The organism is Streptomyces sp. SYSU D01066-1, from assembly GCF_054956795.1.
The window spans coordinates 57672-100499 of sequence record NZ_JBUDHV010000024.1 but is presented as its reverse complement, the minus strand read 5'-3'; the positions used below and the strand labels follow the sequence as shown (position 1 = coordinate 100499).

The window sequence follows — 42828 nt, the reverse complement described above, 5'->3', positions numbered from 1 at the left end:
GGCGGTGAACTTCGACAGGTAGTGGGAGTAGGGCAGCACCGCGTGCGACTGGGCGTCCATGAAGTTGCCGTACCAGATGCCCAGCAGGCCCAGCAGCAGCGGGGCGTTGGCCTGCGCCGGGGCGGTGCGGAAGTGCTCGTCGACGATGCGGAAGCCGTCGAGCAGCTCCCGGAAGCGGTCCGGGCCGATCGCGATCATCAGGGACAGGCCGATCGCGGAGTCGAAGGAGTAGCGTCCGCCGACCCAGTCCCAGAACTCGAACATGTTGGCCGTGTCGATGCCGAAGTCGGCGACCTTCCCGGCGTTGGTCGACAGGGCGACGAAGTGCTTGGCGACGGCCGACTCGTCCGCGCCGAGGGCGTCCAGCAGCCAGGCGCGGGCGGAGGTGGCGTTGGTGATCGTCTCGATCGTGGTGAACGTCTTGGAGGCGATGACGAACAGCGTCTGGGCCGGGTCCAGGTCGCGGACCGCCTCGTGCAGGTCCGCGCCGTCCACGTTGGAGACGAAGCGCACGGTCAGGTCGCGGTCGGTGAAGGCGCGCAGCGCCTCACAGGCCATCGCCGGGCCCAGGTCGGAGCCGCCGATGCCGATGTTGACCACGGTGCGGATGCGCTTGCCGGTGTGGCCCGTCCACTGGCCGGAGCGCACCCGCTCGGCGAAGCCGGCCATCTTGTCCAGCACGGCGTGCACGCCGGGCACGACGTTCTCCCCGTCGACCAGGATCGTCGCGTCCGCGGGGGCGCGCAGGGCGGTGTGCAGCACCGCGCGGTCCTCGGTGACGTTGATCCTCTCGCCGCGGAACATGGCGTCCCGCAGGCCGAAGACGTCGGTGGCTGCGGCCAGCTCCCGCAGCAGCCGCAGCGTCTCGTCGGTGACCAGATTCTTGGAGTAGTCGACGTACAGATCACCCACCCGGAGGGTGTACCCGGTGCCGCGTCCGGGGTCTGTGGCGAACAGCTCCCGCAGGTGCGTGTCGCCCAGCTCCTCGCGGTGCTTGGCCAGTGCGGTCCATTCGGGTGTCTGGTTGAGCCTGGTACGGCTGTCTGCGTTCATTTCGGACTTCCGCCTTCTTTCCTGCCAGTCCCTGCTGCGTATCCCTGCCGCGACTTGCCCCGCTGCCGGTCCCAACCTAATTGATCAGGGGTTGACCTGACCTGTCGTCGACGTGGAGCCCGGGTATCAGCGCGGCGACGGACAGGACGAAGCAGGCGGCGGCGAGCAGCGCCGGGGTGTTCTCGCCCCAGGCGGCGGCGACGGCCCCGCCCAGCAGCGCGCCCAGCGGTGCCCCGGCCACGCCCAGGGTCCGGAAGGCCGCGCCGACCCGGCCCAGCATCCCGGCGGGACTGCGCCGCTGCATCAGCGTCTGCGAACTGATGTTCCACACCATGCCCATGAACCCGAACACGGCCAGCGCCACCGCCAGCACGGGCAGGCTGCGCACCGAGCCCATCACGACGAGCGCCCCGGTCTGGACGGTCCCGGCGAGGAGCATCCCGCGCGCATACCCCGTACGGGTGACCAGTCGGCGATGGGCCGCTCCCCCGGCCAGCGAGCCGACGGTGTACGCGGTGATCACCGCCGCGTACCCGGTCGTACCCGCGTCGAGCCGGCCGGTGACCAGCAGGACGAGGGTCGCGATGAGGGCGCCCATGCCGACGTTGCACAGGGCGGTGGCGGCGCACAGTCCGCGCAACAGCCGGTCCCGGGCGAGGGCGCGCAGCCCCTCGGCCATCTCCCGGCGCAGGGTGCTGCCGGCCGCTGCGGCCTCCCGCGGCCGGGGCGTGGCCGTCCGCAGCGAGGCCACCAGCCCGGCCGCGGCCAGGAAGGTGGCGGCGTCGACGGCGAAGGGCGCGGCGACTCCCACCGTGAGCAGCAGCGCGACGACCGGGCCGCCCAGCAGTCCGCCGGCGATGCGCTGCCCGGTCAGCAGACGGGCGTTGGCACCGCCCAGCTCGTCGGGGCCCACCAGGGCGGGCAGCAGGGCCGTGGCCGCGTTGTCGAAGAGGGTCTGAAGGGTGGTCAGGGCGAGGGCCAGGGCGATGAGCAGCGCGATGGAGGCGTGGCCGAGTCCCACGGCCACCGCGAAGCCCGCGACCGCCAGTGCGCGTACCGCGTCGACGGCCCACATGGCGCGCCGCTGGTCCACCCGGTCGGCGACCGCGCCGCCGAGCAACCCGAAGATCAGCCAGGGCAGATAGCCGCAGGCGGTGACCGAGGCGATGAGCAGGGGCTCGTCGGTCAGCGACACGGCCAGCAGGGGCAGCGCGGCCGTGCGCAGCGCGTCGCCGAAGGAGGAGAGCACCGCGGCGCTCCACAGCCGCCCGAACCCCCCGCGCCACGCGGGCGCGCACTCGCCCGCCGCCTCGACCGCCGTCATGCCCGTCCCCCCACGATCCGTCCGATGCGCAAACCGTAGACGGCACCACTGACAACGGACCGCGAGCGGCGTCCGGGCCGAGACGCGGAACAAACCCGGCCGGGCACCTCGTGGGTACCCGGCCGGTGTCGACTCCTAGATCTCGCCCCGCAGTTTGGCGAGCGCCTCGGCGAGGATCGCCTCGCCGTCGGCGTCGCTGCGGCGTTCGCGCACGTACGCCAGGTGGGTCTTGTAGGGCTCGGTGCGCGGTGGGTCCGGCGGGTTGTCCCGGTCCTGTCCGGCGGGGAAGCCGCAGCGGGGGCAGTCCCACGTGTCGGGCACCTGCGCGTCGCTGGCGAAGCTCGGCTGTGTCTCGTGCCCGTTGGAGCACCAGAAGGAGATGCGCAGACGCGGCGCGGACTCGCCGCGCTCGGCCTCGCCCATCGGCCCCGCTCCGACCCGGCTTCCCCGGATCGCGTTGCCACTTGCCACGGTCGTAACTCCCTGCGTGATGGTGCCGCAAAGCGAGTCGGCGTTTCGCTTCGCTGCGAGCGCCTCAGTCTACGTAAGGCCCAACGCGCGTCCAGTGAGGGGAGTTACCGGCCCCGCACCAAGACGCGAGCCCATCAAGACGCAAGCCCCATGATAGGCCGCGCTCAGGAACGCGTACCGGACATGGGGCCGTTGCGTGAGGAACCGCGAAGTGTGTACCGCGGACGCGTCCGGGTCAGTTGTTCGCCTTCATCAGGAGGGCGAGGACGATGATGCACGCGAACCAGAGCAGACCGACCACCACGGTGATCCGGTCGAGGTTGCGCTCGGCGACCGAGGAGCCGCCGACGGACGACTGCATGCCGCCACCGAACATGTCGGAGAGGCCGCCGCCCTTCCCCTTGTGCATCAGCACCAGCAGCATCAGCAGCAGGCTGAAGACGATCAGGGCGATCGAGAACCCCAAAACCACGGCTGGACCAACTTCCTCGGATTCGGATGGACGACAGGGGCACAGCCACCGGGCTGTGCCCCCGCAAGGGTACGACGGATCCCGCCTACCAGGTACTCACTGGTCGCGGAAGCGGACGATCTTGACGAACTCGTCGGCGTCCAGCGAGGCCCCGCCGACCAGGGCGCCGTCGATGTCGGCCTGCGCCATGATCTCGGCGACGTTGCCCGACTTGACCGAGCCGCCGTACTGGATGCGGACCCGGTCGGCCAGCTCCTGCGAGTACAGCTCGGCCAGCTTGCCGCGGATCGCCGCGCAGACCTCCTGCGCGTCCTCGGCGCCGCAGACCTTGCCGGTGCCGATGGCCCACACGGGCTCGTAGGCGATCACGATGGACTCGGCCTGCTCGGCCGGGAGGTCCTTGAGACCGCCCTCGACCTGGGCGAGGGTGTGGGCGACGTGGTTGCCCGCCTCGCGGACCTCCAGTTCCTCGCCGACGCACAGGATCGGGGTCAGGCCGTGCTTGTAGGCGGCCTTGGCCTTGGCGTTCACCTGCTCGTCGGTCTCGGCGTGGTACTGCCGCCGCTCGCTGTGGCCGATCGCGACGTACGTGCACTTCAGCTTGGCGAGCATCGGGCCGGAGATCTCGCCGGTGTAGGCACCGCCGTCGTGCGCCGAGATGTCCTGGGCGCCGTACTTGATCCTGAGCTTGTCCCCGTCGACCAGGGTCTGCACCGAGCGCAGGTCGGTGAAGGGCGGCAGGACGGCGACCTCGACGGCCTCGTAGTCCTTGTCCGCGAGGGCGAAGGCGAGCTTCTGGACGTGGGCGATGGCCTCCAGGTGGTTGAGGTTCATCTTCCAGTTGCCCGCCATCAGCGGCGTGCGAGTGGTCATGCGGGGTCAGTCCTCCAGTGCGGCGAGGCCGGGGAGCGTCTTGCCCTCGAGGTATTCGAGGGAGGCGCCGCCACCGGTCGAGATGTGTCCAAATGCCTTTTCGTCGAAGCCGAGCGTGCGGACGGCCGCGGCGGAGTCGCCGCCGCCGACCACGGAGAAGCCCGGGGCGTCGACGAGGGCCTGGGCGACCGCCTTGGTGCCCTCGGCGTAGTCGGGGTGCTCGAAGACGCCCATGGGGCCGTTCCAGAAGACGGTGGCCGCGTCGGCGAGCTTCGAGGCGTACAGCTTGCGGGTCTCGGGACCGATGTCCAGGCCCTCCTGGTCGGCGGGGATGGCGTCCGCGGCGACGGTGGTGGGGCTGGCCGGGGCCTTGGTCTTCAGGTCCGGGAACTCGGTCGACACCAGCACGTCGACGGGGAGCACCAGCTCCACGCCGTTCTTCTCGGCGCGCTCGATGTACTCCTGGACGGCCGGGACCTGGTCCTCCTGGAGGAGGGAGATGCCGACCTCGTACCCCTTGGCCTTGAGGAAGGTGTACGCCATGCCGCCGCCGATGAGCAGCCGGTCGGCCTTGCCGAGCAGCTGGTCGATGACGGCGAGCTTGTCGGAAACCTTGGCGCCGCCGAGCGCGACGACGTAGGGGCGCCGCACGTCGTCGGTGAGCTTCTTCAGGACGCCGACCTCGGTGGCGATGAGGTACCCGGCGTAGTGCGGGAGCTTCTTCGGCAGGTCGAAGACGGAGGCGTGCTTGCGGTGCACGGCGCCGAAGCCGTCACCGACGTACACGTCCGCGAGGCCGGCGAGCCGGTCGGCGAAGGCGGCGCGCTCGGCGTCGTCCTTGCTGGTCTCGCCGGCGTTGAAGCGCAGGTTCTCGATGACCGCGACCTGCCCGTCGGCGAGGCCGGAGACGACCGATTCGGCGGCGGTGCCGACGGTGTCCTCGGCGAAGGCCACGTCGGCGCCGAGCAGCTCACCGAGGCGGGCGGCGGCGGGGGCGAGGGAGAAGGCGGGGTCCGGGGCGCCCTTGGGGCGGCCCAGGTGCGAGGCGACGACCACGCGCGCGCCCGCCTCGGCCAGGGCCTTGACGGTGGGCAGCACGGCGCGGATGCGGCCGTCGTCGGTGATGGTGGTGCCGTCCAGCGGCACGTTCAGGTCGGCGCGGACGAAGACGCGCTTGCCCGCGACGCCTTCGGAGAGCAGTTCGTCGATCGTCTTCATGCGGCAACTCCTGGGGCTGGTGATCGCTCGTGATCCTACGAGGGCGGGTCGTACCGGACGCGCGTCAGGGCCCGGACGGCGCGCACACCGTCCGAGCCCTGCCGGCGCGTCGAGAATGCCTGCTCAGTGGGTCAGAGCTGGTTGCCGACGAAGACCGTCAGGTCGACGAGGCGGTTGGAGTAGCCCCACTCGTTGTCGTACCAGCCGAGGATCTTCACCGTGCTGCCCTCCTGGACCATGGTCAGGGAGGCGTCGAAGGTGCAGGACGACGGGTCGCTGACGATGTCCGAGGAGACGATCTCGTCCTCGGTGTAGGTCAGGTAGCCCTTGAGGTCGCCGTCGTCGGCGGCCTTCTTGAACGCGGCGTTGACCTCGTCCCTGGTGACCTCGCGCTGGAGGGTGACGACCAGGTCGGTGGCCGAGCCGGTCGGGACCGGGACGCGCATGGCGATGCCGTCCAGCTTGCCCTTGAGCTGCGGCAGGACCAGGGCGGTGGCCTTGGCGGCACCGGTGGTGGTCGGGATGATGTTCTCGGCGGCGGCACGGGCGCGGCGCAGGTCCTTGTGCGGGAAGTCCAGGATGCGCTGGTCGTTCGTGTACGCGTGCACCGTCGTCATCAGGCCCTTGACGATGCCGAAGTTCTCGTCCAGGACCTTGGCCATCGGCGCCACGCAGTTGGTGGTGCAGGAGGCGTTGGAGATGACGTGGTGGTTCGCCGGGTCGTACTTGTCCTGGTTGACGCCCATCACGATGGTGATGTCCTCGTCCTTGGCCGGAGCCGAGATGAGGACCTTCTTGGCGCCGCCGGCGATGTGCTTCTCGGCGTCGGCCTTCTTGGTGAAGATGCCGGTCGACTCGATGACGATGTCGACGCCCAGCTCGCCCCACGGGATGTCGGCGGGGTTGCGCTCGGCGAGCACCTTGATCGTTTTGCCGTCGACGGTGATGGTGTCCGCCGTGTGCGACACCTCGGCCTTGAGGCGGCCCAGGATGGTGTCGTACTTCAGCAGGTGAGCGGTGGTCGCGGTGTCACCCAGGTCGTTGACAGCCACGATCTCGATGTCCGCACCCTGCTCCAGCAGCGCGCGGAAGTAGTTACGACCGATGCGGCCAAAGCCGTTGATGCCTACGCGGATCGTCACGAACCGATCTCCTCGTTGGTACGTCGGCGGCTCGACGCCGACGAGCTGTATGGGATGTCCCCGACCGCCTCCGACCCTACCTCTCCAAGGGCTCCGGGGTGACATCGAGAGGGCCGTCCACGGCATGGCGTTCCGCATCCGTCGGCACGGGTGCGGAACGCCATGTGAGCGGGGGACCGATCACCTGATTTCAAGACAAGGCGTCAGTCCGTCATCGACCGGTTCGTCACTCCTCCAGGGCCCCCAGTGCCGCGCCGAGCAGCGCCGTCCGGTCAGCCGCCGAGGTCAGGTGCTCCAGGCCGAAGCCCAGCAGCACGGTGTCGTCCGTGGTGACGGCGCCGTAGGTCTGGAACAGCGTTCCGGCACGCGTCCAGTCCCGCGGCGCGACCGGGCTGCCCTCGGGCGGTCCGGGTACCCGCCAGGCGCCGAGCGACGTCTCGAAGCCCTCGGTCCCGGCCGCCGTGCCGTCCACGACGAGGGACGTCTCGTCGGCCAGGACGCCTCGGCCTCCGGTGCCGGGGTCGGTGACGTAGCTGATCGACACCTCGACGTCCTTCCCGGCGTACGCGCTCAGGTCGAAGGAGACCTGGCGCCAGCCGCCGGAGGAGCCGGTGAGGGCGTTCCAGGACCCGGTGGTGCCGGTCGCGGCGCAGCCGTCGTCGGTGAGGGTCAGGTAGTGCTCCAGCCAGGGGTGCTCGGCCAGGTAGTAGCCGGCCGAGCAGTCCGCCGGCACCGCGGTGCCGGTGGCGCCGCCCGCCTCGGCCAGCGTCGTCCAGTCGTCGCCGCCCGCCGTGCGGGCCTCGACCAGCACGTTGTCGTAGCCCTCCTCGGTGTCCCACAGCAGCTGTGCGCGCAGCGTGGGCGCCTGGGCGGCGGTGGTGGCGGTGAGGTCGACGGTGCGGGTGAGCCGCTTGTAGGCGTCGTCGGTGTGGACGGCGGCGGCCATCCAGTCGCCCGCGTAGGGCCCGTACGGGTTGACCGTCCCGGCGAACCGTCCCGCGCCCTCGCTCGCGAACTGCGGGTACGTCTCAGCCGGCAGCTGGTCCGAGGTCACGCTGTAGGTGCCGGCCCGGTCCAGCGGGTTGCCGGGCGCGGCGCCGAGCGGGCCGCCGGTGCCGTCGAGCGCGCCGGAGCCGGTGAAGGCGTCGGCCCCGGAGGTGGCGGTGCGGGTGTAGGCGCCCAGGTAGTACTGGCTGAAGTCGTCCGACAGGTTGCCGCCGCCGAGGTCGACGCTGCCGCCGGCCTCTTCGCCCGCCTCGATCAGCTTGCCGCCCTCGTTGAGGAAGGCGCGCAGCTGGAGCTGGGTGGCGTTGCCGGGGGTGGCGGCGCCGGTGTGGTGGACGACGGTGCCGAAGTGGGAGAGGACGCCGAGCGCGTCGGGCACGCCCCGCGCCGCGACGTCCCACACGGCGGCCCGGTGGCCGTTGGCCTCCAGCGCGTCCACGTAGGTCCGCGCCAGGGTGGTCCGGGCGCCCTCCTCGGCGACGACCAGGACGTCGGCGCGGGGCCGTTCGGCGATCGTGTAGGTGAAGGGCTCGCTGGTGACCCGCTTGCCCTGCTTGTTCTCGCCGGTGAACCAGACCTCGACCTCGTCGCCGGGTGCGCCGTCCTTCACCTCGGCGCGGTACTCGTCGAAGTAGAGGTCGTCCTCGCCGCCGTAGGTCTCGCCGCCCTTCCAGGGCCGCAGCGCGGTGCCGTGGGCGCGTCCGCCGTTGACGCGGTACCTCAGCTCCTTGTCCCGCACCGACTTGCGGGCGACGACCGCGACCTCCTGGCCGGCGCCGCGGGAGTAGGAGGTGGTGAACGCCTTCGGGGTGAAGTCGGCGGCCTCCAGGCCGACCGCCGAGGACGGCCGGTCCGGGTGGGAGGCGGTCTCGGCGACGGAGAGCGCGAAGGGGACGTTCTTCTCGAACTCCTGCTGGATCAGCGTCTCGTCGTCCGGGAAGTTGAAGACCGACTGGCAGTCGCCCGCGTTCCACTCGTCGTCGGGGTCGACCTCCGAGGCGGTCTGGCAGGTCGACATCTCGGGGGTGAACATCGCCATGCCGTTGACGTTGGCGGCGTGTCCGTCCGCCTCGCCGTTGGTGGTGTACAGCTCCGAGGAGACCTGGGGCCGGTAGCCGGGGATCGCGGAGTTGCCGGGCGTGCCGGCGAGGGCCCGGTAGAGGACGTCGTCGGGGCTGTCGGTGGCGACCTGCCAGCCGACGCCGTAGAGGAGGAGTTCGGCGGCGGAGTGGTAGTTGATGCCGTACGTGAAGCCGATCCGCTTCTCGAAGGCGTCCAGCGCCTGGGTCTCGGGCTCGGAGTTCGGTCCGGCGCCGCGGTAGGTCTGGCTGGTGGGGTTGGGGGACGAGCCCTCGTCGTCGTAACCCCACTTGTAGGCGAAGTTGCGGTTGAGGTCGACGCCGTCACCGGTGCTGATGGCGCCGTCGCCGTTGACGTCGCGCAGGTTCTTGCGCCACAGGCGGTTGTCGGCGGACTCGAAGGTGTGGTCGTAGCCGTCGGGGTTGGCCGAGAGCAGGAACCACAGTTCGGTGGAGTCGACGATCTTCTTGACGCGCCGGTCGGTCCGGTAGCTGTCCAGGTAGTGGTGCATCAGCCGCCGGGTCATCTCCGGGGTGATCCACTCGCGGGCGTGCTGGTTGGACACGTACAGGACCGACGGCTTGGAGCCGTCCTTCGACTTCTTCGCGCCCTTGGTGAGCTTCAGCGCGAGGATGTCCTGGCCCCTCACGGTCTTGCCGATGGAGACGACCTTGGTCAGGCCGGGGTTCTCCTGGGCGGTGCGGAGGATCTCCTCCTTCAGCCCCCCGCTGCCGCCGTACGGGCGGAAGACCCCGTCGGCGGCGGCCTCGACGCGCTGCTCGGCGCCGGCGGAGAGGGTGTGTTCGGTGAGGTCGACGCCCTGTTCGTCCAGCTTCTCGGCCTGCTGGTCGGTGAGGTAGAGCTCGACGGAGGCCGTGCCCTTGCCGGGTACCCGCTCGCCGAGTTCATGGGCGTCCTGGCCGGCGGCCAGCAGGAGCGGCACCTGTCGCTGGGTCACCTCGGCACGGAAGACCTTCACTTCCTGCGGGTCCGGGGCCGGGGCCGCCTTTGCCTGCTGCGCCTGGGCGACGGGTGCGAAGCCGGCCGCGCCGGCCAGGAGCGCGCCGACGGCGAGGATCGATCTCGCTCTGTGCCGTGCGGGTCGTCCGGGTAGTCCCTGTCTCATGAACCCCCCTAGCGGTGGTTCGCCACAGCGGCGAACAGGTTGCCAGGCTCATGACACTCCTTGATCGAGTCAAGAGCACCGTCACGACACGCGGCCGTCGGCGCCGACCACCCGAGTGGCGGTCGGCCCCGGCCGGGTGGGTCTTCCCCTGCCGGGGCGGGGCGTCTTTCCCGGCCGGGGTGGAGCGTCTCCCCCCTGCCGGGCCGGGGCAACTCTCCCGACCGGGCCAGGGCGTCTTCCCCGGCCCGGCCGGGGCGTCTTCCCCGGCCCGGCCGGGGCGTCTTCCCCGGCCCGGCCGGGGCGTCTTCCCAGTCGGCACGGGGCCTCTTCCCGGCCAGGCTGAGGCGCCTCCCCCGGCCGGGCGATCACGGCGGAGGAGGCGTCCGCTCAGGCCGTGCGGTCCCGGCGGTCCCGGCGGTCCCGGTGCTTCGGCCGAAGGCGTGTACTGCTGGGGCGGCGGCACGGCTGCCGACGGGCCCCCGGTGACAGGGACCCGCGCCGCCGCCGGTGGTCGACGGCCGGATCCTCGCGGCGTCCCCCTCGCGCCGGCCCGTTGACGCGCCGCCCGGTCAGCCCGCGAGGTTGTCCGCGAGGTCCTCGGAGAGGTTGGCCTCCGTACCCGGGATCCCGAGGTCGGCGGCCCGCTTGTCGGCCATGGCCAGCAGCCGGCGGATACGGCCCGCGACCGCGTCCTTGGTCAGCGGCGGGTCGGCGAGCGCCCCCAGCTCCTCCAGGGACGCCTGCTTGTGCTCCATCCGCAGCCGGCCGGCCGCGGCGAGGTGCTCGGGAACGTCCTCGGCGAGGATCTCCAGCGCACGCTGCACCCGGGCCCCGGCGGCGACCGCCGCGCGGGCGGAGCGGCGCAGGTTGGCGTCGTCGAAGTTGGCCAGCCGGTTGGCGGTGGCCCGGACCTCGCGGCGCATCCGCCGCTCCTCCCAGGCCAGCACCGAGTCGTGGGCGCCGAGCCGGGTGAGCAGCGCACCGATCGCGTCGCCGTCGCGGACGACGACCCGGTCCACGCCGCGCACCTCGCGGGCCTTGGCGGCGATCGACAGGCGGCGGGCGGCACCGACCAGGGCGAGCGCGGCCTCGGGGCCGGGGCAGGTCACCTCCAGGGAGGAGGAACGGCCGGGCTCGGTGAGCGAGCCGTGCGCCAGGAACGCCCCGCGCCAGGCGGCCTCCGCGTCGCAGGTGGCCCCCGAGACCACCTGCGGGGGCAGGCCCCGGATGGGGCGGCCCCGGCCGTCGACCAGCCCGGTCTGCCGGGCCAGCTGGTCACCGCCCGCGACGACCCGGACGACGTAGCGCGAGCCGCGGCGCAGTCCGCCCGGGGCCATCACGATCAGTTCCGAACTGTGGCCGAAGATCTCCAGGATGTCCCGCTTGAGCCGCCGGGCCGCCGCCGAGGTGTCCAGCTCCGCCTCGATCACGATGCGCCCGCTCACCAGGTGAAGGCCGCCGGCGAACCGCAGGACAGCGGAGACCTCCGCCTTCCTGCAGCAGGTCCGGGTGACGGGAAGCCGCGCAATCTCGTCCTTCACCGCTGCCGTCATCGCCATGGGCCGATCCTTCCATGCATCCGAAAAATACGGTCGTACGCGGCGGCCAGCAGCTCCGGGTCGTGCCTCGGGGTCCCGTCGGCCCGGGCGACCGGAGCCAGCTCGACCGCGGCGCCGAACCGTTTCGCGGCTTCGGTGAGCGAGTCACGGTCGGGCACGGCGGCCTCGTCGGCCAGCACCACGTCCAGGGCGAGTTTAGGGGCGTGTCGTCCCAAAACCTCCAAATGACGCTGCGGGGAGAAGCCCTCGGTTTCTCCGGGCTGCGGGGCGAGGTTCAGCGAGAGCACCCGGCGGGCCTTGGTCTCGGTGAGCGCGTCCAGCAGGTCGGGCACCAGCAGGTGCGGGATGACCGAGGAGAACCAGGACCCGGGGCCGAGCACCACCCAGTCGGCGTCGAGGACCGCGTCGACCGCCTCGGGGACGGCGGGCGGGTCGGCCGGCACCAGGTGCACCGACTGCACCTCGCCGGGCGTGAGCGCCACGGTGGCCTGTCCCCGGACGGTGTCCACGTCCTCGGGACGGTCCGGGTCGTGGCCCTTGACCAGGGCCTGGAGCTCCAGCGGCACGGCGGACATGGGCAGCACCCGTCCGTGCGCGCCGAGCAGCTTGCCGACCAGGTCCAGGGCCATGACGTGGTCGCCGAGCTGTTCCCACAGGGCGACGATCAGCAGGTTGCCGACCGCGTGCTCGTGCAGGTCGCCCTTGGACTGGAAGCGGTGCTGGATGACCCGGGCCCAGGTCTGGCCCCAGTCGTCGTCGCCGCACAGCGCGGCCAGCGCCTTGCGCAGGTCGCCGGGCGGCAGCACCCCCAGCTCGTCGCGGAGCCGGCCGCTGGAGCCGCCGTCGTCGGCGACCGTGACGACGGCGGTGAGGGCGCCGGTGATCCGGCGCAGCGCGGCGAGCGAGGCGGACAGGCCCATGCCGCCGCCGAGGGCGACGACCTTGGGCTGGGCGCCTCGGCGGCGCGGCTTGCCGCCCCGGGCCTCGGCGGGGCGGCTGCCGCGTCCCTCGGGCACCGCCCGGCCCAGTCTGCCCAGCCTGCTCAGCCGCGGAGTACGTCCTGTCATTCCCGTCCCATGTCCCGGTGCACGACCACCGTCTCCACACCCTCGGCCACGAGCCGGGCGGCGAGCTTCTCCGACATGGCGACGGAACGGTGCTTGCCGCCGGTGCAGCCGACGGCGATGGTCACATAGCGCTTGCCCTCACGACGGTAGCCCGCGGCGACCAGCTGGAGGAGTTCGGCGTACCGGTCCAGGAACTCCTTGGCTCCCGGCTGGTTGAGCACGTACGACGACACCTCCTCGTTCAGGCCGGTGAAGGGGCGCAGTTCCGGGACCCAGTGGGGGTTGGGCAGGAACCGCATGTCCACCACCAGGTCGGCGTCGACCGGCAGGCCGTACTTGAAGCCGAAGGACATGACGGTGGCCCGCAGCTCGGGCTCCTCCTCGCCGGCGAACTGGGCGTCCATCTTGGCGCGCAGCTCGTGCACGTTGAGGCTGGAGGTGTCGATCACCAGGTCGGCGTCGCCACGCAGCTCGCGCAGCAGCTCGCGCTCGGCGACGATGCCGTCGACGATGCGCCCGTCGCCCTGGAGGGGGTGCGGGCGGCGCACCGACTCGAAGCGGCGCACCAGGGCGTCGTCGGAGGACTCCAGGAAGACGATGCGCCGGGTGACGCCCCGGGCGTCGAGGTCGGCCAGCGATTCGCGCAGGTTGTCGAAGAACCGGCGTCCGCGTACGTCGACGACGACCGCGATCCGGGCCACGTTGCCCTGGGAGCGGGCGCCCAGCTCGACCATGGTGGGGATCAGCGCGGGCGGCAGGTTGTCGACGACGAACCAGCCGAGGTCCTCCAGACACTTGGCGGCCGTCGACCGGCCGGCCCCGGACATACCGGAGATGATCACCAGCTCGGGGATGGCTGCTTCGGGGACTCCGGCCGGCTCGCTGCCCGTACTCACCTGTGCTCCGTCTTCCTGGCGTGCGTATGGCTCGTGGTGCTCGTGGTGCTCGTCGTGCTTGTGCTGCTCGCCGCGCTCGTCGTGCTCATGGCGCTTTTCTCGCTCGTGGTGCTCGTCCCGCTCGTGGCGCTCTTCCTGTGCGAGGTGTTCGAGTTCTTGGGGGTGATCATCACTCGTCTTCTTGTGTGCGGCCTGGCTCTCCGCTGGGTTTTCCGCCTGACGTGCTTCCCGCTCGGTCATCTCTCTTGCGCCCGTCGCTCGTCCGCGGGGCCCGCGATCACGGGCTCCCCCGGGGTGTCCGCCGTCGTCTCGGACGCCCCGGCCGTCTCGTCCGCGTCATCCATGATCTCTCCGGTCGCCGTGTTGACGGCGGGTGCCGCCGGGGCCGCGGCGGCGAGTGCCGCCGCGACGGTCTCGGCCGTCTTGCGGCCTACACCGGGTACTTCACAGATCTGGTCGACGGTCGCCGACCGTAGCTTCCTCAGCGAACCGAAGTGCTTGACCAGTGCCTGTTTACGGGTCTCACCCAGACCCGGCACGTCGTCCAGGGGACTGGCACGGAAACGCTTGGCGCGCTTGGTGCGCTGGTAGGTGATCGCGAAGCGGTGGGCCTCGTCGCGGACCCGCTGGAGCAGGTACAGGCCCTCACTGGTGCGGGGCAGGACCACCGGGTCGTCCTCGCCGGGCACCCAGACCTCCTCCAGCCGCTTGGCGAGACCGCACACCGCGATGTCGTCGATGCCCAGCTCGTCCAGGGCCCGCTGGGCCGCGGCGACCTGGGGCTGCCCGCCGTCGACGACGACGAGCTGCGGCGGGTAGGCGAAGCGCTTGGGGCGGCCCTCGTCGTCCTGCGGGTGCTGACCGGTGCGGACCGCCTCCCCGTCCGGGAGGGTCTCGTCGTCGGCCGGCTCCTCGACCCACTCGCCGGTCTTCTCCTTCGCCGCGAGGTAGCGCCGGAAACGGCGGGTGATCACCTCGTGCATGGAGCGGACGTCGTCCTGTCCCTGGCCGTGCCACAGCTGCGTGTCTCCGGCGCGGCCCTTGATCTGGAAGCGGCGGTACTCGCTCTTGCGGGCGAGGCCGTCCTCGAAGACGACCATAGAGGCCACCACGTCGTCACCCTGGAGGTGCGAGATGTCGTAGCACTCGATGCGCAAGGGGGCGCTGTCCAGGCCGAGCGCCTCGGCGATCTCCTCCAGGGCGCGCGAGCGTGTGGTCAGGTCGGAGGCGCGCTTGGTCTTGTGCAGGACCAGCGACTGCTGGGCGTTGCGCCGTACCGTCTCCATCAGGGCCTTCTTGTCGCCGCGCTGCGGGACGCGCAGTGACACGCCCGAGCCGCGGCGGTCGGTGAGCCACTGCTGGACGGGCTCCACCGGGTCGGGCAGGGCCGGGACCAGGACCTCCTTGGGGACGGCGTCGCCCTTCTCCTCGCCGTAGAGCTGCTGGAGGGCGTGCTCGACGAGGGCGCCGGTGGTGATCTCCTCGACCTTGTCGGTCACCCAGCCGCGCTGGCCGCGCACGCGTCCGCCGCGCACGTGGAAGATCTGGACGGCCGCCTCCAGCTCGTCCTCGGCGACGGCGATCAGGTCGGCGTCGGTCGCGTCGGCGAGCACGACCGCGCTCTTCTCCATGGCCTTCTTCAGGGCTCCGATGTCGTCGCGCAGGCGGGCCGCCCGCTCGTACTCCATGTCCTCGGCGGCGTCGGCCATCTGCCGCTCCAGGCGCCGCAGGTAGGCGCCCGTGCGCCCGGCCATGAAGTCGCAGAACTCCTCGGCCAGCTCCCGGTGGTCCTCGGCGGAGATCCGCTCCACACAGGGCGCCGAGCACTTGCCGATGTAGCCGAGCAGGCAGGGGCGGCCGGTGCGGGCGGCGTTCTTGAAGACACCGGCCGAGCAGGTGCGGACCGGGAAGACGCGCAGCAGGAGGTCGACCGTGTCGCGGATCGCCCAGGCGTGCCCGTACGGGCCGAAGTAGCGCACGCCCTTCTTCTTGTGGCCGCGCATCACCTGGACGCGCGGGAACTCCTCGTTCATCGTCACCGCGAGGTAGGGGTAGCTCTTGTCGTCGCGGTACTTGACGTTGAACCGGGGGTCGTACTCCTTGATCCAGGAGTACTCCAGCTGGAGCGCCTCGACCTCCGTGGACACCACCGTCCACTCCACGGACGCGGCCGTGGTGACCATGGAGCGGGTGCGGGGGTGCAGGTTCGCCAGGTCCTGGAAGTAGTTGGCCAGGCGCTGGCGCAGGCTTTTCGCCTTTCCGACGTAGATCACCCTGCGGTGCTCGTCACGGAACCTGTACACCCCGGGCGAGTCCGGGATCTGCCCCGGACTGGGGCGGTAGCTGGAGGGGTCGGCCATGACTCACACCCTACTGGCGGGGGCCGACAGACCGGCGGGCCTGTGGATAACGTGCCGGACCGCGCCCGCCGGCCGCGCCGGGCCCCGCCGGCCCCCCGTGGGGGGTGGTGCCGTGGTCCCCGTGGCGGACCGGGGCCACCTGCCGGAAGTGTTGTCGGGACTCGGCCGACACGCTTCAATGCGGGGGAACTCGGGGGCCCTGGCACGCGGCACAGGAGGGTGGGGCCCCGCGCCGCGCCGGGGGCGGTCCCGGCAGATACCGCGCCCGGGTGGCCCGAGCGGCCGGGGCGCACCGTCACAGAGAGGCTTCTGCATGCCGCACGCCATCCAGCACGCGGACGCCGCCGCCGCGGAGCTCGACTCCGCCCTGCGCGGCGGCCCCTTCCACCTCGCGCTGCGGACCGCGATCGCCGCCCGGGGGCTACCGCTGCAGCGGGTGCAGCACCATCTGTCGCGGCACGGGGTGAAGGTCGGCGTCACCAGCCTGAGCTACTGGCAGCAGGGCGCGCGGCGGCCCCGGCGCCCGGAGTCGCTGCGGGCCGTGCGGGCGCTGGAGGAGATCCTGCGGTTGCCCGCGGAGTCGTTGCTCAGGCTTCTCACCGAGAGCGACGGGCACCCGCCGGCGCGGCGGGCCGGAGCACGGGGCTCCGCTGTCCTCGGCCGGCTGCTGGCCGAGCTGGACCAGCCGGCGGACGACGGGCTGGACACCCTCGGGCACCACGAGCGGGTGCGGATCGGGCCCCGCCGCGAACTGGCGGGACGCGAGGAGGACCACATAGTCCGCGCCCTGCGGGACGGCGTCGACCGCTTCGTCGCCGTTCACCAGGGTGATCCGGGATGCGTGCCGGAGCGGATGACCGTCCACGCGCTGGAGAACTGCCGCGCGGGACGCGTCCGCAGGCACCACGACACGGGGGTGTTGGTGGCCGAACTGCTCTTCGACACCAGGCTGCGGGCCGGCGACACCTGCCTCTTCCGGTACGCCGTCGAGGACGGCACTGCGGAGCCGTCCCACGAGTACGCACGGTTGTTCGACATCGCGGGCGGTCAGTACGCGCTCCAGGTGCGGTTCGACGCGGCCGCCCTCCCGGCCCGCTGCCACCGCTTCACCCGGCCGTCCTCGACGGGCCCGCGCGGCGGACGGCGCGACCTCGCCCTCGGCGGCCGGCACCACTCGGTGCACCTGGTGGAACCCCGGGTACGGCCCGGGGTGGTGGGTATCGGGTGGGACTGGACGTGAGCGGCCCGCGGCGACTCCCGTCGGCTCCTCCGTCACCGGTCCGTCCGCCGAGGAGTTCGCGCACGATGTCGGTGTGCCCGTGTGGCGCGACGTCCCCTCCATGGATGGGGCATGATCCCGCGCAGGTCCACGTGACGGCCGTCACGGACCGGACGCCGCGCCCCCGTGTTCAGGTCCCACCCGGCCCACAGGTCACGGTAGCGGGCACTCTGCTCCTCGTACCCGGCGAGCCGCCGGGACAGCGGGACGTCGACCGCCGTACGCCTCGGGGCCGGGGTCGTCGGCGGTCGCCTCCACGAGCCGCCTGAGGACTCTTCTCCCAGGAACACCACATGGACCCAGGAGTGCTCGGCCCACCGCGGGTGGCCGACCAGCCCGCACAGGGTCGTCGGCGGCGATCCCGGCACCGGGCCCGGCGGGCGTCCTGCGCGGACACGTCCGCGTACTCGGCCCGCGCCGTGTCACGGGCACGGGCCGGGAAGGTCGCCGGCCGTGTGCGCTCGTCCCGGGCGGGAGGCGTATCGGTTCGTCGGGGCATCGCGCGGAACTCGCCGTGGCACGCCAGGCGTGTCGAGCGGTTGAAGGACGCCTCAGACGCCGGGTCCCGCCACGATCCGGCCGTCACGGGCCTGGACCGGCAGTTCCTCCAGGGGAACGGTGGCCGGAGCGTGCAGCACCTCGCCGGTGCGGGGATCGAACGCGCTGCCGTGGCAGGGACAGACGAGCCGCTCCTCCTCCAGTCGGTCGATGGCGCACCCCGCGTGCGTGCAGACCGTGCTGTACGCGGTGAGGGAACCGTCCTCGGACCGGCCGACCACCACGTTGTGGTCCCGGTACAGCTTGACGCTCCCCCGGACCACCTCGTCCTCGGCGCCGAGGTCGACGGGTGCGGTCGGGGCCGCCGCGACGCCGCTCTCGCCGCCCGGGCCGCAGGCGGTCGCGCCCAGCCCGGTGACGGACACGGCGGCCGCCGAGCACAGGACGGTACGACGGCTCGGGGCGGGGCGGCCGGACATGGGTGTGTCTCCCCTGCTCGGGTCTGGAACGGGCATGTTGACGATACCGAGCGTGCCGACGCGCGCTGAGGTCGGGGCGGGGCGGGCCAGGGCGGGTGCGCTGAGGTGGAGTGGGTGCGCTGAGGTGGGGTGGGTGCGCTGAGGTGGGGTGGGCCGGTGGTGTGACGGGCTTGAGCGGTGCGCGTGGACGGTGACGTAAGCGCTGGCGTAAACGCTTGCGCAATCGTTTACGTCCGCCACCGGATGGGATACGGTCCGTCCGGTCCCCGCGGAGCACGAGACGGCCGGGAGGCCGGGGAAGGAGCGGGCCGATGGCGACGATGGCCGACGTGGCGCGGAGCGCCGGTGTCTCCGTCGCCACCGTCTCGCACGTCCTGAACGGCACCCGGCCGGTACTGCCCCACACCCGTCAGGCGGTCCTGGACGCGATCGAGGAGCTGGGGTACGCCCCGAACGCCCTGGCGCGGTCGTTGGTCACCGCACGCACCCGTTCCATCGGGCTCGCGGTCTCCGCGATCAGCAATCCCTACTTCACCGAGATCCTCCAAGGGGTCGAGGCCGCCACCGTGCGGCAGGGCTACGGCCTGCTCATCGCCGACCCGCGCGACGACCCCGGGCACGAGCTCGAGGTCGTCCGGCTCCTGCACGAGCGCCGCGTGGACGGCGTGATCGTCGCCCCCTCGGCCGACCCGGGCGCCCTCGTCGCCTACCTCGGCAGGCACCGGGTGCCGACCGTGTTCCTCGACCGGGTCGTCGACGTCCCGGCGGGCGCCTCGCCGCGCTTCGACCAGGTCTGCGCCGGCGGCGCGGAACCGACGGACCGGCTGGTCCGCCACCTCGCCGAGCTCGGCCACCGGCGGATCGCCCTGGTGGCCGGCCGGCCCGGTTTCAGCACCACGCGCGAGCGGATCGCCGGGTACCGCGACGGCCTCCGGGCAGCCGGCCTGCCCTACGACGAACAGCTGCTGGCGCACGGCGACTCGGAGTCGGACGGTGCCGAACGGGCCACAGAGGGCCTGCTCGCCCTGCCCGCACCACCCTCCGCGATGATCACCGCCAACAACGCGATGACCATCGGCGCGCTGCGCGCCCTGCGCACCCGTGGCCTGTCCGTGCCCGGTGACATCGCGCTGTGCTGTTTCGACGACTTCGCCTGGGCGGACCTGTTCACGCCCCGGCTCACCGCCGTCGCCCAACCCGGCAGGGAGCTGGGCACGCATGCCGTCCGGTTGCTCCTGGACCGCCTGTCGCACCCGGATCTGCCCGCCAGGACCGTACGGCTGACCTGCTCCTTCATGCACCGCGCCTCATGCGGCTGCCCCGACCCCTCCCGGGCGCCGGCTCCCTCCGAGGGACCCGCCGCCACACAACCACCTGCCCCGCCCGAGGCACCCGACCCATTCGAGGCTACGGAAAGGACCGCACCGTGATCGTCGTCGCCGGTGAGGCACTGATCGACCTGGTACCGCAGACCACGGGCGCGCTGGCCGCCCTCACACCGGCGCTGGGCGGCGGCCCGTACAACACCGCCGTGGCCCTCGGCCGCCTGGGCTCCCCCGTCGCGTTCTGTTCCCGGGTGTCGCACGACGCCTTCGGCGAGGCGCTGCTGGACCGGCTCCGGCGGACCGGGGTGGACGTCTCCCCGGTGCAGCGCGGGACCGAACCGACGACACTCGCCGTCGCCACGGTCGGCGCGGGCGGGTCAGCCGCGTACTCCTTCTACGTGGAGGGCACGGCGGACCGGCTGTTCCGTACGCCCGCCGCGCTGCCGTCCGGTACCCGGGCGGTCTCCTTCGGCACCTGTTCGCTGGTGCTGGAGCCGGGCGCGAGCGCCTACGAGGAGCTGATGCGGGAGTCCGCCGCGCGGGGCCTGTTCACGGCCCTGGACCCGAACATCCGGGCGGGGCTGATCGCCGACCCGGACGGGTACCGGGCCCGGTTCAAGAGCTGGCTGCCCTCGGTGTCGCTGCTGAAACTGTCCGCGGAGGACGCCGAGTGGCTGGGCGGCACGCCCCAGGAGTGGCTGGCGGCGGGCCCGGCGGCGGTCGTGGTCACCCTGGGCGGTGACGGACTGACCGCCTTCACCCGCGACGGGAGCGTGTACGCGGTGCCGGGTGAGCAGGTCGACGTCGTCGACACCATCGGCGCGGGCGATACGGTGAACGCCGCGCTGCTGCACGGGCTCGCGGCCCGCGACGCGCTCACCCCCGATGCGCTGGCCTCCCTGGGAGCCGACGGCTGGACGGACCTCCTCGGCTTCGCGGCCCGCGCCGCGGCGGTCACCTGCTCGCGCGCGGGCGCGGAGCCGCCGTACGCACATGAAGTGGCGGCCTGACACCGCGGTTCAGCCGGCTTCCCGTGTTGTCCGCGGGGCGCCTGGCCGGCGGCCGACGAGGTAGTGCGGGGCGGCGGCCGTCGAGTCGCCGGCAGGCAGGTGGGCGACGATCAACAGGCCGGACCGCACGTCGGTGAGGCCGTCAGGACGTGGTGACGCGCTGTGCGCACGCCATGGCGGGGAGGGACGGCGACGCGGTCGGATCACGTCATCGCGCGCGGACATGGCGACGCGCCGGGTTCACGTCATCGCGTGTGCCCGGCGCGTCGCCGTGCTGCTGCCGTTCCCGGTCCGCCGGGGCGGTCAGGGCTTTGCGGTCCCGGTCGCCTATTTGGCGGGGGCCTTCCTGGCGGGGGCCTTGGCCGCCGCCGTCGTCTTCTTGGCGGCCGTCTTCTTCGCCGCCGTCTTCTTCGGCGCGGCCTTCTTCGCCGTTCCTCGTGCGGTGTCCACGGGGTCCGCGTCGCTGATCCGGTCGGCGCCGAGGATGTCCCGCAGGAACTTGCCGGTGTGGCTGGCCGGTACGCTCGCGACCTGCTCCGGGGTGCCCTCGGCGACCACCAGGCCGCCGCCCGCGCCGCCCTCGGGTCCCATGTCGACGACCCAGTCGGCGGTCTTGATCACATCGAGGTTGTGCTCGATGACGATGACCGTGTTGCCCTTGTCGACCAGACCGGACAGGACGGTCAGCAGCTTGCTGATGTCCTCGAAGTGCAGACCGGTGGTCGGCTCGTCCAGGACGTAGACCGTACGGCCGGTGGAGCGGCGCTGCAGTTCGCTGGCGAGCTTGACGCGCTGTGCCTCACCGCCGGAGAGCGTCGTCGCGGACTGGCCGAGGCGGACGTAGCCGAGGCCGACGTCCTTGAGCGTCTTCATGTGCCGGGAGATCGCGGGGACGGCCTCGAAGAAGTCGGTGGCCTCCTCGATCGGCATGTTCAGCACGTCGGCGATGGACTTGCCCTTGTAGTGGACCTCCAGGGTTTCCCGGTTGTACCGGGCACCGTGGCAGACCTCGCACGGGACGTAGACGTCCGGGAGGAAGTTCATCTCGATCTTGATCGTGCCGTCGCCCGCGCAGTTCTCGCAGCGACCGCCCTTGACGTTGAAGGAGAAGCGGCCCGGCAGATAGCCGCGCACCTTCGCCTCGGTCGTCTCGGCGAACAGCTTGCGGATGTGGTCGAAGACACCGGTGTACGTCGCCGGGTTCGACCGCGGGGTGCGGCCGATGGGTGACTGGTCGACGTGGACGACCTTGTCGACGAGGTCGTCGCCGTCCACGCGCGTGTGCCGCCCGGGTACGTTGCGGGCACCGTTCAGCTCGCGCGCGAGGTGGGTGTACAGGATGTCGTTGACCAGCGTCGACTTGCCGGAACCGGAGACACCGGTGACCGCCGTGAAGACGCCGAGCGGGAACGACACGTCGATGTCCCGCAGGTTGTTCTCCCGGGCGCCGCGCACGGTGAGCTGCCGGGACCGGTCACGGGGACGGCGTACGTCGGGCAGCGGGATGGTCTTCTTGCCGGACAGGTACAGGCCGGTCTGCGACTCCGCGTTGTCGAGCAGTTCCTTCACGGAGCCGCTGTGCACCACGTGGCCGCCGTGCTCGCCGGCGCCCGGGCCGATGTCGACGATCCAGTCGGCGACCTTGATGGTGTCCTCGTCGTGCTCGACGACGATGAGCGTGTTGCCCATGTCGCGCAGCCGCACCAGGGTCTCGATCAGCCGGTGGTTGTCCCGCTGGTGCAGGCCGATGGACGGTTCGTCGAGGACGTAGAGGACGCCGACGAGGCCGGAGCCGATCTGGGTGGCCAGGCGGATGCGCTGGGCCTCACCGCCGGAGAGGGTGCCCGCCGCGCGGTTCAGCGACAGGTAGTCCAGGCCCACGTCGACCAGGAAGCGCAGCCGCTCGTTGACCTCCTTGAGCACGCGCTCGGCGATCTTCTTGTCGCGGGCGGTGAGCTCCAGTTCGCCCAGGAAGTCCGCGCAGTCGCTGATGGACATCGCGGAGACCTCGGCGATGGACTTGCCCATGACCGTGACGGCGAGGATCAGCGGCTTCAGGCGGGTGCCCTCACAGGTGGGGCAGGGCACCTCGCGCATATAGCCCTCGAAGCGCTCGCGGCTGGCGTCGCTCTCGGCCTCGCTGTGCCGGCGCTTGACGAAGGAGACGGCGCCCTCGAAGGCCGTGGTGTACCGGCGCTCGCGGCCGTACCGGTTGCGGTAGCGGACCTCGACCTGCGTCTTGTGGCCGTACAGCAGGGCCTTCTTGGCGCGCTGCGGGAGACCGGCGAAGGGGATGTCGGTCCGGAAGCCCAGGGCGTCGGCGAGGGCGCCGACCAGCCGTGCGAAGTAGTCCTTGGTGTGTCCGTGCGACCACGGGTGGATGGCGCCCTCGTCCAGGGACTTGTCGGGGTCCGGGACGATCAGCTCCGGGTCGACCTCCATGCGCGTGCCGATGCCGGAGCAGTCGGGGCAGGCGCCGAAGGGCGAGTTGAAGGAGAAGGAGCGGGGCTCCAGCTCCTCGAAGGACAGGTCGTCGTACGGGCAGTACAGGTGCTCCGAGAACATGCGCTCGCGCTCGGGGTCGTCCTCGGGGAGGTCGACGAAGTCGAGCACGACCATGCCGCCGGACAGGCCGAGCGCGGTCTCGACCGAGTCGGTGAGGCGGCGCTTGGCGGAGTCCTTGACGGTGAGGCGGTCGATGACCACCTCGATGGTGTGCTTCTCCTGCTTCTTCAGCGTGGGCGGGGTGGCGAGCTGGATCGTCTCGCCGTCCACGCGCGCGCGGGAGTAGCCCTTGGTCTGCAGGTCGGCGAAGAGGTCGACGAACTCGCCCTTGCGCTCCCGCACCAGCGGCGACAGCACCTGGAAACGGCTTCCCTCCGGCAGCTCCAGCACGCGGTCGACGATGGCCTGCGGGGACTGGCGGGAGATCGGCCGGCCGCACTCGGGGCAGTGCGGCTTGCCGATGCGCGCGAAGAGCAGGCGCAGGTAGTCGTAGACCTCGGTGATGGTGCCGACCGTGGAGCGCGGGTTGCGCGAGGTCGACTTCTGGTCGATGGAGACCGCCGGGGAGAGTCCTTCGATGAAGTCGACGTCCGGCTTGTCCATCTGGCCGAGGAACTGCCGGGCGTAGGAGGAGAGCGACTCCACGTAGCGCCGCTGGCCCTCGGCGAAGATCGTGTCGAAGGCCAGGGAGGACTTGCCCGACCCGGACAGGCCCGTGAAGACGATGAGCGAGTCACGCGGCAGGTCGAGCGAGACGTTCTTCAGGTTGTGCTCGCGCGCGCCACGGACGATGAGACGGTCGGCCACGCCGGTCCGCACCTTTCTTGAGAGAAGTGACAGGGGCGGGGCCCCCGTCTTCCTCAGACTAGGGGGAGCCACTGACAACGCCGGTCGGATTCACGGGTTGTCAACAAACCCCGGCTCTCCAGCATGCCCGACGCCACGCCCGACCATATAGCACGCGCATTCGATTTACGGGCGCAGTCCGCCTCCTTCACCCGAAGGGGTGGCGCGTCCTAGGGTCAGTGGCATGACGGATCACGCGCATGACCTGGCGTCTGTACGGGACGCTACCGAACGGCTGCTCAGCGCGGTCGGTGAACTGGACAACGCGAAGGTGACCGAGCAGTCACGACTTCCCGGCTGGACCCGGGGGCACGTCCTGGCCCACCTCGCCCGCAACGCGGACGCGCTCGTGAACGTCCTCGAAGGCCGGCCCATGTACCTCTCCGACGAGGCCCGGAACGCCGACATCGAGCGGGACGCTCCGCGCCCCCTCGACGCGCAGATCTCTGACGTGCGTGAGAGCGCGGACCGCTTCCAGCGGGCGGCGGCCGTACCGGCGGACTGGTCGCGCTCCGTGGCACTGCGCAACGGGATCACCGACGTCGCTTCCCGGCTGCCGTTCCGGCGGTGGGTCGAGGTCGAACTGCACCATGCCGACCTCGGGATCGGGTACGAGCTGGAGGATCTGCCGGCGGAGTTCACCGAGCGGGAGATCGGCTTCCTCGCCGAGCGGTTCGCGGCGCACCGGGACGTGCCGCCGACGCGGCTCACGGACGGCACGCGCGCGTGGCGCACAGGACGGGAGGAGGCGAGGACGCACGCGGAGGCGCGGGCCGGGAGGGAGGCGGAGGCCGCTGAGGTCACCGTCGCGGGCAGCCCGGCCGACCTGCTCGGCTGGCTCGCGGGCCGCCGCGACGGCTCCGGCCTCACGGTGACGGGCGGTGCGCTGCCGGCCCTTCCCCCGCTGTAGCCGCGTCCCCGGCCGGGCCCGGCCGCCGTCGGAGGGCCGCGGCGTGCCGCTGTCCGCCGTAAGCCGCTCGCCGGGTCCTGCGGCGTCGGTCCGGGCCGCCTGCCCCTGGATTAGGCTGGCGGCCATGACCTACAGCGGAGAGGTGAGGGTCGGCGGCCCCGCCGACGTGCACGAGCTCAAGGACCTGATGATCACCAAGATCGCGGTCGGCCCGATGGACAACAACGCCTACCTGCTGCGCTGTCGGGCCACCGACGAGCAGTTGCTGATCGACGCCGCCAACGACGCCGAGACGCTGCTCGGCACGATCGGTGCCGACGGCATCGCGTCCGTCGTCACCACCCACCAGCACGCCGACCACTGGCAGGCGCTGGCCGAGGTGGTCGCCGCCACCGGCGCCCGCACCTACGCCGGCCGGCACGACGCCGAGGGCATCCCCGTCCCCACCCACGTCCCGGTGGACGACGGTGACACCATCCGGGTGGGGCGCGTACGGCTCACCGCGCGCCACCTCGCCGGACACACGCCGGGCTCGATCGCCCTCGTCTACGACGACCCGCACGGGCACCCTCACGTGTTCACCGGTGACTGCCTCTTCCCGGGCGGCGTGGGCAACACCTGGAAGGACCCGGAGGCGTTCGCCAGCCTGATCCACGACGTGGAGACGAAGATCTTCGATCCGCTGCCGGACGAGACCTGGGTCTATCCCGGACACGGCAACGACACCACACTGGGCGCGGAACGCCCGCACCTGCCGGAGTGGCACGCGCGGGGATGGTAGATCTCCTGGGAAGCCTCCGGGGCCGACCGCTTCGGTGAGCCGGAGCGGTCCGTCCGGGTGGAGGGCGCAGAGGCAGCCCGTCCGGGTGGAGGGCGCAGAGGCAGCCCGTCCGGGTGGAGGGCGCAGAGGCGGCAGCCGGCGCGTACTGGACGCGCACCAGAGACGCGTCTGTTGTGTGTCCGGCGCGAGCGCCGCGCACGCCCCGTGTGAATCCTTCGCACACGCCCGTCCCGTACGCGCGCTGCCGGCGCACACCACCGCGTGGTCACCTGGTGCCGGTTCCGCGCGGAAGACCTGTCTCGCGGGGCGACCTGGGCCGCCGGTCTCCCTTCCCCGTTCCCCCCTCCCCCGGCCGGCGGTCCAGCGGGGTCACGCCCGCGGCGCCGGCGTCACGCCTGGGTCCGTCCCGTCCCCGCCAGCGCGGCGATCCGCTCCACACCGAACACGTACCCCTGCACACCGCAGCCCGCGATGACACCGTCGGCACGCTGCGACACGTAGGAGTGGTGCCGGAACCGCTCACGCTGGTGGATGTTGGAGATGTGGACCTCCACCACCGGAAGTCCGTCGCAGGTGTTGAGCGCGTCCAGGATCGCGACGGACGTGTGCGAGTAGGCGGCCGGGTTGATCACGATCCCGCAGTGGTCCAGGCGTGCCTCGTGGATCCAGTCGACCAGTTCTCCCTCGTGGTTGGACTGGCGGAAATCGACGGTGCCGCCGTGCGCACCCGCCGCCTTGACGCACAGCGCCTCGATGTCGGCGAGGGTGTCGGTCCCGTAGATCTCCGGCTGGCGCCGGCCGAGCAGATTCAGGTTGGGGCCGTTGAGGATCATGATCGGTGCGTTGGCCAGGGTGCGGGGCACGGTTCCTCCGGTCCGTCGGGTGGGCGGTCCGCCGGACCGCTGTCCGCCCCGGTTTATCACGGTGCCCGCCCGGCGCATCACCGTCGTCCGCTGCCCCGCGCACCCCCTGAGCGCCCCGTAACCACCGGTCACCGGGAGTAGTTGGCGCAGCATGCACGAAGTACACGAAGGACGCGCCGTGAAGGCGCCCTCCATGCCACGGCTGGCCGGTGCCGCGCTCGCCGGCACGGCGATCGAGTTCTACGACTTCTTCGTCTACGGGACCGCGGCCGCCCTGGTCCTGGGCCCGTTGTTCTTCCCGACGATCTCCCCGCTGGCGGGAACGCTGGCCGCCTTCGGGACGTTCGGTGTCGGCTTCGTGGCCCGGCCGCTGGGGTCGGTGCTGTTCGGGCACATCGGGGACCGTCACGGGCGACGGCCGGTCCTCGTCCTGTCCCTGCTGCTGACCGGGGCGTCGACGGTCGCGGTCGGCTGTGTGCCGACGTACGGCACGATCGGGGTGGCGGCCCCGCTCCTCCTCATCGTGCTGCGTTTCCTGCAGGGGCTGGGGCTCGGCGGGGAGTGGGGCGGTGCGGTGCTGCTGACCGCGGAGCACGCGCCGGCCGGGCGGCGCGTGCTGTGGTCGAGCTTTCCCCAGGTCGGGCCCGCGCTGGGTTTCCTGCTCGCCAACGGCGTGGTACTGGTGCTCTCCACGTCGCTGTCCGAGGCGCAGTTCGCCCAGTGGGGATGGCGGGTGCCGTTCTGGGCGGCGGGCGTGCTGGCCCTGGTCGGGCTGTGGCTGCGGTCGTCGCTCGCGGAGAGCCCCCGCTTCCTGGAACTGGACGGCCGCGCGCGCGTTCCGTTCGCCGAGGTCGTGCGGGACCACTGGCGGCTGGTCCTGCTGACCGCCGGGGCGCTGGCGATCGGGTACGCCATCTTCTACACCGTCTCGACCTGGTCCCTCGCCTACGCGACGGAGCGCCTCGGTGTGGAGCGGAGCGTGGTGCTGGTCTGCATCATGGCCGCGGTGGTGGTGAAGGGGGCCCTCACGCCGGTGTTCGCGCTGCTCGGCGACCGCTACGGGCGCCGGCCGGTGTGCCTGGCCGGATGCGGAGCGGCGGTGGTGTGGATGTTTCCGATGGTCGCGCTCCTGGCCACCGGCGTGCCGCTGTTGATGTTCCTGGGCTTCCTGGTGGCGGTGATCGCCTTCATCATGATGTTCTCGGTGATCGCGGCGTACCTGCCGGAGCTGTACGAGGCACGGGTGCGCTGTACGGGCGCCGCGGTCGGGTACAACCTCGGCGGGGTGGTGGGCGGGGCCCTCACGCCCGTCGTGGCAACGGCCCTGGCGGAGCAGGGCGGCCGTGTGCCCTGGGCCGTGGGCGCGTATCTCACGGCGATCGCGCTGCTCAGCCTCGGCTGCTTCGCGCTGCTGCCGGAGACGCGTCCGGTGCCGGTGCCGGCCGCGGAGCCCGTTACGGGGTGACGGGCGGCCTGCCCGTGAGGCCGATGGGGGTACGGGAAGGCCCCGGGAGCGGTGCCGGCGATGTGCCGTGTGCCGCTCCCGGGGCTGCTGCCGGTCGTATCTCCGCTGCGCCCGGGGGACTCCGAACGGTTCCGGGTCCGCCTCCCCTGTGCCGGGGTTCGGACCGTCCAGGGATCCTGGACCACAGGCCGTGCTGGACGCGGACTCTCCCGCGGCCGGGTTCCCTCGGGGTCAGACGTCGACGCTGTTCTTCCGTGCGCCTTCGTCCCGGGCGTCGGCCGCCGCCTGCTTCCTGGTCGCCCTCAGGCTGGTGATCGTGGTGACGATCAGGACCGAGCAGATCACTCCGAGCGAGACCGGAATGCTGATCTCGGGGACGTGGACACCGGACTCGTGGAGCGCGTGCAGTACGAGTTTGACTCCGATGAAGCCCAGGATGATCGACAGGCCGTAGGAGAGATGGACCAGCTTCTTCAGCAGGCCGCCGATGAGGAAGTACAGCTGCCTGAGGCCCATCAGGGCGAAGGCGTTGGCCGTGAACACGATGTACGGGTCCTGGGTGAGACCGAAGATCGCGGGAATCGAGTCCAGGGCGAAGAGCACATCGGTGGTGCCTATGGCGAGCATCACGACCAGCATCGGGGTCATGACCCGCTTGCCGTTCTGCTGGACCCACAACTTGGTGCCGTGGTAGCGGTCGGCCACGCCGAAGCGGCGTTCGGCGGCCTTCAGCAGCTTGTTCTCCTCGTACTCCTCGTCCTCCTCGTCGGCCCTGGCTTCCTGGATGAGCTTCCAGGCGGTGTAGATCAGGAACGCGCCGAAGATGTAGAAGACCCAGGCGAAGCTGGCGATGATGGCGGCGCCGGCGGCGATGAAGACGGCCCTGAGCACCAGGGCTATGAGGACGCCTATGAGGAGCACTCGCTGCTGGTACTGCGAGGGCACCGCGAACTTCGCCATGATCAGGACGAAGACGAAGAGATTGTCGACGCTCAGGGACTTCTCGGTGATGAAGCCCGCGAAGAACTCACCGGCGGGCTGGCCGCCGCCGAAGAGGAGCAGACCGAGCCCGAACAGCGCGGCCAGGGCGATCCAGACGCCCGTCCAGATCCCGGCTTCCTTGATCGATACGTCGTGTGGTTTGCGGCCGATGAAGAAATCGACCGCGATGAGGGCGGCGAGGCCCACGATGGTCAGGACCCACAAGGTCGTCGTAACTTCCACTGCGCCTCCGGCAGTACGTAACGGCAGATGTCAGCGTCGTCGCTGCCGGAGGTCTCTTCCACCCGGGATCCGGTGTGCGGGATGCACCCGGAACCACGGGCCGACGCCCCGGGATCTGGCCTGATCCGTATTGACGGGCACGCCGCAGCAGGTAGGGAGTACTCCCCTCCGTACGAAAAACAGTACCCAATCACCAAGGATTGGTAAAGGGTTTCGCTGATTTTGCCCAAAGTGCCAGGTGGGAGCTTTTTACCAACTCTTGGTCAGCTGATCGTCCGCCGATCGGGCGTCACCAGCGGCCCACGCGTCGGCGGGACGCGCGGCGGACCGTACCGGTGGAGCGGCTCGAGGCGGTGCCGGACCGGGACGGTCTCGCGGCGCGGGGCGTGTCCGGCCACGCCGTCAGGCGAGGCCCGCCTCCTTCATCTGACGCAGTTCCTTCTTCATCTCGGAGACCTCGTCGCGCAGCCGGGCCGCGATCTCGAACTGGAGCTCCGCCGCGGCGGCCCGCATCCGGGCGGTCATCTCCTCGATCTGCTCCGCCAGCTCGGCCGCGGGACGGTCGGTCGGCGCCGTCTCCCCCGGCTTCTTCCTGCCGGACCTGGAACCGCCCGCGGCTTTCCCGGCGAGGGCGGGGACGGGGGCCTTGGCGCCCTTTCCGTCCTTGGACTGGCCGCGGTACCCCGATCCGAGCAGCTGCTCGGTGTCGACGTCCTCGCGGGCGATCTGCGCCACGATGTCGTTGATCTTCTTGCGCAACGGCTGGGGGTCGATCCCCTTCGCCTTGTTGTAAGCGACCTGCTTCTCCCGGCGGCGGTTGGTCTCGTCGATAGCCCTCTCCATCGCCGGGGTGATCTTGTCGGCGTACATGTGGACCTGGCCGGAGACGTTGCGCGCGGCGCGGCCGATGGTCTGGATCAGTGAGGTGCCGGAGCGCAGGAAGCCCTCCTTGTCGGCATCGAGGATCGCCACCAGGGAGACCTCCGGCAGGTCGAGGCCCTCACGCAGGAGGTTGATGCCGACCAGCACGTCGTACTCACCGGCGCGCAGCTCACGCAGCAACTCGACGCGGCGCAGGGTGTCGACGTCACTGTGCAGGTAACGGACCTGGATGCCCAGCTCCAGGAAGTAGTCGGTGAGGTCCTCGGCCATCTTCTTGGTGAGCGTGGTGACCAGGACGCGCTCGTCCTTCTCGGTGCGGGTGCGGATCTCGTGCACCAGGTCGTCGATCTGGCCCTCGGTGGGCTTGACGACGACCTCCGGGTCGACGAGGCCGGTCGGACGGATGATCTGCTCGACGACGCCGTCCGAGCGGGACAGCTCGTACTGCCCGGGGGTGGCCGACAGATAGACCGCCTGACCGATGCGCTCCTGGAACTCCTCCCATTTGAGCGGCCGGTTGTCGAGCGCGGAGGGCAGCCGGAAACCGTGGTCGACGAGGGTGCGCTTACGGGAGGCGTCGCCCTCGTACATGGCGCCGATCTGCGGCACGGTGACGTGCGACTCGTCGATGACGAGGAGGAAGTCGTCCGGGAAGTAGTCCAGCAGAGTGTTGGGCGGGGAGCCGGGAGAGCGGCCGTCGAAGTGCATCGAGTAGTTCTCCACGCCGGAGCAGGAGCCGATCTGGCGGAGCATCTCGATGTCGTACGTGGTGCGCATGCGCAGGCGCTGGGCCTCCAGGAGCTTGCCCTGCTTCTCCAGCTCGGCCAGGCGCTCGCCGAGCTCCTTCTCGATGTCGTTGACCGCGCGCTCCAGCCGCTCGGGGCCCGCGACGTAGTGAGAGGCCGGGAAGACGTACAGCTGCTGGTCGTCGCTGATGATCTCGCCGGTGAGCGGGTGGAGCGTGGACAGCGCCTCGATCTCGTCGCCGAACATCTCGATCCGGACGGCCAGTTCCTCGTAGACCGGGAAGATCTCGATGGTGTCGCCGCGGACCCGGAAGGTGCCCCGGGTGAAGGCCATGTCGTTGCGCGTGTACTGGATGTCCACGAAGCGGCGCAGCAGCTCGTCGCGGTCGACCTCGTCGCCGACGCGGAGCGGGACCATGCGGTCGACGTACTCCTGGGGCGTGCCCAGGCCGTAGATGCAGGAGACCGAGGCGACCACGACGACGTCGCGACGGGTGAGCAGCGAGTTGGTCGCCGAGTGACGCAGTCGCTCGACCTCCTCGTTGACCGAGGAGTCCTTCTCGATGTAGGTGTCCGACTGGGGGACGTACGCCTCGGGCTGGTAGTAGTCGTAGTAGGAGACGAAGTACTCGACGGCGTTGTTGGGCAGCAGCTCGCGGAACTCGTTCGCCAGCTGGGCGGCCAGGGTCTTGTTCGGCGCCATCACCAGCGTGGGGCGCTGGAGCTTCTCGATCATCCACGCGGTGGTGGCGGACTTGCCGGTGCCGGTGGCGCCGAGCAGGACGACGTCCTTCTCGCCGGCTTCGATGCGCCGGGCGAGATCGGCGATGGCCGCCGGCTGGTCGCCGCTGGGCTGGTAGGGGCTGACGACCTCGAAGGGCGCCACCGTGCGTTCGATGTGGGAAACGGGCCGCATGCCATCCACCGTACGACCCACCACTGACAATGGGCCCGGATCAGCGGTTCTGCGGGGTCCGGGGGCGCCGGTCGGCCAGCGGGCGGCGGTACCGGAGGGCGGGGCGGCGGGCCGCTGGGCGGCGGGCCGGGCCGGGTCCGGCGGGGTGGGCGGGGATGCCGGGCTTGGGGTCGACCGGGCGCCGGGCGGGCTCGCCCACCACCATGAGCGGGTCGAACATCACGACGACCCCCGCGAGGAGGAGGAAGGCGAGCGGGCCGATCAGCATGGGCGCGAGGAGGGCGGCGGGCGAGTCGCCCGCGACGGGTCCGGGCGTGCCGTGCACATGGACGTCCAGCCCGGCCATGCCCATGTAGTGCATGCCGGCGACCGCGAGTCCCATGATCAGACTGGCGCCGACGCTCCACAGGAGGCCGCGGACCTGTCCCGCCGCCCACAGGGCCGCGGTGGCGGCGGCCATCGCTATGACGACGGACATGGCGACGGTGACGGTGCTGTACTCCAGGTCCCCGTCGAGGCGCATGCCGGCCATGCCCAGGTAGTGCATCGAGGCGATACCCAGGCCGGTGATCGTGCCGCCGGTGAACAGGGCCGCACCGCCGACGCCCCGGTAGCCGACGATGAAGATGCCTATGCCCACCATCGCTATGGCGACGACCAGGCTCGCGAACGTCATCGGCATGTCGTAGCGGACCGGTGTGCCCTCGACCCTGAACCCCATCATCGCGATGAAGTGCATGGTCCAGATGCCGGAGCCGATCGCCGCCGAGCCCAGTGCCAGCCATCCGGGCCGCCAGGACTGGGCGACCAGCATGGACCGGGTCGTACAGCGCAGGCCGAGGGCGCCGCCGAGGCAGGCCATGAGGTAGGCCACCAGCGGTGTGACGAGTCCGTAATTGAATACGTCGACCGTGCCTTGCATGCGCGGCTGTCCTTCCGCCCTCTCGCGTCCTGGCTTCCCCGATGTACGTCCCCCTCCCGGGACCGCGCGGGCGATCCGGGTCCAGAGAAGTATGACCGTCACCGGAACGGCCGAACGATTCTCCGGCAAAGAATCACGGCCTTGCCCCAGTTGTGCCGCCACCGTGAGCACAGTCGGGCAACTTCATTCAGCCTGTGGTCATTCCGCACTCCTCCGCCGTTGACACTCCGCTGTCACAGTAGTGCTGTTCGTGATCACTCGACGCGAGGAGTCCGCATGCACGCGCGCGCTGTTGCCGTCACGACCACCGCGCTCCTGGGAGCCGCCCTGTTGGCGCCCGCTTCCTGGGCCCAGGGGTCCCGCGGCGGGCCGGGGCCGGTGGTCGTCGCCCACCGGGGCGCTTCCGCCTACGCGCCGGAGAACACCCTGGCCGCCGTCGACAAGGCGGCCGAGCTGGGCATCGCCTGGGTGGAGAACGACGTCCAGCGTACGAAGGACGGCGAGCTCGTCGTCATCCACGACGACAGTCTGCGTCGCACGACCGACGCCGAGGAGGTCTTCCCCGACCGGGCGCCCTGGAAGGTGAAGGACTTCACGGCCGCCGAGATCGCGCGTCTGGACGCCGGGAGCTGGTTCGGCGCCGCCTACGCGGGCGCGCGCGTGCCGACGCTGGAGCAGTACGTCGACCGTGTCGAGCGCCACCACCAGAAGCTGCTGCTGGAGATCAAGAATCCCGAGCTGTACCCCGGCATCGAGCGGGAGACCCTCAAGGTCCTCAGCAACGAGGGCTGGCTGGACCGGCGGCACGTCGCCGGCCGGCTGGTCGTGCAGAGCTTCAGCGCGGACAGTGTGCGGACCGTCCATGAGCTGAAGCCGGCCGTCAGGACCGGTTTCCTGGGCACGCCGTCCGTGCCGGACCTGCCCGCGTACGCCGAGTTCACCGACCAGATCAACCCCTCCTACGGCTCGCTCTCGCTGGCCTACGTGTCCGCGGTCCAGGCCTTCACCGGGCCGCACGGCAGGCCGCTGGAGGTCTTCGCCTGGACGGTCGACGACGCGGCCGACGCCCGGCTGGCGGCCGGGTACGGCGTCGACGGCATCATCACCAACCGGCCCGACGTGATCCGGGACGCCACACGTGGGGACGTGCCGGGAACCCAGTGACCACGCCCGTACCGGGAGGAGGGCCGCCGGTTCCGCGGGCGTTGTCAGTGGCGGGCCCTACGGTGATGCGCATGGACAGCCATGGGCAGCACGAGCAGCGGGTGACGTGGACCGTCGTCGGCAGCGACGTCGGTCCGCTGCTGCCCGCCGCGACCCGCCGGGGCCTGGTCGACGTCGTGTTGCACGCCACCGTGCCGGTCCGCGACCGGGTGCTGGACCGGCGCGCGGCGCAATTGGGCAGCGAGCCGGTGAAAGCGCCCGGCACCCCGCTGCTGACGGAGGCGGCGGAGCAGTCGGGGGCGTACTTCTCCGGTGACCGGCACGCCTTCGGCCTGCCCCTGGACTGGTCGCTGATATCCGGGTTCAACCAGGAGGTACTGCGTGAGCCGGCGTCCGGGGCCCCTACGGAACGGTCGTCGGTTACGGCGATCTCGCCGGCCGGGCGGGCCGGCCGGGCGCGACCCGGGCCGTGGGCACGGCGATGGGCGCCAATCCGCTGCCGGTCGTCGTGCCTTGTCACCGGGTCGTGGAGAGCGGTGGCGGCATCGGGGGGTTCGGAGGCGGCCTGGAGACCAAGAGGAAGCTGCTGGCCCTGGAGGGAGTACTGTCCGAGCCGCTGTTCTGACGGTGCGGCTGCCGGACGCGGCCGTGCGGCGTGGCGTGCCTGGAGGGGCCCCCGGGTCAGGCGTGGCGGCCCAGTCGGCCCCGGTAAGCGTCCGGGGTCACCGATGGCGGCTCCGTTGTCCCGAGAGGCCCTGGGGTCACGCGTAGTGCCTCGCCTCGAAGATGTTCCCGTCCGGGTCGGTGAAGTAGAAGCTGCGCCTGGCCATGCCCTTGGCTCCGTAGGAGTCGTACGAGAAGTCCGAGACCGGGGTTCCCTGGTCCTGGAGACGGCCGCGCAGCGCGTCGAAGCCGTCTTCCGGCAATGACAGACAGACGTGGTTGACCGGGTGGCCCGAGCTGTCCGCGGCATCGGGCAGCATCGTCATCCGCGGGGCCATGGTGAACGGCATGAGGTCGAAAATCGTCTCCTCGTTGAGGCGTACGGAGGGGAACGGCACCGTTCCCGCCGCGAACTCGGTGACCCGCAAGGGCTCCATGCCCAGCGTCTTCTCGTAGAAGCCGACCGCGGTGAGCGGGTCGCGCACCCAGAGGACGACGTGGTCGAGGCGTGCCGTGTTGTCCGTCATGGTCACCAGCCTGATGCCGGGCCCCGGGCGTCGCAAGGGTTTGGCCCGGTGCCGCGCCCGCCAGAGATGAGGGAGAGCCGACGGACAGGAGGCGTATCCGTGGTGCTGGTGATGTCGGAAGAGGTGCGGGAGGCGGTCGACTCGCGGCGGCCCGTGGTGGCCCTGGAGTCCACGATCATCGCGCACGGGCTACCGCGTCCGCGCAATCTCCAGGTGGCGCGGGAGCTGGAGGAGGCGGTACGGCAGGAGGGAGCCGTTCCGGCCACGATCGCCGTGCTGGACGGTCAGCCCCGCATCGGGCTCGGGAAGGAGCAGTTGGAACGGATCGCCAACGAGGACGGCGTCCGCAAGCTCGGCCACCGGGACCTGCCGCTCGCGGTGGCGGCCGGGGCGAGCGGGGCGACCACGGTCTCGGCGACCGCGTCGCTGGCGGCGCGGGCGGGCGTCCGGGTCTTCGCCACCGGTGGACTGGGCGGGGTGCACCGTGAGTGGACGGCGACCCAGGACGAGTCGGCCGACCTGGGCCTGCTGGCGCGCACCCGGATCACCGTGGTCTGTGCCGGGGTGAAGTCGATCCTGGACGTGCCGGCGACGCTCCAGCGGCTGGAGACCCTGGGGGTCACGGTCGCCGGGTACGGAACGGACCGGTTCCCCGGCTTCTACCTGTCCGATTCGGGACATCCGGTGGACTGGACGCTGCGTACGCCGGAGGAGGTGGCGGCGGTGATGCGGGCGCAGGACGCGCTCGGGACGGCGGAGTCGGCGCTGATCGTCGCCCATCCGGTGCCCGAGGAGGAGCAGCTCGATCCCGAGGTGCACGCGCGGGTGCTCGCCGACGCGCTGCGCGCGTGCGCGGAGAGGGGGGTCACCGGGCAGGCGGTCACCCCGTTCCTCCTCGACCACTTGGTGCGGCACACGGACGGGGCCTCGCTGAGCGCCAATCTGGCAGCGGTGCGCGGCAACGTGCGGCTGGCGGCACGGGTGGCGGCGGCCTGGACCGGGTCGTGACGGCGGGGCCGGACGGTGCGCTGCTGGTCGTCGGAGACGTGATCACGGACATCGTCGTCCGTCCCCGCGGGCCGCTGGCCGTCGGTACGGACACGGCCGCCTCGATCCGCCGGCTGCCCGGCGGAGCGGGTGCCAACGTGGCCTGCTGGGCCGCTCACCGGGGCTGCGCAGACGTACGGCTGTTCGGGCGGGTCGGCGCGGACGCGGTGGTATGGCACGAGCGGGAGCTGGTGGCCGCCGGGGTACGGCCCTGTCTGGTGGTGGACGAGGAGGCTCCGACGGGGACGGTCGTCTGCCTGGTCGACGGGGGTGCCTCGGCCGAACGGACGTTCCTGACGGACAGCGGGGCGTCGCTCCGGCTCGCGCCCGGCGACTGGTCGGACACGCTGCTCGACGGTGTCGGGCACCTGCATCTGTCGGGTTATCTGCTGTTCTCCGCGCCGGGCCGCGCGCTGGTGGCGGTCGTACTGGAAGCGGCACGCGCGCGTGCGGTGCCGGTGAGTCTGGACCCCGCGTCGGCCGGTTTCCTCACGGAACTGGGTACCGGCCGGTTCCTGTCCCTCGTCCGGGGGGTGGACGTACTTCTGCCGAGTCGTGACGAGGCGTGTCTGCTGACGGGGCTGTCCCGGACGGCCGGCGCGGCGGGCGACGGGGTGGTCGGCGCGGTGGCCGAGTTGAGCCGTCGGGTGCCGCTCGTGGTCGCCAAGCTGGGAGCGGACGGTGCGGTGGTGGCGCGCGACGGTGCCGTGTGCGCCCGGGTGCCCGCCGTGCCGACGACGCCGCTGGACACGACGGGTGCGGGTGACGCCTTCACCGGGGCGTTCCTCGCGGCCCTGCTGTCGGGAGCGGGCCCGGTGGAGGCGGCGGTGCGGGGGTGCCGGGCGGGGGCGGAGGCGGTGGAACGGGTAGGCGGTCGGCCCACCCGCGCCCGGCCCTCCGTGGCCGGCGGGCCGGTGTCGCCGTGAGGGAAGCGGAGGCTGTCGCCGTTGTGGACGGGGCGCGGTCGCCGTTGACGGGCGGGCCGGAGTCGCTGTGCACGGAGCCAAAGGCAGTCGCCGTCACGGGAGCGGGGCCGTCGCCGTGGCGAGCCGAGGGCAGCCGCGGTGTACGAAACCGGGGGCAGTCGCCGTGAGGGAAGCGGGGCCGTCGCCGTGGCGAGCCGAAGGCGACCGCCGTTGACGGGCGGGTGGCAGCGTTGCCGGGCGGGTGGCAGTCGCCGCGCATACCGTTCCCGCTCATGGAGTCGGACGCTGTCACTGTGACGGGGCCGGCGGCGGGAGGGGGCGGGTGCGGAGGCTGCGGGAGGGGCGGGTGCGGAGGCCGAGGAACGTTCGGGCGGCCCTGGACACCTACGGGCCGGTGGTGCTCGGGCCTCCGCGCCGCCCGGTTACGCCTTGCGTCCCCACGCCGAGATCATGGGGGCCGTGGCCAGGTCCATGGCGCCCGAGGCGATGTTCGTGAGATGCCGGTCGATGTCCTGGTCCGTGGCGAGGCCGGCGGTGACGAGCTGGTCGCGGACCTGGCGGATCGTGGCGGACTCCAGGGCGGCACAGGCGGGCGACGTCACCGGGAAGTGGGCGTCCGCCTCGACCCGGCGCAGACCGGCCTCCCGCAGCAGCCGCGGAAGTTGCCGGCCGTAGGACAGGTCGGCGCCACGGCGGGCCAGCAACTTGCGGAAGGCGTGCCGCAGCTGGTTCGCCAGGCGCTGCTCGGGTCCGTACTCGTCGGGGCACAGCAGGGGCTGAAGGGCCGGGTCGGCGTCCTCCACCAGCAGGCGTCCGCCGGGGCGCAGGGCCCCGACCATGGAACGCAAGGCCCTTTCCCGCTCCGGTACGTGAACGAGTACGAGCCTGGCGTGCACCAGGTCGAAGCCCTCGCCCGGCGGGTCCTGGGCACCCACGTCGTGCACCCGCACCTCGACGGGCGGCCGGGCGGCCGGGGCGAGACGTGAGGTGTCGATGTCGGTCGCGACGATCTGTCCCGTGGGGCCCACTTTCTTGGCCAGCCACGAGACCACGGAGGTGCCGCCGGCTCCGACCTCCCAGCAGCGCCAGCCCGGTCCGACGCCCATGGCTGTGAGGTGCCGGAACGTCGTGGGATCGAAGAGGGTGGCGAAGGCGTCGAAACGCTCCGCCGCCTCGTTCTGCCGGTTGTCGAGGAGGTACCCGTCGGTTCGCGTCATATGGAGATCATCCCAGTTGTCCGGCTTGCCGGAAGGGGGCGACGCTCCGAACGGAGCCCGGCTGTCCGTATCCGGGTACGACCGGTTGTCCACAGTCGGGAACCAAGCGGAATCTCCTCTTTCCACAGGCCCGTCCGAGGCCGGCGTCGGCCTGGCAGACTGGCGCGGCAGGCGCGGGGAGCACGGCGCACGGGGAAGCACGCGAGGAGATCCGTATGTCCATGGCAGGGAATCTGCGGAAGGTCACGAGCCTCGGCAAGGGCGGACACCTCCGTCGCGTGGCGCGGCTCGCCCGCCGGCGTACCCGCGTCGACCTCAGCCATCCCGCGCGTTCCCCGCTGGGCTCCTCGGTGGTCAACTGCGTCACGTACCGGGACGGGATCCGCGTACCCGGGGGTGTCGGCCTGGTGGACGCGGTGGAGCGGGTACGCGAACGGGGGGACGGTTTCGTCTGGCTCGGGCTGCACGAGCCGACGGACGAGGAGTTCGCGGACATCGCGGAACTCTTCGATCTGCATCCACTGGCGGTCGAGGACGCCGTCGAGGCCCACCAGCGTCCGAAGCTGGAGCGGTACGGGGAGACGCTTTTCGCGGTCTTCAAAACGGTCTGTTACGTCGAGCACGAGGAACTGACAGCCACCAGTGAGGTGGTGAACACCGGCGAGATCATGGTCTTCACCGGTCAGGACTTCGTGGTGACCGTGCGGCACGGACGGCACGGTTCACTGGGGCCGCTGCGCGAGGAGCTGGAGTCCGATGCCCGGCAGCTCGCCAAGGGGCCCTCGGCGGTGCTGCACGCGGTCGCGGACCATGTCGTCGATGACTTCCTCACCGCCATCGACGCGGTGCAGGCGGATGTCGACCATGTCGAGACAGCCGTGTTCGCGGAGGACGGCGCGCGGCTCGACCCCGGACGGATCTACCAGCTCAAGCGCGAACTGCTGGAGCTGAAGCGGGCGGTGGTACCACTGGGCCGGCCGCTTGAGGAGCTGGCCACCCGGCCGATCCGGGTGGTGGCCCCGGAGATACGGGCCTACTTCCGTGACGTCTCCGACCACCTGTCGCGGGCCACGGAGCAGATAGCCGCCTTCGACGAACTGCTCAACTCCATCCTTCAGGCACACCTCGCGCAGGTCACGGTCGCGCAGAACGCGGACATGCGGAAGATCACGGCCTGGGCGGCGATCGTCGCCGTGCCGACCATGGTCTGCGGGATGTACGGCATGAACTTCGACCACATGCCGGAACTGCGGTGGCGGTACGGCTACGTCCTGGCCCTGGGCGTGATAACCGTCGCCTGTCTGACGCTGTACCGGGGATTCCGGCGCAACGACTGGCTCTGAACCGCCTGCCGCAACGGCCGGCTCCGGACGACCGGTTCCGGACGACCATCCGGGACGACCGCCCCGGACGACCGGCTCCGGACGACCGGCTCCGGTCCCGAGCGCGGCGGACCCGATGATCCGCGCGGTCCGGACGCGTCACCCGTTCCAGGCCGGGTGACGCGGGTCGTCGGCACGGACCAGGATGTCCGCGACACCGGCGGGGTCGGTCTCGTGTGCGTAGCGTTCGAAGGCGGGCAGCGTCCACTGCTCGGCCTCGGCGGTACGGCGGCGCAGTGCGCCGGGGCTGAGGAGAAGGTGGACGCTCAGGTCGAAGGGGAACCAGTGGCGCAGGAGGAAGGGACCGTGCAGCAGCAGGAATCCACCGGGCGGGAGGTGAGCGTAGGGGCTGCGGGTCGCGCGGTCGGTGACCGGGTCCCAGAGATCGGGCAGGACCCGCCCGTCACCGCCCGGTTCGAGGGGGCCGAAGACCTCGCGCCACAGGGCGCGGGTGTCGTACCAGTCGTCGTAGTACGAGTCGGCGTCCCGGTGGCCGTGTTCGAGACGCAGGGAGGCGGGGCGCAGGAAGCCGTGCGTACCGACGACGAGAGAGGGCCGTCCGAGAGGGCGGAGGGCCTCGGCGACCCGCTCGGCGAGGTCACCGGGGCGGGCCGCCGGGGCGCCGTCGAAGGCGACGCGGCACCAGGGACCGCCGTCGGCCGGTTTCAGGTCGAGCAGACGCTCGGCGAGCAGGCCGCCGAGCCGGTCCCAGGTGATCGCTTCCCATCCCACAGCACCCATGATGCGGCAGACCCGAAAGGCCGGAGGCACCAGCGCGGGCAGGCACGTATGCGAGTACGTGAGTACGCGACGCGGGGCAGGAAGGGCATGGGACACGGGCCAGGACGGCACGGGACGGGACAGACCCCCGGGTACGGCTCGGGTGACGAAGCAGGCCACTGCCCGGCGGCGAAGGAACGGGCCACGGGGGGACGGATGACAGTCGTCGAAGAACGGAGGCGGGCATGATCGAGGGGCCGTACTTCGCGCTGACGGTGCTGGGAGTACTGGGAACAGGGCTGGTGGCCGGCGTCTTCCACGGCTTCCCACCCTTCGTCACGGGCGGACTGGCCGCATTGCCGCCCGCGCGGGGCGTGGCGGCGACGCAGGCGATCGATGTGGCGGCGGTGACGCCGCCGTTCATGGTCCTGTTCGTCGGGTCGGCGCTGCTGTGCGCGGTACTCGCCGTGGTGATCCTCGTGTTCTGGCCGGACCAGAGCGCCATGGAACCGCCGTTGGGCGGGGAGCCGCACCTGTTCGGGTCGTCCGGGCTCACCATGGTCGCCGGCGTGCCCCGCGATGGCGCGCTGGCCCGGGTGGAGCCGAAGAGCGCGGAGACGACCGCGTACCGGCCCGGGCACGTGTGCGAGTGGACGGCGTGGAACCACGTCCGTACGGCGGCGTCGGCCGGAGCCGCGGTGTCGTACATATCGGCCCTCACCTGAGCGACACCCGATGCCGACGCCTGATACCCGGTACCCGATGCCCGGTGCCGGCCCTTCGGACGCCCGGCAGCAGGTGCCGTCGCAACCGCCCTGCGGGGGCCGTCGGCCGGACGTATCGTGGCAGGGAGAGTGCGGCCGCCCTCGCACGGCCTGACCCCGCTCGCACAAGGAAGACGGCCATGGCCGACCCCAAGGGATTCATCACCACGCCCCGCCAGGAGTGGTCCCGCAGGCCGGTGGGTGATCGGGTCCGTGACTGGGGCGAGGTGTATGTGTCGGGGGCCCTGCTGCCGATCATCAGCAAGCAGGCCGGCCGCTGCATGGACTGCGGCGTTCCCTTCTGCCACCAGGCCTGTCCCTTGGGCAACCTGATCCCCGAGTGGAACGACCTGGTCTTCCGGGAAGACTGGCGGGCGGCGAGTGAGCGGCTGCACGCCACCAACAACTTCCCGGAGTTCACGGGCCGGTTGTGCCCGGCGCCGTGTGAGGCGGGGTGCGTGCTGGCGATCAATCAGCCGGCCGTCACGATCAAGAACGTCGAGTGCGCCATCGCCGACCGGGCGTGGGAGGAGGGCCTCACACCGCCGCACCCGCCGGAGCGGTCGTCGGGCAGGACGGTGGCCGTGGTCGGTTCGGGGCCCACGGGACTGGCGGCGGCACAGCAGCTGACCCGGGCGGGGCACACGGTCGCCGTGTACGAGAAAGCCGACCGGATCGGGGGGCTGATGCGGTACGGCATCCCCGCGTTCAAGATGGAGAAGCGGCACCTGGAGCGGCGGATCGAGCAGATGCGGGCGGAGGGGACGAGGTTCCGTACGTCCACGGCGGTCGGACGGGACGTCGGGGCGCAGGAGGTGCGGGCGCGGTACGACGCCGTGGTGATCGCCACCGGGGCGGCGGCGTGGCGGGAACTGGAGGTGCCGGGACGGGAGCTGGACGGGGTCCACCAGGCGATGGAGTATCTGCCGCTGGCCAACCGGGTGTGCGAGGGGGATCTCGAGGTCTCTCCGCTGTCCGCCGCCGGGAAGCACGTCGTCATCGTCGGCGGCGGTGACACGGGGGCGGACTGTCTGGGCACGGCGGTACGGGACGGTGCCGCGTCCGTGACCCAGCTGGACATCCGCGCGCAGCCGGGTACGGAACGCGACGAGGAGGCGGAGCCGTGGCCGGCGTACCCGCGGCTGTACCGGCTGTCCGCGGCGCACGAGGAGGCACGGGACCTGCGGTCCGCGCCGGTGGCGGACGCGGACGCGCGGCTGTTCGCGGCGTCCACGTTCCGTCTCACCGGGGACGCGGACGGGCATGTGCGGGAGCTGCGCCTGACCGGGGTGGACGCCGGGCGTCGCCCGCTGCCCGGAGCCGAGCGGACGCTCCCGGCCGATCTGGTGCTGCTGGCCCTCGGTTTCTCCGGGCCGGACCGTACGGACGGGCTGGTCGGCCAGTTGGGACTGGCGTCAGAACCGCGCGGCACGCTCGCGCGGGGCGCGGGGTTCGAGACCAACGTCCCCGGGGTGTTCGCCGCAGGGGACGCCGCGCGCGGGCAGTCGCTGATCGTGTGGGCGATCGCGGAGGGGCGGGCGGTGGCGGCCGCCGTCGACCGCCACCTGACCGGCCGGCCCTCACCCCTGCCGGCGCCGGTCGGTCCGTACGACCGGCCGTTGACGGCCTGAGCGGCACCCGTCACGACCGGCTGCGCGACCGATCGGCGACCACCTCGCGGGCCCCTGACGGACAGCACCCGCCCCGGCCCAGAGCCTGGCCCAGGGCTCGGCTCATGGCACCCGGTTCAAAGCACCCGGCTCACGGCACCCGGCACCCGGCACCCGGCACCCGGCTCATGGCACTTGACTCATGGCTTGCGTGCCACCGCCCCGTACCCGGGAATCACACCGTCCTCCTGGCCGGGCACCGGCTCGCCCAGCTCGGGGTGCCACAGGTGGGGCACCTGGACGCCCGGTTCGACGAGGTCGAGACCGTCGAAGAGGCGGGTGAACTCCTCCCGGGAGCGCAGGGCCAGGGTGACCCCCGCGGCCTTGAGCTTCTCGGTGGCCGCCCGCGACTCCTCGGGGGTGAAGTCGGAGGTCGCGTGGGTCACCACGAGGTAGCTGCCGGAGGGCAGCGCCGCCAGCAGACGACGGACCAGGTCGTGGGCGCCGTCCT

35 protein-coding genes and 1 pseudogene (1 of these 36 cut by a window edge) are annotated in these 42828 nt (G+C 71.6%); 13 read left to right on the top strand and 23 right to left on the bottom strand.

From position 1 onward, the window contains the following. The 12 genes from pgi to uvrC all read right to left on the bottom strand — a co-directional run. Nucleotides 1–1053: glucose-6-phosphate isomerase (gene pgi / locus ACY1JF_RS21540; RefSeq protein ID WP_462706817.1), on the bottom strand; the 1053-nt coding region annotated here is incomplete at its 3' end. Between the two features lie 76 nt (nucleotides 1054–1129). Further along, entirely contained in the window at nucleotides 1130–2377 is a 1248-nt protein-coding gene (locus ACY1JF_RS21535) for an MFS transporter (protein WP_462706816.1), read from the bottom strand. 135 nt (nucleotides 2378–2512) lie between these two features. After that, nucleotides 2513–2848 (bottom strand): RNA polymerase-binding protein RbpA, encoded by a 336-nt coding sequence (locus tag ACY1JF_RS21530; RefSeq protein ID WP_003957010.1) that lies wholly within the window; start codon nucleotides 2846–2848, stop codon nucleotides 2513–2515. A 235-nt stretch (nucleotides 2849–3083) separates the two neighbouring features. Then, nucleotides 3084–3320 carry a preprotein translocase subunit SecG gene (secG, locus tag ACY1JF_RS21525; protein WP_437088382.1) on the bottom strand — a complete coding sequence of 79 codons (237 nt, stop codon included), beginning with the start codon at nucleotides 3318–3320 and terminating at the stop codon, nucleotides 3084–3086. Between the two features lie 96 nt (nucleotides 3321–3416). Further along, a complete protein-coding gene (gene tpiA, locus ACY1JF_RS21520; protein WP_462706815.1) occupies nucleotides 3417–4193 on the bottom strand; it encodes a triose-phosphate isomerase in 777 nt (258 codons plus the stop codon). 6 nt (nucleotides 4194–4199) lie between these two features. Further along, nucleotides 4200–5411, bottom strand: a complete 1212-nt coding sequence (locus tag ACY1JF_RS21515; protein WP_462706814.1) for a phosphoglycerate kinase — start codon at nucleotides 5409–5411, stop codon at nucleotides 4200–4202. A 131-nt stretch (nucleotides 5412–5542) separates the two neighbouring features. Beyond that, nucleotides 5543–6553, bottom strand: a complete 1011-nt coding sequence (gene gap, locus ACY1JF_RS21510; RefSeq protein WP_462706813.1) for a type I glyceraldehyde-3-phosphate dehydrogenase — start codon at nucleotides 6551–6553, stop codon at nucleotides 5543–5545. A 226-nt stretch (nucleotides 6554–6779) separates the two neighbouring features. Further along, entirely contained in the window at nucleotides 6780–9764 is a 2985-nt protein-coding gene (locus tag ACY1JF_RS21505; protein ID WP_462706812.1) for a M14 family metallopeptidase, read from the bottom strand. 569 nt (nucleotides 9765–10333) lie between these two features. Then, nucleotides 10334–11323 carry a DNA-binding protein WhiA gene (gene whiA / locus ACY1JF_RS21500; RefSeq protein WP_462706811.1) on the bottom strand — a complete coding sequence of 330 codons (990 nt, stop codon included), beginning with the start codon at nucleotides 11321–11323 and terminating at the stop codon, nucleotides 10334–10336. After that, on the bottom strand, nucleotides 11314–12390 hold the full coding sequence (locus tag ACY1JF_RS21495; protein WP_462706810.1) for a gluconeogenesis factor YvcK family protein: 1077 nt from the start codon (nucleotides 12388–12390) through the stop codon (nucleotides 11314–11316). Before ACY1JF_RS21495 ends, whiA begins: the two co-directional genes overlap by 10 nt. Then, complete coding sequence (gene rapZ, locus ACY1JF_RS21490; RefSeq protein ID WP_462706809.1) at nucleotides 12387–13526, bottom strand: RNase adapter RapZ; 1140 nt, start codon at nucleotides 13524–13526, stop codon at nucleotides 12387–12389. Before rapZ ends, ACY1JF_RS21495 begins: the two co-directional genes overlap by 4 nt. Further along, nucleotides 13523–15646 (bottom strand): excinuclease ABC subunit UvrC, encoded by a 2124-nt coding sequence (gene uvrC / locus ACY1JF_RS21485; RefSeq protein WP_462706808.1) that lies wholly within the window; start codon nucleotides 15644–15646, stop codon nucleotides 13523–13525. The genes rapZ and uvrC overlap by 4 nt, the downstream gene beginning before the upstream one ends. 313 nt (nucleotides 15647–15959) lie before the next feature. Between uvrC and ACY1JF_RS21480 the strand changes: the two genes are divergently transcribed. Further along, nucleotides 15960–16886, top strand: a complete 927-nt coding sequence (locus tag ACY1JF_RS21480; protein ID WP_462706807.1) for a hypothetical protein — start codon at nucleotides 15960–15962, stop codon at nucleotides 16884–16886. A 32-nt stretch (nucleotides 16887–16918) separates the two neighbouring features. Here the strand turns inward: ACY1JF_RS21480 and ACY1JF_RS21475 are convergent, their stop codons facing one another. Continuing rightward, nucleotides 16919–17218 carry a hypothetical protein gene (locus ACY1JF_RS21475; protein ID WP_462706820.1) on the bottom strand — a complete coding sequence of 100 codons (300 nt, stop codon included), beginning with the start codon at nucleotides 17216–17218 and terminating at the stop codon, nucleotides 16919–16921. Between the two features lie 258 nt (nucleotides 17219–17476). After that, the gene (locus tag ACY1JF_RS21470) at nucleotides 17477–17902 is read right to left on the bottom strand and encodes a Rieske (2Fe-2S) protein (protein ID WP_462706806.1); all 426 of its coding nucleotides are present in this window, start codon (nucleotides 17900–17902) and stop codon (nucleotides 17477–17479) included. A 311-nt stretch (nucleotides 17903–18213) separates the two neighbouring features. Here ACY1JF_RS21470 and ACY1JF_RS21465 point away from each other — a divergent pair, with 311 nt between their 5' ends. Beyond that, nucleotides 18214–19332, top strand: a complete 1119-nt coding sequence (locus tag ACY1JF_RS21465; RefSeq protein WP_462706805.1) for a LacI family DNA-binding transcriptional regulator — start codon at nucleotides 18214–18216, stop codon at nucleotides 19330–19332. Beyond that, nucleotides 19329–20237, top strand: coding sequence for a carbohydrate kinase family protein (locus ACY1JF_RS21460; protein WP_462706804.1), 909 nt, complete (start codon nucleotides 19329–19331; stop codon nucleotides 20235–20237). The genes ACY1JF_RS21465 and ACY1JF_RS21460 overlap by 4 nt, the downstream gene beginning before the upstream one ends. A gap of 327 nt (nucleotides 20238–20564) precedes the next feature. Here ACY1JF_RS21460 and uvrA read toward each other — a convergent pair whose 3' ends face one another. After that, nucleotides 20565–23549, bottom strand: a complete 2985-nt coding sequence (uvrA, locus tag ACY1JF_RS21455; protein WP_462706803.1) for an excinuclease ABC subunit UvrA — start codon at nucleotides 23547–23549, stop codon at nucleotides 20565–20567. Between the two features lie 223 nt (nucleotides 23550–23772). Here uvrA and ACY1JF_RS21450 point away from each other — a divergent pair, with 223 nt between their 5' ends. Together ACY1JF_RS21450 and ACY1JF_RS21445 are read left to right on the top strand one after the other, a co-directional pair. Next, the gene (locus ACY1JF_RS21450; protein ID WP_462706802.1) at nucleotides 23773–24498 is read left to right on the top strand and encodes a maleylpyruvate isomerase family mycothiol-dependent enzyme; all 726 of its coding nucleotides are present in this window, start codon (nucleotides 23773–23775) and stop codon (nucleotides 24496–24498) included. 124 nt (nucleotides 24499–24622) lie between these two features. Then, the gene (locus tag ACY1JF_RS21445; protein WP_462706801.1) at nucleotides 24623–25279 is read left to right on the top strand and encodes an MBL fold metallo-hydrolase; all 657 of its coding nucleotides are present in this window, start codon (nucleotides 24623–24625) and stop codon (nucleotides 25277–25279) included. Between the two features lie 389 nt (nucleotides 25280–25668). On the opposite strand, the gene aroQ is transcribed toward ACY1JF_RS21445, so the two are convergent. Then, nucleotides 25669–26142, bottom strand: a complete 474-nt coding sequence (gene aroQ / locus ACY1JF_RS21440; RefSeq protein ID WP_462706800.1) for a type II 3-dehydroquinate dehydratase — start codon at nucleotides 26140–26142, stop codon at nucleotides 25669–25671. 193 nt (nucleotides 26143–26335) lie between these two features. On the opposite strand from aroQ, the gene ACY1JF_RS21435 reads away from it, so the two are divergent. Next, the gene (locus tag ACY1JF_RS21435) at nucleotides 26336–27607 is read left to right on the top strand and encodes an MFS transporter (RefSeq protein WP_462706819.1); all 1272 of its coding nucleotides are present in this window, start codon (nucleotides 26336–26338) and stop codon (nucleotides 27605–27607) included. 231 nt (nucleotides 27608–27838) lie between these two features. Here ACY1JF_RS21435 and ACY1JF_RS21430 read toward each other — a convergent pair whose 3' ends face one another. From ACY1JF_RS21430 to ACY1JF_RS21420, 3 genes are all read right to left on the bottom strand, one after another. Then, a complete protein-coding gene (locus ACY1JF_RS21430) occupies nucleotides 27839–28831 on the bottom strand; it encodes a TerC/Alx family metal homeostasis membrane protein (protein WP_462706799.1) in 993 nt (330 codons plus the stop codon). Nucleotides 28832–29233: 402 nt separating this feature from the next. Next, the gene (gene uvrB / locus ACY1JF_RS21425) at nucleotides 29234–31375 is read right to left on the bottom strand and encodes an excinuclease ABC subunit UvrB (RefSeq protein WP_462706798.1); all 2142 of its coding nucleotides are present in this window, start codon (nucleotides 31373–31375) and stop codon (nucleotides 29234–29236) included. Nucleotides 31376–31415: 40 nt separating this feature from the next. Continuing rightward, nucleotides 31416–32297: an MHYT domain-containing protein gene (locus ACY1JF_RS21420; protein WP_462706797.1), complete on the bottom strand. Its 882-nt coding sequence runs from the start codon at nucleotides 32295–32297 to the stop codon at nucleotides 31416–31418. Between the two features lie 276 nt (nucleotides 32298–32573). On the opposite strand from ACY1JF_RS21420, the gene ACY1JF_RS21415 reads away from it, so the two are divergent. After that, complete coding sequence (locus ACY1JF_RS21415; RefSeq protein WP_462706796.1) at nucleotides 32574–33461, top strand: glycerophosphodiester phosphodiesterase family protein; 888 nt, start codon at nucleotides 32574–32576, stop codon at nucleotides 33459–33461. Nucleotides 33462–33532: 71 nt separating this feature from the next. Then, nucleotides 33533–34086 (top strand): annotated as a pseudogene (locus ACY1JF_RS21410) (methylated-DNA--[protein]-cysteine S-methyltransferase). Nucleotides 34087–34222: 136 nt separating this feature from the next. Here the strand turns inward: ACY1JF_RS21410 and ACY1JF_RS21405 are convergent. Then, entirely contained in the window at nucleotides 34223–34651 is a 429-nt protein-coding gene (locus tag ACY1JF_RS21405; RefSeq protein WP_462706795.1) for a VOC family protein, read from the bottom strand. Nucleotides 34652–34750: 99 nt separating this feature from the next. Between ACY1JF_RS21405 and ACY1JF_RS21400 the strand changes: the two genes are divergently transcribed. Together ACY1JF_RS21400 and ACY1JF_RS21395 are read left to right on the top strand one after the other, a co-directional pair. Further along, on the top strand, nucleotides 34751–35659 hold the full coding sequence (locus ACY1JF_RS21400) for a pseudouridine-5'-phosphate glycosidase (RefSeq protein ID WP_462706794.1): 909 nt from the start codon (nucleotides 34751–34753) through the stop codon (nucleotides 35657–35659). Then, complete coding sequence (locus ACY1JF_RS21395; protein WP_462706793.1) at nucleotides 35656–36624, top strand: carbohydrate kinase family protein; 969 nt, start codon at nucleotides 35656–35658, stop codon at nucleotides 36622–36624. Before ACY1JF_RS21400 ends, ACY1JF_RS21395 begins: the two co-directional genes overlap by 4 nt. 422 nt (nucleotides 36625–37046) lie before the next feature. Here ACY1JF_RS21395 and ACY1JF_RS21390 read toward each other — a convergent pair whose 3' ends face one another. Continuing rightward, nucleotides 37047–37841 (bottom strand): methyltransferase, encoded by a 795-nt coding sequence (locus ACY1JF_RS21390; protein ID WP_462706792.1) that lies wholly within the window; start codon nucleotides 37839–37841, stop codon nucleotides 37047–37049. 215 nt (nucleotides 37842–38056) lie between these two features. Here ACY1JF_RS21390 and ACY1JF_RS21385 point away from each other — a divergent pair, with 215 nt between their 5' ends. Beyond that, entirely contained in the window at nucleotides 38057–39184 is a 1128-nt protein-coding gene (locus ACY1JF_RS21385) for a magnesium and cobalt transport protein CorA (protein WP_462706791.1), read from the top strand. Nucleotides 39185–39322: 138 nt separating this feature from the next. On the opposite strand, the gene ACY1JF_RS21380 is transcribed toward ACY1JF_RS21385, so the two are convergent. After that, complete coding sequence (locus tag ACY1JF_RS21380) at nucleotides 39323–39964, bottom strand: nucleoside/nucleotide kinase family protein (RefSeq protein ID WP_462706790.1); 642 nt, start codon at nucleotides 39962–39964, stop codon at nucleotides 39323–39325. 224 nt (nucleotides 39965–40188) lie between these two features. On the opposite strand from ACY1JF_RS21380, the gene ACY1JF_RS21375 reads away from it, so the two are divergent. Both ACY1JF_RS21375 and ACY1JF_RS21370 read left to right on the top strand, forming a co-directional pair. Continuing rightward, complete coding sequence (locus ACY1JF_RS21375; protein WP_462706789.1) at nucleotides 40189–40668, top strand: anthrone oxygenase family protein; 480 nt, start codon at nucleotides 40189–40191, stop codon at nucleotides 40666–40668. A 179-nt stretch (nucleotides 40669–40847) separates the two neighbouring features. Further along, nucleotides 40848–42338 (top strand): glutamate synthase subunit beta, encoded by a 1491-nt coding sequence (locus ACY1JF_RS21370; RefSeq protein WP_462706788.1) that lies wholly within the window; start codon nucleotides 40848–40850, stop codon nucleotides 42336–42338. 179 nt (nucleotides 42339–42517) lie between these two features. On the opposite strand, the gene ACY1JF_RS21365 is transcribed toward ACY1JF_RS21370, so the two are convergent. Continuing rightward, nucleotides 42518–42828 carry the 3' portion of an SAM-dependent methyltransferase gene (locus ACY1JF_RS21365; RefSeq protein ID WP_462706787.1) on the bottom strand. 493 nt of this gene lie beyond the right edge of the window, so only the last 311 of its 804 coding nucleotides appear in the window; its start codon lies beyond the right edge, outside the window; it ends in the stop codon at nucleotides 42518–42520.

Coding starts and splice junctions, on each gene's coding strand:
- ACY1JF_RS21535 (WP_462706816.1), bottom strand. CDS start 2,377: ATGACGGCGGTCGAGGCGGCGGGCGAGTGCGCGCCCGCGTGGCGCGGG.
- tpiA (WP_462706815.1), bottom strand. CDS start 4,193: ATGACCACTCGCACGCCGCTGATGGCGGGCAACTGGAAGATGAACCTC.
- ACY1JF_RS21515 (WP_462706814.1), bottom strand. CDS start 5,411: ATGAAGACGATCGACGAACTGCTCTCCGAAGGCGTCGCGGGCAAGCGC.
- ACY1JF_RS21505 (WP_462706812.1), bottom strand. CDS start 9,764: ATGAGACAGGGACTACCCGGACGACCCGCACGGCACAGAGCGAGATCG.
- whiA (WP_462706811.1), bottom strand. CDS start 11,323: ATGGCGATGACGGCAGCGGTGAAGGACGAGATTGCGCGGCTTCCCGTC.
- ACY1JF_RS21495 (WP_462706810.1), bottom strand. CDS start 12,390: ATGACAGGACGTACTCCGCGGCTGAGCAGGCTGGGCAGACTGGGCCGG.
- rapZ (WP_462706809.1), bottom strand. CDS start 13,526: ATGACCGAGCGGGAAGCACGTCAGGCGGAAAACCCAGCGGAGAGCCAG.
- uvrC (WP_462706808.1), bottom strand. CDS start 15,646: ATGGCCGACCCCTCCAGCTACCGCCCCAGTCCGGGGCAGATCCCGGAC.
- ACY1JF_RS21480 (WP_462706807.1), top strand. CDS start 15,960: ATGCCGCACGCCATCCAGCACGCGGACGCCGCCGCCGCGGAGCTCGAC.
- ACY1JF_RS21470 (WP_462706806.1), bottom strand. CDS start 17,902: ATGTCCGGCCGCCCCGCCCCGAGCCGTCGTACCGTCCTGTGCTCGGCG.
- ACY1JF_RS21465 (WP_462706805.1), top strand. CDS start 18,214: ATGGCGACGATGGCCGACGTGGCGCGGAGCGCCGGTGTCTCCGTCGCC.
- ACY1JF_RS21450 (WP_462706802.1), top strand. CDS start 23,773: ATGACGGATCACGCGCATGACCTGGCGTCTGTACGGGACGCTACCGAA.
- ACY1JF_RS21445 (WP_462706801.1), top strand. CDS start 24,623: ATGACCTACAGCGGAGAGGTGAGGGTCGGCGGCCCCGCCGACGTGCAC.
- ACY1JF_RS21435 (WP_462706819.1), top strand. CDS start 26,336: ATGCCACGGCTGGCCGGTGCCGCGCTCGCCGGCACGGCGATCGAGTTC.
- uvrB (WP_462706798.1), bottom strand. CDS start 31,375: ATGCGGCCCGTTTCCCACATCGAACGCACGGTGGCGCCCTTCGAGGTC.
- ACY1JF_RS21420 (WP_462706797.1), bottom strand. CDS start 32,297: ATGCAAGGCACGGTCGACGTATTCAATTACGGACTCGTCACACCGCTG.
- ACY1JF_RS21415 (WP_462706796.1), top strand. CDS start 32,574: ATGCACGCGCGCGCTGTTGCCGTCACGACCACCGCGCTCCTGGGAGCC.
- ACY1JF_RS21405 (WP_462706795.1), bottom strand. CDS start 34,651: ATGACGGACAACACGGCACGCCTCGACCACGTCGTCCTCTGGGTGCGC.
- ACY1JF_RS21390 (WP_462706792.1), bottom strand. CDS start 37,841: ATGACGCGAACCGACGGGTACCTCCTCGACAACCGGCAGAACGAGGCG.
- ACY1JF_RS21385 (WP_462706791.1), top strand. CDS start 38,057: ATGTCCATGGCAGGGAATCTGCGGAAGGTCACGAGCCTCGGCAAGGGC.
- ACY1JF_RS21380 (WP_462706790.1), bottom strand. CDS start 39,964: ATGGGTGCTGTGGGATGGGAAGCGATCACCTGGGACCGGCTCGGCGGC.
- ACY1JF_RS21375 (WP_462706789.1), top strand. CDS start 40,189: ATGATCGAGGGGCCGTACTTCGCGCTGACGGTGCTGGGAGTACTGGGA.
- ACY1JF_RS21370 (WP_462706788.1), top strand. CDS start 40,848: ATGGCCGACCCCAAGGGATTCATCACCACGCCCCGCCAGGAGTGGTCC.